The organism is Sphingobium sp. 22B (genome assembly GCF_001580035.1).
GTDB classification, from domain to species: domain Bacteria; phylum Pseudomonadota; class Alphaproteobacteria; order Sphingomonadales; family Sphingomonadaceae; genus Sphingobium; species Sphingobium fuliginis.
The window spans coordinates 1-56730 of the sequence record NZ_LTAB01000026.1 but is presented as its reverse complement, the minus strand read 5'-3'; the positions used below and the strand labels follow the sequence as shown (position 1 = coordinate 56730).

At 61.3% G+C, this 56730-nt stretch carries 57 protein-coding genes, 3 pseudogenes and 1 other annotated feature (1 of these 61 only partly in view); of the genes and pseudogenes, 43 read left to right on the top strand and 17 right to left on the bottom strand.

All coding sequences use genetic code 11. The annotated features are described in order from the left end of the window. Both A0J57_RS19595 and A0J57_RS19590 read left to right on the top strand, forming a co-directional pair. Positions 1-789, top strand: the 3' portion of a protein-coding gene (locus A0J57_RS19595; RefSeq protein WP_052757587.1) for a TonB-dependent receptor. It extends 2202 nt beyond the left edge of the window; 789 of the gene's 2991 nt are visible here — the last part of the coding sequence; the start codon falls outside the window, past its left edge; the stop codon is at positions 787-789. A 56-nt stretch (positions 790-845) separates the two neighbouring features. Further along, the gene (locus A0J57_RS19590) at positions 846-3374 is read left to right on the top strand and encodes a S9 family peptidase (RefSeq protein ID WP_046766258.1); all 2529 of its coding nucleotides are present in this window, start codon (positions 846-848) and stop codon (positions 3372-3374) included. Here A0J57_RS19590 and A0J57_RS25495 read toward each other — a convergent pair. The 3 genes from A0J57_RS25495 to A0J57_RS19580 form a co-directional block, all read right to left on the bottom strand. After that, positions 3256-4965: an asparagine synthase C-terminal domain-containing protein gene (locus A0J57_RS25495; RefSeq protein WP_158230105.1), complete on the bottom strand. Its 1710-nt coding sequence runs from the start codon at positions 4963-4965 to the stop codon at positions 3256-3258. The two genes, A0J57_RS19590 and A0J57_RS25495, sit on opposite strands and share 119 nt — an antisense overlap. A 46-nt stretch (positions 4966-5011) precedes the next feature. Then, positions 5012-5644 carry a lasso peptide biosynthesis B2 protein gene (locus tag A0J57_RS19585; protein ID WP_046766257.1) on the bottom strand — a complete coding sequence of 211 codons (633 nt, stop codon included), beginning with the start codon at positions 5642-5644 and terminating at the stop codon, positions 5012-5014. A gap of 506 nt (positions 5645-6150) precedes the next feature. Further along, positions 6151-6774, bottom strand: a complete 624-nt coding sequence (locus A0J57_RS19580) for a GntR family transcriptional regulator (protein WP_061938806.1) — start codon at positions 6772-6774, stop codon at positions 6151-6153. Between A0J57_RS19580 and A0J57_RS26415 the strand changes: the two genes are divergently transcribed. From A0J57_RS26415 to A0J57_RS25485, 4 genes are all read left to right on the top strand, one after another. Further along, positions 6767-6976, top strand: coding sequence for a hypothetical protein (locus tag A0J57_RS26415; protein WP_046766255.1), 210 nt, complete (start codon positions 6767-6769; stop codon positions 6974-6976). The two genes, A0J57_RS19580 and A0J57_RS26415, sit on opposite strands and share 8 nt — an antisense overlap. Before the next feature lie 102 nt (positions 6977-7078). After that, positions 7079-7594, top strand: a complete 516-nt coding sequence (locus tag A0J57_RS19575; RefSeq protein WP_052757586.1) for a helix-turn-helix transcriptional regulator — start codon at positions 7079-7081, stop codon at positions 7592-7594. 342 nt (positions 7595-7936) lie between these two features. Beyond that, positions 7937-8230 (top strand): type II toxin-antitoxin system ParD family antitoxin, encoded by a 294-nt coding sequence (locus A0J57_RS25490; protein WP_076605794.1) that lies wholly within the window; start codon positions 7937-7939, stop codon positions 8228-8230. Beyond that, positions 8184-8489 (top strand): type II toxin-antitoxin system RelE/ParE family toxin, encoded by a 306-nt coding sequence (locus A0J57_RS25485; RefSeq protein ID WP_076605793.1) that lies wholly within the window; start codon positions 8184-8186, stop codon positions 8487-8489. Before A0J57_RS25490 ends, A0J57_RS25485 begins: the two co-directional genes overlap by 47 nt. Positions 8490-8622: 133 nt before the next feature. Here A0J57_RS25485 and A0J57_RS19565 read toward each other — a convergent pair whose 3' ends face one another. Next, a complete protein-coding gene (locus A0J57_RS19565) occupies positions 8623-9522 on the bottom strand; it encodes a MucR family transcriptional regulator (RefSeq protein WP_046766253.1) in 900 nt (299 codons plus the stop codon). A gap of 165 nt (positions 9523-9687) precedes the next feature. Further along, positions 9688-10983, bottom strand: a complete 1296-nt coding sequence (locus A0J57_RS19560; protein WP_061938803.1) for a hypothetical protein — start codon at positions 10981-10983, stop codon at positions 9688-9690. A gap of 250 nt (positions 10984-11233) precedes the next feature. Here A0J57_RS19560 and A0J57_RS25480 point away from each other — a divergent pair, with 250 nt between their 5' ends. Beyond that, complete coding sequence (locus tag A0J57_RS25480; protein ID WP_235600915.1) at positions 11234-12040, top strand: lytic transglycosylase domain-containing protein; 807 nt, start codon at positions 11234-11236, stop codon at positions 12038-12040. On the opposite strand, the gene A0J57_RS19550 is transcribed toward A0J57_RS25480, so the two are convergent. Together A0J57_RS19550 and A0J57_RS26105 are read right to left on the bottom strand one after the other, a co-directional pair. Then, positions 12021-12551, bottom strand: a complete 531-nt coding sequence (locus tag A0J57_RS19550) for a hypothetical protein (RefSeq protein ID WP_052757584.1) — start codon at positions 12549-12551, stop codon at positions 12021-12023. The two genes, A0J57_RS25480 and A0J57_RS19550, sit on opposite strands and share 20 nt — an antisense overlap. Before the next feature lie 207 nt (positions 12552-12758). Next, a complete protein-coding gene (locus A0J57_RS26105; RefSeq protein ID WP_139111428.1) occupies positions 12759-13007 on the bottom strand; it encodes a hypothetical protein in 249 nt (82 codons plus the stop codon). A gap of 114 nt (positions 13008-13121) precedes the next feature. Between A0J57_RS26105 and A0J57_RS19545 the strand changes: the two genes are divergently transcribed. The 20 genes from A0J57_RS19545 (at position 13122) to A0J57_RS19450 (ending at position 32436) form a co-directional block, all read left to right on the top strand. After that, complete coding sequence (locus A0J57_RS19545; protein WP_046766251.1) at positions 13122-13442, top strand: hypothetical protein; 321 nt, start codon at positions 13122-13124, stop codon at positions 13440-13442. Between the two features lie 57 nt (positions 13443-13499). Beyond that, complete coding sequence (gene traL / locus A0J57_RS19540) at positions 13500-13790, top strand: type IV conjugative transfer system protein TraL (RefSeq protein ID WP_046766250.1); 291 nt, start codon at positions 13500-13502, stop codon at positions 13788-13790. Between the two features lies 1 nt (position 13791). Further along, entirely contained in the window at positions 13792-14373 is a 582-nt protein-coding gene (locus A0J57_RS19535; protein WP_046766249.1) for a type IV conjugative transfer system protein TraE, read from the top strand. Then, on the top strand, positions 14370-15173 hold the full coding sequence (locus A0J57_RS19530) for a type-F conjugative transfer system secretin TraK (protein WP_046766248.1): 804 nt from the start codon (positions 14370-14372) through the stop codon (positions 15171-15173). Before A0J57_RS19535 ends, A0J57_RS19530 begins: the two co-directional genes overlap by 4 nt. Next, positions 15173-16510, top strand: coding sequence for a TraB/VirB10 family protein (locus A0J57_RS19525; protein ID WP_046766247.1), 1338 nt, complete (start codon positions 15173-15175; stop codon positions 16508-16510). Before A0J57_RS19530 ends, A0J57_RS19525 begins: the two co-directional genes overlap by 1 nt. Beyond that, entirely contained in the window at positions 16497-17387 is an 891-nt protein-coding gene (locus A0J57_RS19520; RefSeq protein WP_046766246.1) for a DsbC family protein, read from the top strand. The genes A0J57_RS19525 and A0J57_RS19520 overlap by 14 nt, the downstream gene beginning before the upstream one ends. Then, positions 17384-18208, top strand: a complete 825-nt coding sequence (locus A0J57_RS19515) for a hypothetical protein (RefSeq protein ID WP_061938797.1) — start codon at positions 17384-17386, stop codon at positions 18206-18208. Before A0J57_RS19520 ends, A0J57_RS19515 begins: the two co-directional genes overlap by 4 nt. Beyond that, complete coding sequence (gene traC / locus A0J57_RS19510) at positions 18208-20793, top strand: type IV secretion system protein TraC (RefSeq protein ID WP_046766244.1); 2586 nt, start codon at positions 18208-18210, stop codon at positions 20791-20793. The genes A0J57_RS19515 and traC overlap by 1 nt, the downstream gene beginning before the upstream one ends. A 7-nt stretch (positions 20794-20800) precedes the next feature. Beyond that, a complete protein-coding gene (locus tag A0J57_RS19505; RefSeq protein ID WP_046766243.1) occupies positions 20801-21166 on the top strand; it encodes a hypothetical protein in 366 nt (121 codons plus the stop codon). Beyond that, entirely contained in the window at positions 21159-21815 is a 657-nt protein-coding gene (locus A0J57_RS19500) for a type-F conjugative transfer system protein TrbI (RefSeq protein ID WP_046766242.1), read from the top strand. Before A0J57_RS19505 ends, A0J57_RS19500 begins: the two co-directional genes overlap by 8 nt. Beyond that, on the top strand, positions 21796-22335 hold the full coding sequence (locus A0J57_RS19495; RefSeq protein ID WP_046766241.1) for a S26 family signal peptidase: 540 nt from the start codon (positions 21796-21798) through the stop codon (positions 22333-22335). The genes A0J57_RS19500 and A0J57_RS19495 overlap by 20 nt, the downstream gene beginning before the upstream one ends. Beyond that, positions 22332-22988, top strand: coding sequence for a type-F conjugative transfer system protein TraW (traW, locus tag A0J57_RS19490; RefSeq protein ID WP_046766240.1), 657 nt, complete (start codon positions 22332-22334; stop codon positions 22986-22988). The genes A0J57_RS19495 and traW overlap by 4 nt, the downstream gene beginning before the upstream one ends. Next, entirely contained in the window at positions 22985-23257 is a 273-nt protein-coding gene (locus tag A0J57_RS19485; RefSeq protein ID WP_319024297.1) for a hypothetical protein, read from the top strand. The genes traW and A0J57_RS19485 overlap by 4 nt, the downstream gene beginning before the upstream one ends. Next, positions 23254-24276: a conjugal transfer pilus assembly protein TraU gene (gene traU, locus A0J57_RS19480; RefSeq protein ID WP_046766239.1), complete on the top strand. Its 1023-nt coding sequence runs from the start codon at positions 23254-23256 to the stop codon at positions 24274-24276. The genes A0J57_RS19485 and traU overlap by 4 nt, the downstream gene beginning before the upstream one ends. 12 nt (positions 24277-24288) lie before the next feature. Beyond that, complete coding sequence (gene trbC / locus A0J57_RS19475) at positions 24289-25032, top strand: type-F conjugative transfer system pilin assembly protein TrbC (RefSeq protein ID WP_046766238.1); 744 nt, start codon at positions 24289-24291, stop codon at positions 25030-25032. Beyond that, positions 25029-26921: a conjugal transfer protein TraN gene (locus A0J57_RS19470; protein WP_046766237.1), complete on the top strand. Its 1893-nt coding sequence runs from the start codon at positions 25029-25031 to the stop codon at positions 26919-26921. Before trbC ends, A0J57_RS19470 begins: the two co-directional genes overlap by 4 nt. Beyond that, positions 26911-27294: a hypothetical protein gene (locus A0J57_RS19465; RefSeq protein ID WP_226869716.1), complete on the top strand. Its 384-nt coding sequence runs from the start codon at positions 26911-26913 to the stop codon at positions 27292-27294. Before A0J57_RS19470 ends, A0J57_RS19465 begins: the two co-directional genes overlap by 11 nt. A 33-nt stretch (positions 27295-27327) precedes the next feature. Further along, positions 27328-28146 (top strand): conjugal transfer protein TraF, encoded by an 819-nt coding sequence (locus A0J57_RS19460; RefSeq protein ID WP_046766236.1) that lies wholly within the window; start codon positions 27328-27330, stop codon positions 28144-28146. 65 nt (positions 28147-28211) lie between these two features. Then, the gene (locus A0J57_RS19455; protein WP_046766270.1) at positions 28212-29612 is read left to right on the top strand and encodes a conjugal transfer protein TraH; all 1401 of its coding nucleotides are present in this window, start codon (positions 28212-28214) and stop codon (positions 29610-29612) included. Between the two features lie 16 nt (positions 29613-29628). Beyond that, the gene (locus tag A0J57_RS19450) at positions 29629-32436 is read left to right on the top strand and encodes a conjugal transfer protein TraG N-terminal domain-containing protein (protein WP_046766235.1); all 2808 of its coding nucleotides are present in this window, start codon (positions 29629-29631) and stop codon (positions 32434-32436) included. A gap of 7 nt (positions 32437-32443) precedes the next feature. On the opposite strand, the gene A0J57_RS19445 is transcribed toward A0J57_RS19450, so the two are convergent. The 4 genes from A0J57_RS19445 to A0J57_RS27370 all read right to left on the bottom strand — a co-directional run bounded on the left by A0J57_RS19445 (position 32444) and on the right by A0J57_RS27370 (position 37125). Then, complete coding sequence (locus tag A0J57_RS19445) at positions 32444-32644, bottom strand: hypothetical protein (RefSeq protein WP_139111429.1); 201 nt, start codon at positions 32642-32644, stop codon at positions 32444-32446. A gap of 421 nt (positions 32645-33065) precedes the next feature. Continuing rightward, positions 33066-35336, bottom strand: coding sequence for a Tn3 family transposase (locus tag A0J57_RS19440; RefSeq protein WP_062017345.1), 2271 nt, complete (start codon positions 35334-35336; stop codon positions 33066-33068). An 89-nt stretch (positions 35337-35425) separates the two neighbouring features. Further along, positions 35426-36654, bottom strand: a protein-coding gene (locus A0J57_RS19435) for an IS3 family transposase (RefSeq protein ID WP_099187114.1) whose coding sequence is annotated in 2 segments (ribosomal slippage) — positions 35426-36366 and positions 36366-36654 — 1230 coding nt in all. Because the reading frame shifts where the segments join, the coding sequence is not laid out codon by codon here. Further along, positions 36257-36373, bottom strand: a sequence feature (AL1L pseudoknot). Its footprint overlaps the gene before it by 117 nt. A 15-nt stretch (positions 36655-36669) precedes the next feature. Then, the gene (locus A0J57_RS27370) at positions 36670-37125 is read right to left on the bottom strand and encodes a DUF4158 domain-containing protein (protein WP_082718745.1); all 456 of its coding nucleotides are present in this window, start codon (positions 37123-37125) and stop codon (positions 36670-36672) included. Positions 37126-37489: 364 nt separating this feature from the next. Here A0J57_RS27370 and istB point away from each other — a divergent pair, with 364 nt between their 5' ends. Then, positions 37490-38218: an IS21-like element helper ATPase IstB gene (gene istB / locus A0J57_RS19420; RefSeq protein ID WP_046766228.1), complete on the top strand. Its 729-nt coding sequence runs from the start codon at positions 37490-37492 to the stop codon at positions 38216-38218. Positions 38219-38284: 66 nt separating this feature from the next. On the opposite strand, the gene A0J57_RS26995 is transcribed toward istB, so the two are convergent. The 4 genes from A0J57_RS26995 to A0J57_RS19405 form a co-directional block, all read right to left on the bottom strand. Beyond that, positions 38285-38503 (bottom strand): sigma factor, encoded by a 219-nt coding sequence (locus A0J57_RS26995; protein ID WP_226869720.1) that lies wholly within the window; start codon positions 38501-38503, stop codon positions 38285-38287. Between the two features lie 177 nt (positions 38504-38680). Further along, on the bottom strand, positions 38681-40279 hold the full coding sequence (locus A0J57_RS19415; protein WP_046766227.1) for an AarF/ABC1/UbiB kinase family protein: 1599 nt from the start codon (positions 40277-40279) through the stop codon (positions 38681-38683). Beyond that, positions 40279-40959 (bottom strand): TetR/AcrR family transcriptional regulator, encoded by a 681-nt coding sequence (locus A0J57_RS19410; RefSeq protein ID WP_226869715.1) that lies wholly within the window; start codon positions 40957-40959, stop codon positions 40279-40281. Before A0J57_RS19410 ends, A0J57_RS19415 begins: the two co-directional genes overlap by 1 nt. 122 nt (positions 40960-41081) lie before the next feature. After that, the gene (locus A0J57_RS19405; RefSeq protein ID WP_046766226.1) at positions 41082-42029 is read right to left on the bottom strand and encodes an MlaD family protein; all 948 of its coding nucleotides are present in this window, start codon (positions 42027-42029) and stop codon (positions 41082-41084) included. Positions 42030-42201: 172 nt separating this feature from the next. Between A0J57_RS19405 and A0J57_RS19400 the strand changes: the two genes are divergently transcribed. From A0J57_RS19400 to A0J57_RS19365, 9 genes are all read left to right on the top strand, one after another. Then, a complete protein-coding gene (locus A0J57_RS19400; protein WP_046766268.1) occupies positions 42202-43299 on the top strand; it encodes an ABC transporter permease in 1098 nt (365 codons plus the stop codon). Then, positions 43299-44066 (top strand): ABC transporter ATP-binding protein, encoded by a 768-nt coding sequence (locus tag A0J57_RS19395; protein WP_046766225.1) that lies wholly within the window; start codon positions 43299-43301, stop codon positions 44064-44066. Before A0J57_RS19400 ends, A0J57_RS19395 begins: the two co-directional genes overlap by 1 nt. Beyond that, on the top strand, positions 44067-45002 hold the full coding sequence (locus A0J57_RS25465; protein WP_046766224.1) for an MlaD family protein: 936 nt from the start codon (positions 44067-44069) through the stop codon (positions 45000-45002). Continuing rightward, on the top strand, positions 44999-45592 hold the full coding sequence (locus A0J57_RS25460; RefSeq protein WP_076605791.1) for an ABC-type transport auxiliary lipoprotein family protein: 594 nt from the start codon (positions 44999-45001) through the stop codon (positions 45590-45592). The genes A0J57_RS25465 and A0J57_RS25460 overlap by 4 nt, the downstream gene beginning before the upstream one ends. A 27-nt stretch (positions 45593-45619) precedes the next feature. Beyond that, positions 45620-45907, top strand: a complete 288-nt coding sequence (locus tag A0J57_RS26100) for a hypothetical protein (RefSeq protein WP_139111431.1) — start codon at positions 45620-45622, stop codon at positions 45905-45907. A gap of 166 nt (positions 45908-46073) precedes the next feature. Then, positions 46074-46466, top strand: coding sequence for a transposase (locus tag A0J57_RS19380; RefSeq protein WP_082718744.1), 393 nt, complete (start codon positions 46074-46076; stop codon positions 46464-46466). Beyond that, the gene (gene tnpB / locus A0J57_RS19375; RefSeq protein WP_226869714.1) at positions 46463-46819 is read left to right on the top strand and encodes an IS66 family insertion sequence element accessory protein TnpB; all 357 of its coding nucleotides are present in this window, start codon (positions 46463-46465) and stop codon (positions 46817-46819) included. The genes A0J57_RS19380 and tnpB overlap by 4 nt, the downstream gene beginning before the upstream one ends. Positions 46820-46937: 118 nt before the next feature. Continuing rightward, on the top strand, positions 46938-48482 hold the full coding sequence (locus A0J57_RS25075; protein ID WP_235600916.1) for an IS66 family transposase: 1545 nt from the start codon (positions 46938-46940) through the stop codon (positions 48480-48482). Further along, positions 48479-49072 carry a plasmid pRiA4b ORF-3 family protein gene (locus A0J57_RS19365; RefSeq protein ID WP_232307734.1) on the top strand — a complete coding sequence of 198 codons (594 nt, stop codon included), beginning with the start codon at positions 48479-48481 and terminating at the stop codon, positions 49070-49072. Before A0J57_RS25075 ends, A0J57_RS19365 begins: the two co-directional genes overlap by 4 nt. A gap of 9 nt (positions 49073-49081) precedes the next feature. On the opposite strand, the gene A0J57_RS26990 is transcribed toward A0J57_RS19365, so the two are convergent. Continuing rightward, positions 49082-50053 (bottom strand): IS4 family transposase, encoded by a 972-nt coding sequence (locus A0J57_RS26990; protein ID WP_212611297.1) that lies wholly within the window; start codon positions 50051-50053, stop codon positions 49082-49084. A gap of 262 nt (positions 50054-50315) precedes the next feature. Continuing rightward, a pseudogene (locus tag A0J57_RS27365) lies at positions 50316-50456 on the bottom strand (transposase DNA-binding-containing protein); the annotation flags it as partial. Positions 50457-50605: 149 nt separating this feature from the next. On the opposite strand from A0J57_RS27365, the pseudogene A0J57_RS26980 reads away from it, so the two are divergent. The 6 genes and pseudogenes from A0J57_RS26980 to A0J57_RS19335 all read left to right on the top strand — a co-directional run. Beyond that, positions 50606-50806, top strand: a pseudogene (locus tag A0J57_RS26980) (hypothetical protein); the annotation flags it as partial. A 213-nt stretch (positions 50807-51019) separates the two neighbouring features. Continuing rightward, positions 51020-52216, top strand: a complete 1197-nt coding sequence (locus A0J57_RS19355) for an HlyD family secretion protein (protein ID WP_061938787.1) — start codon at positions 51020-51022, stop codon at positions 52214-52216. After that, positions 52216-53742 (top strand): DHA2 family efflux MFS transporter permease subunit, encoded by a 1527-nt coding sequence (locus A0J57_RS19350; protein ID WP_046766330.1) that lies wholly within the window; start codon positions 52216-52218, stop codon positions 53740-53742. The genes A0J57_RS19355 and A0J57_RS19350 overlap by 1 nt, the downstream gene beginning before the upstream one ends. Continuing rightward, entirely contained in the window at positions 53742-55169 is a 1428-nt protein-coding gene (locus A0J57_RS19345) for an efflux transporter outer membrane subunit (RefSeq protein ID WP_046766331.1), read from the top strand. Before A0J57_RS19350 ends, A0J57_RS19345 begins: the two co-directional genes overlap by 1 nt. A gap of 297 nt (positions 55170-55466) precedes the next feature. Continuing rightward, positions 55467-56462, top strand: a complete 996-nt coding sequence (locus A0J57_RS19340; RefSeq protein WP_061938784.1) for an IS481 family transposase — start codon at positions 55467-55469, stop codon at positions 56460-56462. A gap of 63 nt (positions 56463-56525) precedes the next feature. Next, positions 56526-56730 (top strand): annotated as a pseudogene (locus tag A0J57_RS19335) (IS701 family transposase); the annotation flags it as partial.

Genomic DNA, 56730 nt, shown 5'->3' with positions numbered 1-56730 from the left:
AAATCGCTGACTGTCGGCTTCAGGGTCCAGCCCAAGGCTGTGCCGGGCTTTGGCTTGGAGGCCAGCTATTTCCAGACGCGCTTCTCCAACCGGATCGGACAGCCGGTCACCGAGAATATTCTCCAGGCGCTCACCAACCCCATCTATGCGCCCTATGTAACTCTGATCGATCCCGCGCATAACGCCGCCGATCTGGCTCGCGTGCGGGAACTGCTCGCGGTGCCAGGGTCGAGCGTGCCGACGACCTTCGCCCCGGAATCCTTCCGCGCGATCCTCGACGGGCGCTATGTCAACTCCGCCCGGGTGGATGTGCGCGGGGTCGATATCCAGATGCGTCAGAGCCTCACCCTGGGTTCGAACCGGCTGAACATCTCGGTCAACAGCATGATCCTCATTGATTATAAGGATCAGCTCACGCCTGCTTCACCCATGATCGAGCGAGTAGGGACGTTGGGCAATCCCGTAGACTTCCGCCTGCGCGGCACTCTCGATTGGGCGCGAGGCGACGTCGGGGCAACGCTTTCGCTCAACCATGTTGGTCCCTACACTGACAACATCAGTGCGCCCGCGCGTCCGATCTCGTCGTGGAACGGCGTCGACCTGCAATTGCGCTATGAACCGCGAACAGCGGAGGGTTGGCGCAAGGGGCTGAGCCTGGCTGTCACCGTGCAGAATCTCTTCGATAGCGATCCGCCCTTTGTCGACCGCAATTTGGGCTTTGCCTACGACCCGGCCAATGCCGATGTGCTGGGCCGCTTCGTATCGATGCAGGTGAAAAAACGATGGTAGCGCCGCGCGGCTAGGCCGCCGCTTCGCTCAGACCCCACCAATCAGGAATCCGTGACATGCGTTTCCCATGGCTGGCGGCGCTATGCCTGGCGATGGCCGGCATCGCCGACGCACGCCCCTATGGCGTGGACGATATGCTGCGCGTCGAAAGCTACGGCCAGGCGCTCATCGATCCCGACGGCCGATGGGTGGTGATCGATCGCTATCGCCGCTATGACAGCGCCGCGAGCTACCGCTATGACGGCTTTACCCGGCGGGGGCTGGGGGTCGTGATGCGTCTCGACCTTCAGCATGGCGGGCGTCTTGAACCGCTTTTTTCGCAGGATGATGGCGCGGGCTATTGGATCGCAAGCCTGTCGCCTTCGGCCAAGCGCCTAGCGGTTTTCAGGCTGAAGGACGAGATGCTCTCGCTCGGGATCGTCGATATGGCGACGCGGGAGGTGCGCTGGCTCCTGCAGCATCCCGTGACCTCACTGTTGCATCCGGCACCAGACTGGCTGGACGATCAGCGCCTGTTGTTGGTTGCAGCGGACAGTCCGGCGCTGCCGTGGCCGTTCGCGACGGGTAGCCGCTATCAGGCCGAGGTCATCCCTCTCTGGGCGCGCACGGCACGGGGGCAGGAGCCCGGTGTCTCAGTCGTTGGCGGCACAGGCGAGGCTGCGCCGCTTCCGCAGCGTCGACTTCTCATGATCGATGTCGAAACCGGACAGACCACCCAGCTTGGCGATGGACCGATTGCGGATGTCGCCATTTCTCCTGACGGCGCCTCGATCGCGCTGCTCCGCGAGGGACCGGAGCCGGTCATCCCTTTGAACGTCCCGGTTCGGTCGAGTGACCAGAACCGGCAATATCGACTGTCGGTCCTGCGCACTAAGGGCGGATTGGAACGGGAGGCCTGCATCGGCTGCGACATCCAGCCGGGTTTCCTCGAATGGGCACCGAGGAGCGACCGGCTGATGTTCTTTGCGCGAGCGCCCGGCCAAGATTGGGCGGCAGGCGAGCTACGTCTGTTTGACGCGCGGACTGGCCGCATTCGTGCAGCTTTCGACGACGTGACCCCCTTCCTGCCGCCCGACGACAGCGGCGTGCGTTTGGTGCGCGCGGGCTGGTGGGGCGAAGTTCCACTCGTCTTTGGCCAGCGGGGCGGGAGATCGAGCCGCTGGAGTGCTCCGCGTGCCGCAGCCTCCATCAACAAAGCTCTGGAGCGGCTGCCCTGTCAGCCACCATTGCTGCAGGCGGGGAGCGCCCGACTGCTCCTCGCCTGCCCTGATGGACTATGGACGATGGACCGCACTGGAAATTCCAGGAGGATCATAAAAGGTGGGCCGATCAGCATGCCGCGATCGACGAGCGAAAGCTTCGATATCGGCATTCGCGCCAACCATCGTTCGATTACTGCCATTAGCGACGATGCCCCCATTGTCATCCCGCAGGGTGCGCAGGCGCAGCTTCGTTGGCTAGGCTGGGCCAATCGAACGACTGATCACACAACCGATCCGATCACGCGCCTGCTTTTCGGCAGCAGGCGTGCAGGTATCGCGCTTTTGATCACGCGCGATGCCTGCGGTGTCGGCCGGCTCATGGCCTCGGGGCCGGCCGGCATTCGCGAGATCGATCGGACCAACGCCCATCTGGCAGATGTCGATCTGCCTGACATGCGGCCGCTGACCAACCCCGCTACGGGCCTTACGGATTGGCTGATCCGTCCAGCAGGAAATAGGAGCAAGCCATTACCGCTCATTGTCGTGCCCTATCCTGGGATGACCTTCACCATGGATCGTCGACCGGCCGTTGCGCCCGACATGGTCGCCGCGTCAGTCAATCCATTGCTGCTCACGAGCCTTGGCTACGCCGTGCTGATGCCCAGCCTTGTCGATGCGCGGGATGGCATGGACCGAGGTGCGACCCTTGGCACGCAGGTTGAGCAGGCGGTAGATCGGGCCATTGCGACCGGCTTAATCGATAGTGAGCGGGTGGCAGTCTACGGCCATAGCTTCGGTGGTTACACCAGCCTCAAGATCGCCACCCAAAGTCATCGCTTCCGCGCCTATATCGCGAGCGCGGCACCTTCTGACCTTGCGATTCAGCATGGCGCGCTGTCGCCGGCCGACCGGGTTGCACTTGAGGAGGGGTTTCCGCTGACGGTCGGCTTTGGTTGGGCGGAGGGCGGGCAGGGGAGCATGCAGACAGGGCCGCAGGCAGCGCCAGAACGCTATCGGTTGAGCAGTCCCTATTATCAGGCCGATGCGATCAGCGATCCGGTGCTGCTTATCCACGGTGATATCGATCCGGTACTCGCCATCAATTCCGAGCGGATGTTCACGCAGTTGCACCGTCGCGGCCGCGACGTGACCTTGCTGCGCTATTGGGGCGAAGCGCATAACCTTCGCAGCCCCGGCAATATCCGCGACATGTGGCAGCACATTGCCGCTTGGCTTGGCGATCGGCTGGCGGTCGGAGGAAGCCTCAAGCCCAGCGCTGCGCCCACAATTCCATCGCCACCAGCGTTGCGAGCAGCGAATGATCACCGCGCCAGAGCAGCGCTTCACCGTTCAGCATTGGCTCCAGCGCTGCGCGGTCGATAATATTTTGCCGCACCAGATGACCCTCGCGCAGAAGCGGCCCCAGGCGGTCGAGCTGAAGAGCGATGGCCCGGCTGTAGAAGCCGGTGGCCTCACCCTTTGTACGACGCTCGCGCACCGCTGGCGGCAGCCAGTCTGCCAAGACGTCGCGCGCGCCGCCCCGGTCGCGCTCGTCGGGAACCAGCTCCCATGTCGGCACGCGAAGGCAATGCTCGACCACCGGTTGCGACAGCATGGGATGGGCGAGCCGAAGGCCAGCGGACGTCAGCGTCGGTGCGTGGAATATCTGGCAGTTGGAGAGCATGGCGATCTGCAGCCGCTTGCCTGGCGGCAGTCGCTTCGCCTCCTCCATCCAGGGATGGAGCGGCAGACCTGCTTCCAACTGGGCACGCAGCAGCGCTCCGGCCAAAGCCGGCTGGAAATTGGCGGCCGCGCGCATGGGGAGTGGGCGCAGCGATCGCCAGAGCGACGACCAGATGGATCGGTTGGTCGATGCGGCGCTCTCAGCGAGCAGGCGCCAATAGGTCGGCCCAGGCCCTTTGGCGCGCAGCCGGTCAGCCGCGATGTGGGGACCGCGTGGCTGGAACAGCACCGCGTCGCCGCCCTGGCCGCTCAATATTGTCGTTGCGCCGACAAGGTCGGCGGAGCGCACCGATGTCTGGTCGGCAATATGGTCGAGACCATAGACGAGCGGCTGCTCTGGTCGCGATCGCTCCATATGCGCCATATAGTCGATCTCGCTGGGGTGGATACCGACCTCTACCAGGGGCACGTCCCAGTGATCGGCGACCGCGCTGGCAAAGCGGCTCTCTCCGCCTCCGGTCGCGCCCGGCACGAGATTGAGCGCGTGGATCGCCGGTCGGTCTTTGCGTCGGGCGAGGCCTCCCAGAATGAGGGAAGAATCAAGGCCACCCGACAGTTCGATCGAAACCGGGCTGGAGCCATTGCCCCAACCGGCAATGCAATTCGCCAGGACGCGCGGGAGATCGGCAAGGGGCGCCGGATCCTGGCGGGCGATCGCCGTCGGAGACCAGATGCCCTGCGTGGTGATGCCGTCCTTGCCGACATGATAGATAGTTCCCGGCAGGGGGATGGTGACATCCGTCAGCGCGCTCAGGCTTCCCACCCGTTCGGGCAAGGCCGTCAGTGTTGCGAGCGCGGACCAGTCGACCACGGGTCGCACGCCTACGCTGTCGAGCAATGCGTCGGGCAGGCCGCTCGTGATCAGCGTCAGACCATCGACCTTCCAGATATAGGCGCGCAGCGCCCCCGACGGATCGCGCATCAAGCTTGTCTGTTGGCGTTCCGGGTCGTGAATGAACGCGACGTAGCGGCCCCAGCACAGCCGGGTGATCGCGGACATAGCTTCGACGGGATCGGTGGAGGTCTCCAGCGCGGCGGGCAGCGAATCCTTCGGCAGCGTTCCCGGCAACAGGGAGCCGAGTACCTGGGTTCTGCCCTCGCGCGCAGCGTGCAAGGCCCATCCCGGATTCGGAGCGCCCGCCAGCAGCAAAAAGCCGGGGTCGTCTGCCTGCACCATGAGGTCGGGGAGGCGCGAGCGCAGCGCTCCGCCAATGGTTCGAGCGCGCTCCATGGTTGAGGCACCCGGTGGCGCCAGGAGTGCGCAAAACCGCAGGGGATCAGAAGCGGGCAATGGGGTCGTACCAGCGGACATGATCGGCCCAGTCATTGAGAACACGCCCCTGCCATTCGACCCAGCAATGGGCTTCGAAGGGATAGGTGCGAACGCCAAAAATCCATTCTGCCGCTACGCCGCGCTTGCGCAGCAGGCGGAGCAGGAGCCAGGACTGAACAAAACAGCGACCACTGCGCGGCAGCAGAATCCGCAACTGCCTGAAACGCTGAACGAGACGTATGACCCCTGCATCATCCAGCCTCACTTTCGCAGCGGTACGGATCGGGCGGCGCAGCAGCGCCTTGCGGCGAAGCCCATAGTGGACGAGGCCCAGGATCACAGCGGGAATGAGGGTCAGGCTGGCAAGGGCGTTGCCGCGCGGCGGCATGCCATCGACCGGCCATGTCGGATCGAGTATGGTCGGGACATGGTTGTCCACTGCGCGGAGCAGCCCTGCATCGATCACTTCACGGATGACGGGATTGCCGGGATCATGGTCATCACCGCGAAGGGCGAGAATGACATCCTCGCCATCAGCGCCCTGCAGACACAGATAGCTGTCGTCGGAAAGGTCGAGGAGGATGAGGTCTTTGCCGACATCGGCGGCACGAACATGGGGTGCAGTGGTGAGTGGCATGGAAAGCAGCCCAGGAAAATGGGGAGCGGCGTCAGATTTGGAGCCGCTCCCGTTGAAGGTCAGGGCCAGCAGAGGACAGGCATGAAGTCTTCGCTCTCGCCCATCTGCGTGATCGCACGGGTATCGCGCGAAACGCTGCCTAGGCGCCGAAGGCGCAGGGTCAGTGGCTTGGTCATTACAAACCTCCTTGGGGGTATGAAGGTCATCGTCCCGGCGGTGAGCCGCGAAGGTCACAGTGCGCCGAGCTATTTCATGAAAGGGAGGAGCGGCCTCCACAAAAGAAGGCCGCTCCCGGTGGGGTCAGGCGTAGGACAGGACGGGCAGAAATTCTTCCTGTTCGCCGGTCTGAACGATCGCCTTGGTGTCGCGGGAGACGCTGCCGAGGCGCCGCAAGCGAATGGTCTTCACTTTGGTCATCACGAACCTCCTTCATTGGATTTGCCGAACATCGGCATGTTCATGAGGCGCCCCGGCCCGAAGCTATTCAAATGATATTGAGACTATTTTCATTGTGTAGCCGATCGTGCGAGGGAATCGTGTCGCCGCGCGATTTCAAGGGCGGCTTTGCGACGGCGGCTGTAATAGGCGTTGGTAAAGCGCTGGAGGAGTCGCCGATCGCCCGCGGCAATAAGGGCGAGAAACTCAGCGGACTCAGCTGTCGGGTTGAACATTGTCGCTTCGGCGGGTTGCACGGGCGCCAGCCTTGCATCGAGATTGGCGGCGATCAGGCAGAGCAGTGAATTCGCGGTCTGGCCAGCGAGCGTCACCAATATGGTCCCGCTGTCGAACAGTGTTTCCTCAGCGCCATTGCCCGCGACGTTAGCGGACAGAACGACCGGTTCACTCAGCAGCGAAACCGCCGTGCTCTGCGCGACAGTGTAGAGCTCGCTCAACTCCACCGGGCCAAGCCGGGGTACGAAATAGCCAAGGCCGCGCCGCTCATCGAGCAGGCCTTCGCCCGCGAGGCGGGCCATGGCTTCACGAACCGGCGTTGGGCTGAATTTGCAGCTTTCTGCGCACCTGGCGACCGAGACATGTTGGCCTTCGGGCCAATAGCGCTCGCGTAGTGCCTGACGGATGGCTTTATAGGCTTGTAGATACGCCCTGTCTTCTGAGGTGCCCATGAACATTCTGCGTCCCTTCCAATTCGGAATCATGGAAGTTGCGGTCATGCAAGCCGCTGGCGAGGACAATTTGATCCATATGGGGTTAAATGGAGCACGTTTCGGATATTGGGGTCAAAGCCCGCAGTTGTCTGCCGATTTCCCGCAGCTATTTGCGCATATCACGCCAAAAAATGGCGCGGATTCGGCATTTAGCCGATCCATTTAAAATCAACGGTTTATTTGTGCCTGATTTTCTGGTTTTCTTGTGCAACTGGCGTTGCTCCCTGTCAGCGCCGGGCCAGCCGGAATGCATGGGAAAGATGTGGAGATGAGGGAAAAATCGACCGAAGAGACGCTCGACGTGGAGCTGATCGCGAAGGCCATGCGCATGATCCGCACGGAGCGCCGTCTGAAGCCATCCGAGGTCGCGAAGGTCATGGGTCTCCCTGTGCGGTCCTACGAGCATCTGGAATCTGGCAAGGGGCGGATAAGCTATGAGCGGGTCTGCCGATTTGCCGAGGCAACGAATAGCGATGCCGATGCACTGTGGTCGGTTCTCCAGATCGGGTCGCCGGAGTTTGCTCTGCTCTGCGCTGACAATAAAGGGATGAGTATCGTCATTTCTTTCATGCGCGAACTCCATGAAAAACTCGGCGAGGATATGATATTCCTGGAACCCGGCGCCATGATTGGCGGCATGTCTAGGCTCGTCAATGAATGGGTCGCGCACGTCCGCCAGCGCGACACTTATGCCGAGAAATGGTTGGAGCTGCAGAAAGGCAAATCGCGTAAGTCCGCCGCTTTGCCGGCTGGGTTGAGAAAGGGGCGGCTTGCCGAAACCTGAGCGAGCCATCATGTTCGGTGCATCTTTTCGTCGGAATAACATTTCAAACCAAAAGGGCTTTTTTGTGAAAGTTTAGGTCTCCGCATTGGGCTAACAGCGATAGCTGCCTGCACTTTGGCGCAGTGGATCGCGACGGTTCGGGATCCGCATAGATAGAGCCAACGTGATCCCGACCACCGTCCTCAGAGTCGACGGCCGTCGACCCGAATGCCAGTTCGAACCGCGCCTTTCGAATCTGTCTGCCCTCCAATCACTTGTAGTGGTGCGGCAGGCCGCTATGTCAAAAATTGCGCATCTTATGTTATCATGCTATGCCGCTGAGGGACATGAATGGAGGGTCGGGTGAACGTTTCTGTTGGCGAACGCTGGGAAGGCTTTGTGGAAACCGTGGTTAAATCCGGCCGTTACGGTTCGGCAAGTGAGGTTGTGCGCGAAGGCCTTCGCCTGGTCGAGGAACGGGAGGTCAAGCTAATATCGCTGCGAGACACGCTGAACGCTTCGATCGCCGCGCGTGGCGAACATGACGCTGACGATGTGCGGAGTCATCTGACGCGTGTGTCGGAAGAATTGAACCGCAGCAAAAAACTGAGTGCGTCGCCTCGTCTATCTGACGTCAGCCAGAAACGATCTGGCTGACGTCCTGCGTCGTATCGCGGCTGAAAGCGGGGATCTGGCGGTCGCTCAAGCCTTTGTCGAAAAACTCGTGGCCCGATGCGACAATCTTGCCGATCTGCCCGGTACGCTTGGAACCCATCGCCCTGAATTGCGGTCCGACATCCGGTCTCTTCCGCATCAGGGGTATGTCATTTTCTTTCGTTACGGCGAGGAGCGTGTGGAAATCGTGAATGTTCTCAATGGTCGCCTGGACATCGAGCGTTACTTCGAAGGCCACTAAAGATGAGAATTATGCTGGGCGTAAACGCCGGAGATTTTTGCGGCTGTCCGACATCGATTGACTGCTGATGAAAGAACAGCCCCGACAATGCGGGGCTGCCTTCAAAATTGCAGGTCTATTTGGCGTCCGGCGATCAGCCGTTGGCCGGGGGCACCTCCGCCTTGGCCTTCGCATCCCCATTCAACGCCGGGGCGGCTGTCTTGGCGGCCTTTTTCGGGGCATCCGCAGGTTTGGCCGCCTTAGGCGCAGCAGCCGGCTTGGCCTTGGGCGCGGCTTTCGCCTTGGGAGCGGCAACAGTCTTCACTTCCGGCTTGGCGGCAGCTTCAGTCTTTGCAGCGGGCTTTTCATCCTTGGGTGCGGCGATCGACAGGCGCTTGCGCGCATCAGCCTTTGCCGGTGGGGCCTTGGCCTCTGCGGCAGGCGCTGATTTCACCGGGGTGGAACTCTTCGGCGCGGCCGTTGCCGCGGCCGAAAGAGCAGCAGGCTTCGCCTTGGCATCACCATTCACGGCCTTCTTGGCGGGAGCGGGCTTGGGCGCTGCCTTGACCGGGGCTTTCGACTTTGCCGGAGCGGGTGCGCTCGGGGCGGCAGCGGCCGGCTTCACTTCGGCGGCGGGGGCAGCCGGAGTAACGGACTTGCGGCCAAGGCCGATCTTCGAGGCAACGGCGCGGCGCGCGTCCGAGTAGCTGCTGGCGACCAGCGGATAGCTTTTGGCCAGATTATAGCGGGCGCGATATTCCTCCGGGGTGAGGCCATGCGAGGCGAGGTGGCGCTTCAAAGTCTTATACGGCTTGCCGTCAATCAGGCTCAGAATGTGATCGGGCGAAGACAGGCTCTTACGTACCGAGACAGCCGGCGTGTAAGTCGGCGCTTCGGATTCTGCCGGGGCCGGATTGAGTTCATTGACGAGCGCGGCGCGCGTCGACTGGATCAGGCCGGCAAGGTCGGCACTCGGTACCGTATTGTTGGAGACGAATGCGCTCACCAACTGAACAGTGAGGGTAGTGATATCGGAAGAATTGTTGTCGGCCATGCTCGCGGACCCGTCTTCGAGGGATGTTCTGCGCCTCATGCGCGCAATCCAGAAAAATGTAAATCTCCAATTGCATCGATCAAGACGAGATGAGTGAACGACTTGGCGTCTGCCATGGTTCCAGTTGCGTCTGTCCTGTAAAAAATATGGTGAATCAGATTAAAGTCATGACAGGATCATGTCGATCAACATTGGCCCTATTCGTCGGCGCTCCGCGTCCTTCGGTGTGACTGGCAAGACAGGCGCGATCTGTTGCATGCGTGGCAAGGTGACGGCCTTCGCCGCGAGGTAGACATCGTCGTGAAAACCCATCGCCTCGATGATCAATTGCCGTACTTCGCCGGACTCCCGCGAACGAGCCTCGATCATGAAATCGGGCCTGCATGGTCCGAAGTCGGTTAGTCGATCGAAGACCGGCTTTTCGATCGAGAGATCAATATTCATGCGATTGAGATGCTGCTGGGCTTCCAAAAGCTGTCGCAGGACCAGTCGTTCGAACTCGCTATCTACTGGAACAAAGCGGCGTCCTGAGTAGATGGGCTGTGCATAGGCGCGCAGTGGCGCGAAGCCGCGGGACTCTGGATATTGCCCGATAACGACCAGGGCGAGATAGGGGCCTTTGATGACATTGGTCCGCACCGATGGCGACTGCACGCGATTGGCAATCAGCACCGGATCGCAGCCGGGCACATCGATACTGCTGCCTTGGAAGGCAGGGGCGAACAGGGTGAGGAAAGCCTGGGGCGCATGGCCGTGCGGCCATCGCTCGGAGAGCCTGCGCAGCGAGGCATAGACCTGTTTGCTGTGAAGCGGCCCGGCATGGGTCCAGAACGCGCTCGCCAGTTCCATGCCAGGCGCGATCTCGATCTTGGCGGCGGCCTGTCCCAAGGCTTTGAACTCGTCCCCGATCGACATGGGACGGTGTTGGTGACTGATAGGCTGGCAATGGTTGAGGCCCGCAGCGTCGATCAGTCGCCAGAGTAAGCGCGCGAGACGGGGGATCGACGCGTTTCGCGTACGGTCATCGGTCAAATCCTCTTCCGGCTTTTGGGCGAGATTTTGAGGGGCGGGGCGCAAGACCTCGAAAAAGCCTGCGGGCGGATCAGCCGGGTTGAGAGGGCTTCGCACCTCGGTAATGCGGTTCGTCGCCTGGTCGCGGAAGAAGGGGCAGTCGGTCCGATGTTCGGGCCGCTTCGCACTGGTGAGCCGCCGCAGATAATAGGTTTCCGCTTCGCTCAAATAGGCCGGCGTCAGGATGGGCGGCGGCTGACCCTCCTCCAGGCAATCACAGGCAATCCACTTCTCGCCAATGCGCGCCTGCTGGACGAGGAGAATGCCCGCCTCCTCATCATGATGATCACCCACGCCTTCATACCAGCGGACGAGCGCCATGCGGACAGGGGGAGGGAGGGCTATGCGCCGTGTCTGGAGGCCGTCGCTATTGCGATCAATTAACCACATGAGGGCCTCGCCGAGCGGCACCGAGGGGAGGGGTGTCCGGATGCTCCGAATTGACAGCCGCCATGGCGCTGATCTCCACTTGGGCTTCAACAGTCAGGAGGATGGTATGCACAAGGCGTTGCTGTTTGCTGGAATGATGCTCGTGGGGACCGATGCCGCAGATGCTGCGCCTCCCAGGAATGTGCGGATCGTGCAGATGATCACGATGGGCGGAAGTCCATCTGTAGATGGGGAAAACGGACCGAATGCGATGACCGGCGCAGTCGTCGAACGCCTTGGTGAAGGGCACGTCGCGCTTGCAGGTGGCCCTCATCGTCGATCGGTCGAAATCGAGATGGCGAACAGTTTTGCGGAGCGGGGGCCGGTGCCCATTGATAGCTGGAACGACCTTGGTCGCGGCGGCCCGGCGAACACCGAAACGCCCACGGGTGCCCTGACAATCCCGTCGTGGATGACCCGCTCGCCGCTCTATCCTTCGGCGGCGGCGCGCTGGGTACCGGCTTGCCTGCCCATTGCCTACCGCCCGACAGGGTTTCTCAAGGCGGACGCGGAGAACCGGCGGCAGGGCTATTATGGCCTGATGAGCCAGGTTGCCTGCGAATTCGGCATCCCGGTCGGCCTGTTCGACGCGATGATCATCCAGGAGAGTCGTTATCGCCATCATATTTTCTCGTCCAAAAATGCCTATGGATTGACCCAGCTCATGCCCGACACAGCAGCGGAATTGGGGGTCGATCGCTACGCGGCTGACCAGAATTTGCGCGGTGGTGCGCGCTATCTGCGCCGACAGCTCGATCGTTTCGGTCAGGTCCATCTGGCGCTTGCCGCCTATAATGCCGGGCCTGGCCGGGTTCGCAACGCGACGATCCCGCGCATCCGAGAAACCCGGCTCTATGTCGACGCCATATTGCACAATTGGTCGCTGCTGAGCGGTGTCGCGGTACCGAACCGGCGCATGGAAACGCTGCCGATGCCCGGCGATGGGTGGGACCAAGGCCCATACCGCATCGTGCGAGTTTCGACATTTCAGGAACGGATCAGAAGCGCAGATCGGTGAGCGCATTGCGCCGTTCAACGACGCGGGTGATCTCATGCGCCATGCGCTTGGCAACCGCGTTGGAGAAGGGCTCCGACCATCCACGGCGCAGCTCCGTGCCGTCAGCGCCTTCGATCTGCGCCAGAGCGTCGAGCAGCTTGCGGGGGAGATCGAGATAGAATTCCGCGAGCAGGGGCAAGAGCCGGTTCAGCCGGCTATCGCCATATAATCCGATATGGATGAGTGCTTCGCCCCTGAGCCAGGCCTGCAGGATATGGATGTCGAGCGCGTCGAGCAGCATTGCAAGCTCGGGCACGGTGATCGGCGGCCGCTTGGCCACATTGCGGTGCAGAACAGCGCCCAGGCGACTTTTGCCGATGCCTGTCGCGCCGGAAAGATCGCGGACACTCAGGCGCTTGTGCGCCATATCTTCGAGGATAACGGCAAGAAAGCCCGCCTGCACATCCGCGCGCCTGTCATTGGACCTGGAACTGGATTGATTGGGGTCATCACCGTCAGATTGCCATACCATGTCTTTCTCCCTGTTGGTCGCTCGTTACTTTTCCCCCGGATTTGCGCATAGTTGGGCTAAGAAATGGGCTGCCCGACCCATCGTTCTTGGCCCAAACGGAAAGCTGCTGGCCCTTGAATTCAAGGGACCAACTGACTTGCCGCAGTGCAAGATGCGGCCCGGCGAATTCGATATTCAATCAATTTTCATGCGATTGCGGGAACCGAGTCAAAGGAGCGAGCCCGAGCATCCTGTTTTGCCGCCGGAGCAAGTGAAGTTCTGGTCGGTTTCGATATCATGACGCCCTGAGATGGATGATATCTTCAAATCGGCAAATCCGTGAAGACTGTCCGAATCAGCTTCAATGCAATATTCAACTGTCCGCAATCGCGGGCAGAAATCCGCGAGATCGGACAGTTGCCCGCGAGCGCGGACAGTTTCGCGCAATTTTCTGTCGAGGCTCACGGGATTGTCCATTTATTTTCTGATTTGAGGACTTTTTCGCCGCTTCCTTCTTGGTGAAGAGCCGGAACGCACCCAGCCTTTCTCTGGAGCACGGATCAGCCGCGCTCGGAACATAAGGAACATCTCATGCAGTCTGTTCTGAAACAGGCCGGGCGCTTGGAGATGGCGGTGCTCGCGCTCGCTTTTCTCGGCTTTGCCCTGCTGCTGATGGTTGGCCCCGCCTTTGCCGGCGCCGACACGACCTTCGATACGGCGGAAAACACCTTCACCGGGTTTCTCGAAGGCTCGGGCGGTCGGATCATCACCATCCTCTCGCTGGTCGGCGGGGTCGTGGGTCTCGCATCGGGCCGTTTCTCGCTGGGACAGATCGCCATCCCCGTGGGCGTCGGCGTGGGCGCGGGCACCGGCGTTCCCATCGTCACCTCCACCGTCACCGCGACGATCTGAAGCTTCAAGTGGTCCATAGTGGCTTTCAGCCACGCCGGACCGACAAGAGGGTGGTGTATGGCACAGGACAAATATGTGATCCCGGCTCATCTGGATGATCCTGAATTGATAGGGCTCTGGACGCTGGATGAGTTCCTCGCGCTGATCATACCGTTCACGTGGGGTATCCTGACCCAGCATATCTTCATTGGCGTAGCGCTTGCGGGCGCGGGTTGGTGGGGACTTAAAAAGGCAAAGGCTGGCCGGGCGGGATCATGGCTTTTGCACCTGGCCTATTGGCATCTTCCGGCCGGTTTTACGGGCCTGAGAGCCACACCACCTTCCTATCTCCGGCTGATGGCAGGCTGATATGGACCTTAGCTACCAACATTCGCACCACCAGCGAATCCTGCGGCAACGCAATCTGCTGTTCGCGGCCGTCGCGGCGCTCGGGGCATTCAGCCTGCTGCTGCTGACCATGACCCTTTTTCGCGGTCGGGAGATCGTGCTCCAGCCGGTCCTGCGCTCGCCGCTCACCATTTCCAGTTCGGGCGTCAGCCGGGACTATCTGGAGATGATCACGCGTGATGTCGTGGTGCTGACCCTCGATCGCAATCCGCAAAATCTCGAATATTGGATGGAGAGCGTGCTCGCCATCGCTTCGCCGCGGGCACAGGGCAAACTCAAGGCCGATCTTATGCGCATTGTCGAGGAGCAGCGCGGGTCGTCGATATCGCAGTTCTTCACCATCCAGTCGATGACCATCGATACGAAGGCGCTCAGCTCGGAGGTGACCGGCGAACTCCACACCATCGTCGGCAGCAAGGTCGTCTCCAAACAGCTGCGCACCTTCCGCTACCGCTGGGAATATGCGGGCCTCACCCTGAGGCTCATCGGCTTTGGCATGGTGGAGGATGAGAAGGGCCACCGTGAGAAGGGGAGGGCGTCATGATGTCGGCTTATGTCATCGGCAGCGCAGCGGGCGGCCTTGCCTTTCTCTCCCGTCTCCAATGTTTTGCAAGCCGGATGATCGGCCTGCTCCTGCTCGGGCTGGCGATGCTCCTCATCAGCGCACCGGCCTTTGCCGACCAGAATATCGTGGCGGCCGACAGTGCGCAGGTCGATTGCCAGGCATCAGCCAAGGACCTGACCCGCATCAGCCTGGTTGAAGATGAGTTTGCCAGCGTGTCGAAAATCTCGACCGGCAACCCGACCGAGGATTTCTCGGTGGTGAACGAGCCTGTTCGCGGCGACATCTATCTCTCGGTGCCCGACGGTTTCCAGAAAGGTGCGCTGTCCTTCTTCGGAACGAGCAAGCGCGGCTATGTCTACAAGTTCCTCTGCCGGATCACAGGCGATCAGGCCGCGCAGATCTTCGTCACCAATCCCGCCATCGCTCGTGAGAGAGCGGAGGAGAATAGCCCGCAGGGCAAGATCGGACCGCAGGACGCGGCGGTTGCCTTGATGCAGGCGATGGCCGCCAATGGCTCGGCGCCGGGCTACGAGATGCGGCAGCGTTCGCTCCGCCCTGTCTATGTGGGCACGCTCAAGGTGCAGATGATCGCGGAATATCGCGGCGCGGATTTGACCGGCAAGGTGCTGCGCATCGAGAATAAGGGGGCGGCGGCCATCGAGCTTAATGAAGCGACGGTTGCGCCGTCGGGCACGCTGGCCGTCTCGATCGCCGAGCCGCGCCTCGGCCCCGGCAAGATCACGACCGCCTATCTCGTATCGCAAAATGGGAGGCCCTGATGGCATTGGCTGATCTTTTTTCGCGCAAGCGCCGGACGCTCGATGCCGATCAGGAGGCGGGCGAGGGCGTCTCCCCTGTCAGCGCTGACCTCGCCGGCAACGAGGCCGTCCGCCGCAAGCAGCAACTGCTTCTCGCCGGCGCAGCCGGCATCGGCCTCATCGCCTCCTCCTTCTGGATCTTCAGCGGTGACGAGAAAAAGGAGGATCCCAAAGCCACAAGCGGCGAAGAAATCGATGTCTCGACCAAGGATCTGGTGAACCGCAACCTCTCCCAGCAGGAGTGGATGGCGATGTCGGAAAACCAGTTCCAGGCCCAGGAAAATCAGCTGAAGGCCGTGGGCGGCCAGCAGCGGCGGATGGACCAGCTCGCCTCGCAGGTCGAGGCGCTGAAAGCCCAGAACCAGTCGATGCAGGCCGACGGGCAGCGGGTGCTGACCGCTTATCAGGCAGAAAATGAGCAATTGAAGCGCCAGATTTCCGAGCGGCGCACGGCACAGCCAGCGATGGCAGGCCCTTCCGCGCTCTACGGCCCCAATGGCCCGCAAGTCTATCAGCGGCCCGATGCACCGGGCGACGCAGGTGCGGTGCGCGCCGATGCGCTCCCCCGCGGCAATGAGGTCAAGATGGTGAGTTTCACCAGCAGCGATAGTGGGATCGCGTCCAAGGTCGCCAAGGGCAATACCGTCTATACCGACAGCCCCAATTATCTCCCGCCCAACAGTTTCGCTCGCGCGCGGGTGATTGTCGGGGTCGATGCAAGCGCGGGCGTCAACAGCCAGACCGATCCGTTGCCCGTCGTGCTGCGCATCACCGGTCCCGCTCGCTCGGTCTTCGCCAATGGCAAGCTGCTCACGACCAAAATCGAAGGCTGTCTCATCAATGGTGCCGCGCGCGGCGATCTCTCGAGCGAGAAAGTCTATGTGAAGCTCCAGAAGATGACCTGCCCGCAACCGGGCGGCCGCTATGCGGTGTCCGAGGTCAAGGGGTTCATCGCCTTTGGCGGCAAGACGGGCGTGCGCGGCCGGGTGGTGTCGCGCGAGGGATCGCTGGTCACCCAGGCCTTCATGGCGGGCCTGGTGGGCGGCTTTGGCCGCGGCTTTTCGGCCAATGCGAACAGTGTGTTCCAGGGCACCAACATCTCGACCAATGGCAAGCGTGACAAGCTCTCGACCGGGGACATCCTCGAAGGCGGGCTTGGCGAAGGCGTCGCCCAAACCGGCGACATTGTGTCCAAATATCTGATCGAACGGGCCGAGCAATATCAGCCGGTGATCGAGATGCCGACCGGCATCGATGTCGAGATCGTCTTCCTGGAGGGTGTTTATGTTCGCAACTAGGCTGCGGCGCCTTGGGCGCTTCCTCTCATATCGACCTGCATCGATCGGGTTAGCCTTCGGTTGCGTCGGCCTCGCGAGCCTCAGCCTCGCGGCCGATGTTGGCGGCGCGGAGGGCGGGGTCAGAGAGGCGCTGAAGGCCCGGCTCCCCAAGACCCAGGTTGGCGCAGTCGATTGCCAGAAGGTCAGTGGCTTGTGCGAAATCACCGCCGGCGCCAATCTCTTCTATGTCGATCCCGCCGCACGCTACCTCATCATCGGCCGTGTCTATGACATGCAGACCCGCCAGGACCTGACGGCAGCCAAGCTGCTGGAGATGAACCCCGACATGCTGGTGGGCGCGGCAGCCTCGGCCAATGCGGCGGCGAACCTGACGGGCGAGGATGCGCAAAAGGCCGCCTTCGCCGCTGCCGCCAAGGGTGGCCGGATGGAAAAGCCGACACCGGAACGCCGATCGCCCAAGCTCTCACTCGAAAGCCTCGGCAAGGACGGCGCCATCATCTGGGGCAATCCGCAGGGCCAGAGCCTCACCATCTTCACCGATTTTCGCTGCAGCTATTGCCGCGCGCTGTCCAATGTCCTGCGTTCGATGAACGTCAAGGTGATCGAGCGGCCGATATCGGTCCTGGGCAGCCGCGACATTGCCGACCGCGTCTATTGCGCGAAGGACAAGGAGCGGGCCGTACACGCCGCCTATGCCGGAGAGCCGCTGGCGGGCGGCGCGACCTGCGACACGTCGGGGCTTGATGCCAATGAGGCTTTTGCTCACAAACACGGCCTCAATGGCACGCCGGTCATCGTCCGCAGCGACGGTGCGGTGCTGGAAGGGTATCGCCCGCGCGAATTTCTCGAAGCCTGGCTTAAGGACGCACGGTCGTGAGCGGGGCCGTCACGACAAGGCCGCTGGCCGCGATGATCAGCAGCGTCCTGGCTTGCCTTCTTTCAACCGGCTGCGCGAGCCTTGGCGGTAATGTGAAGGGCAGTTTCGCCTGCGCCGCGCCCGATGGCATTTGTGCGCCGAGCGCGGTCATCGATGATCGAGCGCTCGCCATGATCACCGATGATCCCTCGGCCACGCCGACCCCAGCAGGGCCCTATGAGGAGCAGCGCAAGAGTCCGGCGGCCACCAAGGTCGCGGCGGCTGAGCCGGTGCGCATGGCGGTCAGCGCCGACGCCACGCGCAGCCGCGAGCGGTTGATGCGCATTGTGTTCCCGGCTTTCATCGATGAAGGCGGTCGGCTCCATGAAGCGAGCGCCATCCGCGCCGTGGTCGCCCAGGGAGAATGGCAGAGCGCGCCCGAACCTCAGGAAGCGGTCCTGCCGCGCAACGCGTTTTCGGCCGCGCCGCAGATGCAGAGCCTGGCCGAGGCCGTCACTACCACCGAACCACCGCTCGCCGTTGATCCCGATCTGCCGACGCCGGCAGCCGTCGAAGCGGCGCGGGCGCGGAAGGCGGATCCCGTAGCGGCCATCAAGGCTGATGTGGCGCGTCGGCTTGGGACCGCCGCGCGGGCCGGTTCGCCGTCGGTTCCGACACCTTCCGCGCCGCAAGCGGCCTCATCTACCCCAGCGGCGCTTCCGAGCAAGCTGGTTCCGGCGAAAGGCGCCGCCGCAGTTTCCGTGCCCGCGTCGCCTAAGCCGGTCGTCCAACCCATCGTGCGGGCAACCGCCTTTCCTGCCGCCATCCCGGAGGATGAATGATGGCTGATCCCAATATTTTCGAGCGCCTGATGGCGGGGATGCTGGGCGACACCAAGCGCCCGGACAGCGGCCGCCCGGATCTCGGCGTCCCGATGCTGGCGCATTGGTTGCCCTACCGCAGCTACGACGCGAAGAGCGGCATCTTCTACAACAGCGCCTCGCGCGGCTTCGTGCTGGAGGTGGCGCCGATGGTGGGCGCGGATGAGCGCAGCGGCGAGATCCTTGCGCAATTCCTCTCCGAAGCGATCCCGACGCCCGGCTGCCTGCAATTTCACCAATGGATGAGCCCGCGCGTCGGCGAGCTGCTCTCCAAATGGTATGTGCCGCGTTACCGGGCGCACGGGATTTACGAGCGCATGGCCAAGCACCGGGTCGAGCATATGACCCAGGGCGTCTGGACCTCGCTCTCGGCCGACGCGCCCTTTGGCCTGCGAAACCACCGTGTCGCCATCTCCTATTCGACGCCGGAAAGTTCGCGCGTCTCCAACGAGGAGATTGTCGGCGTCATGGACGGGCTCATTTCCGCGCTGGCCTCGATCAACGTCACCGCCCGCAAAATGGACCCGCCCGCGCTCATCGCGTGGATCGACGACATCACCTCGCCCACCACCGCGCCGGGCGACGACGCGGTGAGCTATAATGCGTTCGATCCCATCGCCGACCAGGCGATCCGGCGCGATGTCGAGATGCGGGTTGAGGCGGATCGCATATTGCTGCGCACCGAGCGCTTCCGTCCCACCGGCCGCGAGATCGACGGTACCCCCGAGATCGGCGAGATTTACCCCGACACCTTCGATGTCCGCTCCTTTTCGGTGCGCAACTTGCCCCAGCGCTGGGCGCCTTGGGATGTCGCGCGGCTGATCGGCGACATGTTCACCGACAAGCTGCGCATGCCCTGTCCGGTCGCCACCAATCTCTGCATCGATTTTCCCGATGTCGAGGCAGCGTCCAGCAAGGCGGGCTTCAAATTCATGCGCACGACCAGCCTGGCCGACAGCAAGTCGGCGCGCTTCCTGCCGCAATTGAAGGAGCAGAGCCAGGAATGGCGCTATGTGAATGACGAGATGAAGCAGGGACGCAAGCTCGTGCGCCTCTTCTATTCGGTTACGGCCTTCTCGCCCAAGGGGAAGGGGGATACCCATGAGCGGGTCCTCAAATCCGTCTATCGCGCGGCGGGCTGGGATCTGCTCGACGATCGCTATCTCCAGGTCATGGGCCTGCTCTGCGCCATGCCCATGACGATGGCGAACGGCCTTTCCAAGGATCTCGAGCGCATGAAGCGGATGCGCACGATGCTGACCACTACGGCCGCCAATCTGGCGCCGATCCAGGGCGAGTATCTGGGCGGCCGGACGCCGCATCTGCTGTTGATCGGCCGGCGGGGCCAGCCCTTCTTTTGGTCACCCTTCGAGAATGCGGCGGGCAATCATAATGTCGCGGTGTTCGGCAAATCGGGGTCGGGCAAATCGGTCGCCCTCCAGGAACTCTGCGCCTCGCTCTGCGGCGCGGGCGCGCGGGTGGTGGTGATCGACGACGGTCGCTCGTTCGAGCACAGCGCCAAGCTCCAGGGTGGCGCCTTTGTCGAGTTCACCATGTCCTCGGGCTTCTGCCTCAATCCCTTCAGCATGATCGACGCCGATCTCGCCGCGCGCGACGAGGATTATCAGCTCGACTGCATGGCGATGCTGAAAGCCATTGTGAACCAGATGGCCCGCCATATCGACCGGCTGAACGATACCGAGCGGGGCCTCATCGACGGGGCGGTGAATGAGGTCTGGGAAGAAAAGGGGCGATCCGGGTGCATCGATGATGTGATCGCGGCGCTCGACCGGACCGGCAACGAACTTGCCAATGCGCTGGGCATCGCCATGCGGCCCTTCTCGTCGCGCGGTACGTTCGGCAAATTTTTCGAAGGCGAGGTGTCGTTCGAACTGTCGGCGGACCTCACCGTCTTCGAGCTTTCCGATCTTTCCGCGCGCGAGGAATTGCGCAGCGTGGTGCTCACCGCGATCATGTTCCTCTCCCAGCAGATGATGCGCAAGATTGACCGATCGATCCCCAAGGCCTTGCTCCTGGACGAGGCCTGGCAGATGCTGCGCGGCGGCGCGATGGCGGACTTCATCGAGACTTATGCGCGCACCTGCCGCAAATATGGCGCGTCGCTGGTAACGGCGACCCAGTCCTTGAACGACTATTATAAGTCGCCAGGATCGATCGCGGCACTCGAAAATAGCGACTGGTTCGTCATTCTCCAGCAGAAGCCGGAAACCATTGCCGACTTCAAGAAGCATGACCGCTTCGAGATGGATGACTATACCGATGCATTGCTGCGGTCGCTGAAACGCAACGGTTTTGAGTATTCCGATATCATGATCAAGGGACCCGAGACATTGGCGGTCGGCCGCCTCGTGCTCGATCCCTATAGCGCGACGCTCTTTTCATCGAGCCCCAGGACCTTCGCTGCGATCGAACACCTGGTGGCGCAGGGTCTCACCATGGAGCAGGCGATCGAGCGCGTCGCATTCCCGGACATGCCGGAAAAATGGTCGGCGGACCCGGGCGATCTTCCCCTGACAGCGGAGTGATGGAGTCATGCGAGAACTGACAATCAGTGCTAGTGAGGAGATCGTGCGGAGAGCGGAGCGGCGGCGGTCGCGCCAGTTTTGGGCGGGCCTGGCAGCGCTGACGCTGAAACTGGCGGGCTTTTTGGCCACGACCCTGCTCCTGAGCTGGGGTCTCCTTGCCCTGTTCTTCTTCGCGATCGGCGGCTTTTCAATCGATGGCATGGTGATCCAGCTCCATAATTTCACCACGCGCTATTTGGCGGCCGATCCTGCGCGGCTTGCCGCTTTCCGGCACTTGGCCGTCGCCATCTATTGCGGCGCGGCCCTTCTCCTCATGATCCTGCGCCGCCATCATATCCTGCCCGCGCCGCAGAGGAGCGCCCGCCATGGCTGAGCAGCAGGAACTCGATCTGCCCGCGCCGGACCCCGTCCTCCGTCCACGCCGTACCAGCCTGTTTGCAGGCTTCACCCGCGGCCAGCTTCTGGGTGGCGCGGCGTTGGCCGCGGCCCTGGTCTGGGGCATGTGGGTCACCAAGACCTTGCTCGCGCCACCGGCCGAGCGGATCGTGTCGGCGCGCCTCTCGACCATTGTCGGCGAATATGTCCAGGCGCAGGCGCATTCGGCATCCTCGCCCGCCCAGGTCGAGGCCGAAATGCGCCGTTTCATGGGCACGCTCGACCAGGAGTTGCAACGACGCTCGCGCCAGGGCGAGATCGTCATGGTGGGCGAGGCGGTCCTGTCCAAAAATGTGCCGGACATCACCGAGAGCATCAAAAAGGCCGTCTATGCCTCGGGCATCGCCATGCCAAAGCAAGCGAGCGCCCAGCAATTGCTGAGCCTTCAGCGCGAGACCGGTGGTCTTGAAGGGCCAATGCCAACTCCACAATCGCAGGCGTCTGCTCCGTCGCCGATGCCCGCCATGCCGTCGCCCGCCGGAGCCTCGTCACCATTCGCGCCCGTGCCTCTGGCAGGTGAGTATCCCGGCGGGATGGGCGCTTCGGTCTCAAGCTTTGGAGGGCACGATGGCGCTGGTGGTCAGTGATAGCCCGCGCGTATCGGGCTGGCGTCCGCGCAAGCGGCTCTGGGCGCTGCTCGGCATCGCCGTCATCGGCTATGGCGCCTGGCAGGCCCTTCACGGTTGGCGCGAGCGCCATGCGGTGCTGATCAACCTCACCGACTCGCTGCCCAACTGGGCGTTCCTGATCCACCGCACCAAGGTTCCGGCGCGCGGTGACTATATCTTCTTCGATCCGCCCGCCAATGCGCTGGTGCGACGGCACTTCGGGAACCCAACGCCGCTATTCGGCAAGATTGTCTACGGCATGCCGGGCGATGTCATCAGCCATGACGGCACCGACGTTCGCATCAACGGTCGGCCGGTCGCGCATAGGAAGGCGCGTACGCGCCTCGGCGAGCGGCTAACGCCGGGACCGACCGGCGTGATCCCGAATAGCTGCTATTATGTCGGCACGCCGCACAAGGACGGGTTCGACAGCCGCTATGGCGAGATTGGTCTTGTCTGCGCGCGGCAAATCTTCGGGGCAGGGGTGCCCGTGCTGTGAGGGTGCTGCTCACCGTCCCCATCGCCGGCGCTGCGCTGGCGGGTGCCCTGCTGATCATCGGCCCAATGCGTTCGGAAGCGCGGGACTATGGCGCGGTCGGCCAAACCTTCCCGGTCATCGAACCCGATCTCCTGGCCACTATCGAAGCGCGGCTGAAACGCGCCGAGGCGAGCGGCGAACTGGCGCGGATGAACGCGGCTTTTGCCAAGAGGGTGGAAGCCAAGGTCCGCCGGCCCGATCCCGTGGCCGGAATCACGCCTGCGCAGGCGGCGCGCAGCTGGCAGTTCGATCCGACGGTCACGCTCGAGCAGGATATCAGGGACCAGAAGGGGACACTTATTGCGGCGGCGGGGCAGAAGATCAATCCGCTCGATTTTGTGCGGCTCACCCAGGCGCTGGTGTTCGTCAATGGCGACGACGCGGCCCAGATGACCTGGGCGACGACCCGGTACAGCGACGCCAAGGCGAAGATCATCCTGGTCAGCGGCTCACCGATCGATGAGATGACCAACCGCAAACGCCGTTTCTATTTCGATCAGGAGGGGCGGCTTACCGCCAGGTTCGGCATCCAGCACACGCCCGCCGTGGTGCGGCCTGCGGGCCGGGTCATGCAGATCGAAGAGCTGCTGCTCGACGCGAAGAGGGCCGGATGATGCCGCTCTGGCTCGATCTCCTGCGCACGCCGATGGCGGCGCCCGAAACCCGGTTCCTGCGGGCGATGCGGCATGTCTGGCAGGGTCTTTACCTCGCCCTCGCCACCACCATCCTGCTGCTCGACCCATTGAAGCAACTCCTCGGCAGCAGGGCCTCGCTCCTCATCGCCGGGCTCATGCTCCTCACCGCCACCCACAGCCTCATCTATCTCCGCGTCAAGAATCGGGCGGACACGGAGTGGCTCACCCAAGCCGGGGAGGGCGAATGATGCGCAGCCTTCGCGCCTTGCTGATGATCCTCGGCCTGCTGGCGGCGTTCGCTCTCACCCCGCAGCGCGCCGAGGCAGCGGGGCCGACCTGTCACGGCAAATTCGCCAATCCCATCACGGATGTCTGCTGGTCCTGCCTGTTTCCTCTTTCGGTCGGCGGCACGAAGATCTGGCCGGGCAACCGGCCCGATACCGGCAATCCCGCCTCGCCCATCTGCGCCTGCGCCGACCCGCTCCCGCGCATCGGCATTTCGGTCGGCTTCTGGGAACCGGCACGCCTCGCCGATGTCACCATGAAGCCCTGGTGCTTCCCCAATCTCGGCGGCATCCGCGTCGCGCCCGGCTTCGATATCGGCCAGGGCTATATGACCGGGCCCTCGATGGTCGGGGGGCGCTCGCAAAGCACCGCCAAATGGCATGTCCACTGGTATGTCTATCCGCTGCTCTATTGGATGGAGGTATTGACCGACTTCGTCTGCTTCGAGCAGGCGAGCTTCGACATCGCCTATATGACTGAGGTCGACCCGCTCTGGCAGGATGATGCGCTCTCGGGCCTCATCAACCCCGAAGCGATCGTCTTTGCCAACCCCGTCGCGCAGGCCGCTTGCGCCGCGGACTGCATCGCGGGCACCGTCGGCGTGCCGCTCGATCCGCTCTTCTGGTGTGCGGGCTGCCAGGGGTCCATGTATCCCATGAACGGAAATATTCCCTCATCGATCGGCCATGTGCAATCCTCCCGGCTCGCCCTGTCGCGCTTCGCCTACAAGATGCACCGCCAGGCGCTGGCCTGGGGGACGATGGGGTCCAAGGGCCTGTGCAAGAAATATCTGATGCCGATCATGCGCAAGCAGCAATATCGCTTCCAGATGGTGAACCCAATCCCGACGGTCTCGGGACGTTTCGCATGTTCGGCGATCGGCGCCTCGACCTTTCCGCCCGACGCGGGCCGGGCCTTCCCCGCCGTCGGCGAGGATATGGGCTATCTGGTCTGGCGCAAGCGCAACTGCTGCGTGTTTTAGGGGAGGGACGCCATGCATCTCGCCAGGATCGGGCTTGCCGCCCTTTTCGCCACCGCCGGCCTCTCGGCACTGCTCGCCCAGACTGTCGAGGGGATCGACGTCCAGGCGGTCAAGAAGCGCGCGGCGGACATGCAGGCGGAAGCGAATGCCTTTGTCGATGAGGTCAAGGATCGGGGCGACGCATTCCGGGAAGAGGCGCTCAGCGTGCATGAGTACGGCACGGAAAATATGAAGCGGGTCGCCGCGAGTGATCTCCCGACCGGACCTGCCGGCCCCATCGACTTTGACGCGATCGTCGAGGGGGCGGCGCAGAATCTCACCGCCAAGCCCGGCGAGGCACCGCAGTTCATCGCCTTTGCCAGCCTCTCCATGCCGCCAGCGTCTTTAAAGCAGATGGTGCGGGATACAGCGGCGGCCGGCGGCATCGTCGTATTTCGCGGTTTTCCCGGCAACAGCATGAAGGTCTTCGCCGGCCAGCTTGGGAAAATCGTGGACGAACAGGATATGGCGAATATCGGCATCGATCCACGTCTCTTCCGCGCCTTCGATGTGGCGGCGGTCCCGACCTATGTCGCGGTCTCCTCCGATTTTGACGTCTGTGCGGGCTTTGATTGCCAGACACGGGTGCCGCCGCATGACCGGATGACGGGCAATGTGACGGTCCGCTATGCGCTCAGCAGCTTTGCGGAAGGCCATGGGCCAGGCGCACAGGTTGCAGGAATCGCGCTCGCTCATATGGACCGGGCAAAGCCGTGAGATACAGGGCCGCGCTGCTGCTGCTGATCAGCGCTGCGGCCGCGGCAGCGCCATTATACGCGCAAATGACGCAGGAACAGGCGCGGGAAGAGGGGAAGGGTCTCGGCAACGCCATGCGGTCGAACGGCGCGCTGGTGCCCAGCGAGCAATCGCAGGCTGAGGCCGTGCCGGGCTATGCTGGGTCGAGCCTGCAGCAGGGGGACTATTTCGATGACCCTGAGAAACTCGAAAATGACAGTGCGGCGCTCAAATCCACGAGCGAGAGCTACCGGATCACCACGGACGCGGATCGAACACGGGCGACCTTCGACAATGACGAGATCAAGTCGACAGCCAGCAGGGCGACCACGATTGAGAATGATCCGGGCAGCTATTTGCAGGGCCAGGAGATCGGCGGCACGAGTGGCAGTTGCACCGCGCTGCCGCCGGGCGACGGGCAGTCCAGCAGCTATGAGGCAACCTGCAATGCCGGCGCCAGCGTTGACCAGAGCCAGCCCAGCTGCACCGTGCCCCAGGTTCCGCAGTTTGAGGAGAAGACGGCATACCGGTACAGCTGCGGCTACTGGTATAATGAGGTGTGGCATAAGCAGATCCGATGGGATCCCAACACGAGCAGCAGCAGTTGCACCGGCTTTGAAACCGCCCCGACGTGTAGCCTCGAAAGCACGAGCTTCACCGTAGAGCGCCGCTATGTGGGCCGCCTCAATAAGGATCGCTCGCTTTATCAATCCAACACCGTGCGCACCTATAGCTGCACGGCGCCCGCAGCGTCGACAAACGGCAAGAAATATTGCGATGCCTTCGGCTGCTTCACCCCGGCGCCGGTGGTGGACTTAGGGAGCGGCACGACCAAGGTGCATGTCGGAACGGCGGATGACCTGGCTTCCTGCGTTGCGCCGGTCCGCAATGGACAATGCACGCTCACATCGTCGGTCTGCACGGACAGCGAACCCAGGACCCGGATGGTCGATGGGGTGAGCGTCACACAGGATTGCTGGGCCAAAGCGAACAGCTACCAATGCACCATTATCGGCGAGGGCAATGACTGCGCTGATCTGGAGGCCAATGCCCAATGCAGCTTCCTGCGCAAGGAATGCATCGATGACGAGGAGGATCCGGCCTACGACCCTGGCGCCTGCAAGGTCTTTGAAAATGTCTATCGCTGCCCGGTGCCGCAGAGCGAACGGGGTGCGGAGAAGCAATATATTTGCGGCGGCGACGTCTACTGCATCAACGGCGACTGTGAACCGATCGTCCGTGAGGCCTCGACCGAGTTCAAGGACGCGCTGGTGGCGCTCCACTCGATCGACCAAGCCGGCAAGGAGTTTGACGAAAATAATTTCACCGTCTTTTCAGGGGAACGGGACAGCTGCCACAAGCCGGTATTTGGGCTCATCAACTGCTGCGCGGGGAAGACCTCCGGGCTGTTGACCATCGGCGCGGGCGCGGCGGCGCTTGCCGGCGGCCCCGCCGCGATCGCGGCGTTGGCGACGCCTTTCTTGACGCTCTTCGCCTGCTCGCAGGGCGAGATGAAGCTCGATATCAAGGACCGGATGGGCTTTTGCCACAAGGTCGGCACCTATTGCTCGTCCAGCATCCTGGGCATCTGCAAGACCAAGCGTACCGCCTATTGCTGTTTTGAGAGCAAGCTCTCGCGCATCCTGCAGGAACAGGGCCGTATCCAGCTGAACAAGCCCTGGGACAAGCCCAAGAAGGAGCAGTGCAAGGGCTTTACCATCGAGGAGTTTGCGAGCCTCGATCTCTCGGTGATGGATTTTACCGAAGTCTATTCCGAGTTCATGGACGCGGCCAAGCTGCCTGATGAAGTCCAGACCATGACGGACATTCAAGCGAAGATACAGGGATATTATGATCTCCATGGCCAATGAGATGATGGCGCCCCGCGCTCCCTTTGGATGGGACATGACCGCCTTCGAGCTTGCCATCTTCATCTGCGTCTATCGCAGCCCTTCGCCGATGCGCGCGCAGGAGATTCACGATGGAGTAGGGCGATGGTTCGACTGCGGGATTCCGGGTGAGTCCCTTGCCGATAGCGTCGGCCACATGACCGGGCGCGGCTGGCTCATCAAGCGCGGCGACCGGTTTCGCGCAACCATCCAGGGCCGCGACATGGCCCGACCGCTCATGAACGGCATCATCCGCATGCTCGACCAGGGCACGCGGCTGCTCGATGTCGCGCTGATGATGTCGGTGCTGCAGCTCACCAAGGGGGAACTGGACAGCGCGCCCGGCGGCCATTGAGGTCGCGTGTTTAAGGCAAGGAGGGTCGATAAAATGGCGATGAAAAGCGTGCTTGTGGCGTGGATGCTGGCATCGGCCATAATTTCCGCTCCCGTCCACGCGGACGAACCCGGTGCGGCGACCGATGGCGTGGAGCAGTCCGATGCGGGAGACGATTTCTATTGCCGGGAACGCCGCCTCGGCCAGTGGTTCTATTGCGTCAGGCCCAAGGCTGAACCGGAAAAGCCAGCGCAAACGCCCCAGCAAAGCGCCGCCGATCGGATGGCGGCGATCACGAAGGAACTGGATGAGCTCAAGGCACGAGCGATCCTCGAACCGACAGAGCAGAATGTCATCGCCTATGTCCGTTTCCAGCGGGAGCAACTCGATCGCGCCTCGACCTTCTCAGACACCTGGCAGCGGGCGCTCTGGCAGAACCCCGATCTCGATTACACGCTTCAGCGGCCGGTCAGTACGGTCGGCAAGCGCGCCTGGCTCGATAATCGCAAGGCCGATCGAGACGCAGTGCTGGAAACATTGGGGCAGCGCTACGGGCTTTTCTATTTCTACGCGCAAAGCTGCGGCGCCTGCGAGATATTCGGGCCGATCCTCAAATCCGTGGCCGACAGCCATGGCATGGCGGTGATGGCGGTGTCGATGGACGGCGGGCCGAACCGCGATTTTCCCGATTATGTGGTGGATGCGGGCCAGCGCGTGCGCATGGGTGTGCCGGGCAACGAGACGCCGGCGCTGGTCCTGTTCGACACCGCGACCAAGCGGACGGTCCCCGTCGGGTTCGGGATGCTGAGCGCCGACGAGATCATGGATCGGATATTCATGCTGACCAACACCAAGGTGGGGAGTGATTATTGATGGCACAGCCAAGCAAAGACAGCAGGCTCCGTTCTCTACTTCAGCGCGGGGCTGCTGCCGTCACCCTGATGACGGCGGTGCATCTGAGCGTCATCGGCGTTGCCGACGCCAATGTGGCGTCCGAGATGAACAGCTTCTTCAATGATGCGGGGGGCGCTGCCAACATCACCGGGCCCACCGCCTTCCAGGGCCAGTCGGCGGGCTATTATTCGCTGGGCAATGTCTGGACGCGCTTTCCGCAGAAAAGCGTCTCGCCCTTCAACCTCCAGCTTCCGAGCGCGCGTGCGGGCTGCGGCGGCATCGATCTTTTCTCAGGTTCCTTCTCCTTCATCAACGCGTCCGAGATCGTGGCGATGCTCAAGGCCACCGCCAACAATGCGCTGGGCTTTGCCTTCAAGCTCGCGATCGATTCCGTCTCGCCTGAAATCGGCAAGGTCATGGACGAGTTCAGCCAAAAGGCGCAACTGTTGAACCAGATGAACATCTCCAGCTGCGAGACCGCGCAGGCGCTGGTCGGCGGCATATGGCCGCAGATGGACACGACCCGCGCCACTATCTGCGAGGCGGTCGGCAACAGCCAGGGTGTCTTTTCCGATTGGGCCGCCTCGCGCCAGGGCTGCAATAATGGCGGGAGCCGCGACAGCACAATCGCGGGTAATTCCGACGCGGCGATGAAGGACCAGCTGGTCGGCGAGAAGCATAATTATACCTGGGAGGCGCTCAGCAAATCCGCCAAATTCGGGGCGTTCGACCAGGAATTTTCCGAATATGTGATGACGTTGGTCGGCACGATCGTCACGACGCCCTCGACCGATGCCAGCGTCGGCGGCAAGGTGGTGATGTTCGGGCCTGCCGAGGATGCGGTGGTGACGGCGCTGCTCGATGGCACCGAAGGCGGCTCGGCGGTCAAGATTCTCAAATGCAATGATGGGGATTGCTATGATGTGGGTGAGCAGACGTTGACCATCCCCCGGGCGAGCGCCCTTCGCCCCCGCATCCAGCAGATGATCGATGACATGTATGGGAAGGTCCGCTCCAACACGGCGCTCACCGCCGCTGAACGCCAGTTGCTCAACCTCGCCACCGTCCCGCTCTACAAGATCCTGACCGTTTACGCCTATGCGCATACGCAGCTCACCTATGGCGAAACCGAGGCGCTGTCGGAGATCGTCGCGGTCGACCTTCTGAACGCCATGCTCGACAATATGATGGACCGGGTCGAGCAGTCGAAGGTCCATTATCAGACGGCCGACCAGGCGACCGCCGATCAGTGGAAGCAGCAGATCACCGCAGCCCGGCAGCGCTTCTCCCAGCGCGAGATGAAGCTCAACACCAAGCTCCAGGTGACCATGCAGGTGATCAACCGGACCATGGCACTGGAATCTACGCTCCAAAACAGCATGTCGCCAGGCATGGCCGCGGCATTGAGCTTCTCACGCGGGCTGTCCGCCCAGGGCCTCAACTAGGCGGGAGGGACGGGCGATGCTGGAGGTCTTCACGGTCGGCGGCGGCGAATATCTCGTCAACACCTTCAACGCCGTCGCGGCCTGGTCAGGCGGCGGGGGCTATCGCTCTATGATCCGCGTCGCCATGGTGATGGGCCTTATCTACTCGCTGTTCGTCGTCGCCTTCACCCTGAACTACAAGGCCTGGCTCAACTGGTTCCTGCAGGCGACGCTTATCTATATGTGCTTGATGGTCCCGACGGTCAGCATCAAGGTGACCGACCGCATCAATCCCAGCCTTGCCCCTGCCACCGTCGAAAATGTGCCGTTAGGCCTCGGCGTACTGGCAAGCTTCACCACCCAGATCGGCGATTATCTGACCCGCACGGCCGAGACCGTGTTCGTCATGCCAAGCGAGCTCAATTATTCCACCAACGGCCTCATCTACGGCGCGCGGCTCTTTGACGCGACCCGCAATTTCATCATCCGCGATGCTGAATTTTCGACGAACCTTGAGCAATATATGAAGCAGTGCGTGTTCGGCGACATCATGCTCTATCAAAAATCGCTGACCGATTTGGCCAAGGCGACCGATCTCTGGGCGGCGATCGCCACCGAGGCGGAATCGCGCTCACAGGAATGGCTCGAACGCAGCGGCACCACGGTCACGCCTTATATCGTGACCTGCCGCCAGGCCTATCAGATGCTCGACGCGCAATGGGCACCGATGATCGATGCGCATGCGCCGATCTGGGGGAAGGAAGCCTATCCCAAGCTCAGCAACACGCTGGCCGCCGACAAGCTCAAACATGACATCCCTGTCGTCAATGGCGCTTTTACAGGGTCCGGCGATGGCTTTGCCCAGGCGATGCGCCAGAATACGGCGATCAACGCCTTCATGCAGGCGCGTAACAATATGGTGGGTGGGGCGGCGGCCGGCGCGATCGACAGCTTCGCGCAGACCCGCGCCGACATGCAGGCGCGCAACACCTATAACAGCATCGCCCAGCAGGCGATGGCCTGGGTTCCGATCCTCAACATCGTGCTGACGGTCGTCTTCTTCGCCATGTTCCCGGTGATTTTCCCGCTGTTCCTCATGCCGCAAACCGGGGTGTCGGCGCTCAAGGGCTATGCGACGGGCTTTTTCTATCTCGCTGCCTGGGGACCGCTTTATGTGGTGCTTCACATGATCTGCATGACGCGAGCAGAGGAAGCCGCGACCGGCGTGGCCGAGGGTGGCATGACGCTCGGATCCTATGCCGGCATTGGCGCGGTCAACGCTGAAACCGCGACGATCGCCGGGTTCATGCTGATGAGCGTGCCGTTTCTCGCCGCCGGGCTCGCGCGGGGCGCCATGTCGATCGCCGGCCAATCCATGTCGATGCTGGCGCCGGCGCAGAATGCGGCGGAGGCAGCCGCGCTCGAGCAGACCACCGGCAATTACGCCTATGGCAATGTGAGCTGGGCAAACCAGACGTCCAATATGCGGCAGAGCGACCAGTGGAACACTGCGGCGACGTACCAGGACGGTGGGCCGGCCTATAGCTTCCGCAATGACAATGGGTCCGTGATGTCGGCGTTCGGCAATGGCAGCGAGGTGATCGACATGCATCAGGCGATTTCGCGCCTTGATGTCGAACCCCGCGCATCGACCGGCTTTGTGTCCGAACTCAGGGAGCAGGCGAGCGTCGCGGAGCGGCAGGCCAAAGCTTATGAAGCCGCGGCTTCGGACATCCTCACCAGTACCCACACCAATCGCAGCGCCTTTGGCACGTCGAGTGAGCAAAGTTCCGGGTGGGACAGCAGCCGCGGACGCTCATCTGGGACGTCGATCGAACGGTTCGATCGTAACACGGCGTCGTCCAGTGCAGGAACAGAGGAGAGGTCGTCGGTTGGTCAAAGTCAAAGCATTTCGCAAGGTCATGATAGGACGGCTGGAACAATTGACGCCGTCGCTGGCGAGATACGTGCCGGCATCGGTGGTGCAGGGGCTGGTGCAAAGGGAAAAAGCGGCCGCGGTATTGGTAGCGTATTACCAGGTGTTGGTGGGACAGTTAGCAAAACCGGGCAGCAAATTGATACGATGCGTCACAGCAACTCCGATCAACGAAATACGGAATCAAATAATTCCTCTTCGGTCAATATGCGTGACGAGCATGCAAATGGTTCAAATGCCAACGAGACGCTTGGAACCTATGACCGTGATGGAACATTCGATCGGGCTTCAATGTCTGCGAGTTCATCCAGAAGTACGGAGGATTCACTTTCGCGCGCCAAATCGTACCAAGAGACCGCACGAAAACTCCACGAACTATCGGAGCAGCTTAGTCGTGACGCGAGCTATGCCGAAACCCATGGAATGCAACTAAGCGCCAATCTTTCGCAAGAATTAGCGGATTGGTATCGCATGGAGCAGTCCCGCAATCCTGGAATGGGTGCTCCAGAATTGTGGGTGACCACGCTGACCGATCAGCAGCGTGATGCGAGGAATGCGTTGATCGGTTCATGGATGCAGCAAAAGCAATCGGCGATCCGAGAGGATGTGCAGGAATTGATACATAGCCCAAACCTTGTGGACGTTCCTCATCGAGAGATCGGAAATTTCGACACCGTCCGCGCGACATATCATCCGCATTCCGTGGAGGGGATTCCGAATGGACCAGATACCGGCGATGCAGGAGCAGCAGGCCGAATCATCAATCAGGGTAAAGATTCGATCGATAATGTTCGCGACAATGCAGAAATCCAGCGTGCGTCTGCGGTACGGGGATCAGCGGATGTTCAGGCAGATGTGAACGCTGATCATGAAATAGGCTTCTTCCAGGATCCCCGCTTACGGAGATAGATTGGGATCAAATGTAGATGAAATAGGCGACGCACGAGAATGCGATGAGATAGGCGATGGCGTAGCCAATACGTTGGGCGGTAGTCTCGTCTCCGTCTCCAATCTGATTGGGCTGAAGCGGATCAAACTCATCCTGCGTCATGTGCACGATTGGACAAGCAGGGCTATCCTGCGTCATTCCATATGTGTTCAGGTCGATCTTAAGCACAGCAGCCTCCAAGAGGCTTATATTCGAACCGACGTTCTTCATCAATATCAGGTGTTTAATTCAACTTGAGTTCCGCTCTAACTGCCGAAACACTGTATCGCTTGAGCCGCTGGTCCCAAACGGTGGAAGCGCTGAATGGATGCAGTCGATCAATTTGCAACCCTTCAGAATTGGGCTGAGTCGCGGATCGACATGCGTATCGAATGTGCCTGTGGCCGGACCGTCAATATTCCCTCCAACCCGATTCTGGGTCGTTTCCGGTTTGATAGCGCCGTGTCAGAGGCGGCGAAACCGCCGTATCGGGGGTTCCCGTACGGGTTTCGCCAAAAGTAGCGGTAGGAAAACGGGATAAATTCAACGATTTAGAAATTACCATCGTGAAGTTTCCTCATTAATTCAGTAGCTTGGGATTTTGTGCAGGTTATGGGGTCGCAGCCTTGCGCGGGTGCCCACGCTCCCTGATCGGGAAGTGCAGCTTTCCGTGCATGTTGCTGTGGCGGACCGCGACAGGTGCTACGTGCGCGAGATATTCCGGCGGGTAGCGGCCCGGTCGCGCATCAACGACCTCCTGCATCGCTGCAGTTTTCCAAGCCATGACGATGTTTGTCAGCAGCGTCAGCGCGCCTGAGACTGCCACAATCTCGCTGTGCTTGCGTCCGTGTTTCGCCTCGATCCTGCCCGCCAGGATTGCCCGTTGCAGCTGGTGCACGGATTCTCCCTGAGACAGATTGCGATGCACCTCGCGTCGAAAGTCAGGCTTGACCAGGTAATCGAGCAGGAAAAGGCTACGCAGGACCTTCCCGACCAATGTCCCGGCCTCATAGGTTGCCGTGCCTCTTGCCGCACTTCCGTGCCGATCGATGATTGTCGCGGCCGAACTGTGGCCGGTCTTCAGCGACATGATCACATGGAGCAGGCTGTCCCAGCCTTCCTTGGCAAGCCGCGAGACTTTGACGCGCACCACCATGGGTTCGAGGGTTTGCGGAACGGCTACGCCATCGGGCAGGTACAATTTCCTCGTCGCCAGATCGGCCAGTCGTGGAGCCAGATCAAAACCAAGGAGCTTGGCGGCGGCCATGGCAAAATGGGTGAACCCATGGGTGTCGACGGCGAGCCTTTGCAGTTCGCAGACTTTCTGGTTCAGCGCGCCTTCGATCGCGACGCCCGCCTGTCTGAGGTTCAGCAGCACGGGCTGATCGTAGATGATTGCCCATTGATCGACGACATGCGTGTACGTGCCAACTGCCGGAGTGCGCCGCCGAGGTTCAATCCGGGCCAGCCAGAGATGGCGCGTCGCATCCATGCTCATCATGTCGGCCGAGCCAGCAATGCCGGAGCCCCACAGGCGCGTGATGGGATTGGCGAGCATCGATGCAGCCACACGGTCACTTGCAGCCCGAAACTGTGCGTTCTCTTCCAGCGTTCGCATCATCATCTCGATGCGATCATCGCTCACGCCGTCCAACATGCGAGCCATGTCGGCGGCGGTCTTTTCCGTACCAAGCGCCAGCAATGCAGCGTAGAGCACTTCCAGCTCGGCAGGACGGGTAGGGGCACGGCCCAAAAGCACGCTCGAAAATCCCGTCGAGCAGTCGACGGAGACCATCACCGCGGGAAGTTGGACGTCGCCGATCTGACCGAACAACGCAGACCTAGTTTCGTCGACAGCGGGATCCTTTGGCGCAGCCGACAGCCGCGGAACCTGGAACCGATCGTTGGCAATGCCGATTTCGCCATCGGCGATGGCTTCGCCGAGCATTTCCATCCGCAATGCAAGCGGTTCCTGAAACCGGCGAAGGTAAGCCTCGATCGTCGTTGGCCAGCCATTGTTCCGCAAGGCTTGTGCCCGAGAATTCGCCCAGGTGATAGCTGGCATGAGCTGATCGGCAATACTACGGTGATGCACGCTGTGGCGTGAGCTGGCAGATCCATTGCGAAGGGCGCGTTTCAACAACATAGCCGTAGCCACTTCGAAGGCTGCAAACCTCTGGCCAGGGTTACCGCCCAATATTGCGGCGCCGGAAGGCGACCGAAGGAACGGCTCGCATTCCCACTCCATCAGATCTGTTTGGCGTTTGGAATATTTACTAGCGAGGGTTTCCAGTGCTTGCTGAAGCGGATGAGCAGCCGCGACATCGATCGGCAACGTGCAGACCTGTTGCATGAGGGCGCGAAGTCGCGATGGCGCTTCGCTCATTTGAACGCGAATGGCGGCAACCTTGCCTTTTGTCGCAGGCAAGGATCGCAAGGGCTGCATCGCGCGCAGCGCGACCTGTCGAAATTCGGCATCGATCATTTGGCGGTCGTCGAGCGCGCCGATCATGATGCCTAAACTGGACCGATAGAGTTTCAGCTCGTTCAGCGCGCGCTCTTCCACCGTATTCCGCGCCTGACTCCACAGCTGCCCAATTCGACGACCGGTCTGCATCAAAACGGCGTCAGTCGCTTCCAGTAATTGCAGCCTCAACCAGCAGCCAATCTCGACCGTGCGCCGGGGCTCGGTGAGGCGGGAAAGGGTGGCCGCTTTTTGGCGCGCAATACGGACAGCGTGGAGGCGAATCCGGCCGACTGTCAGGTTCGGCAAGGCAAGCCGATCAGCACCAAGCGATTGAAGTTCAGTGATACGGGATTGCATCATTTGGATATCGTTCCGCCCGAAGCCTTTGGCAGGTGCGCGGAGCCAGTCGAGCAAGGATACGCTTTTGGGGATGGATCTCGCGGCGGAAAGACGACTTGACCAACTGAACCGCACCGAGATTGCCGGAGGCAAGTTTTCTTAAATTAGGCAGCCAGTGGGACGTCGTCCAGCATGGCGTAGTAGCGTTGCTCCGCTTCGACGGGCGGAACGTTTCCGATCGGCTCCAGCAGGCGCCTGTTGTTGAACCAATCGACCCATTCCAGCGTGGCGTATTCGACGGCTTCGAACGAGCGCCAAGGTCCTCGACGGTGGATCACTTCGGCTTTGTAGAGGCCGTTGATCGTTTCGGCCAAAGCGTTGTCGTAGCTGTCGCCGACGCTGCCGACGGATGGCTCGATGCCGGCTTCAGCGAGGCGTTCGGTGTACTTGATGGACACGTATTGCGATCCGCGGTCGCTATGATGGACCAGGCCGCCGCGATGAACGGGCTGTCGGTCGTGGATGGCCTGCTCCAACGCATCCAGCACGAAGCTGGCATGCGCTGTTCTACTGACGCGCCAACCCACAATGTAACGGGCGTAGACGTCGATCACGAAGGCAACGTAGACGAACCCCGCCCAGGTCGCGACATAGGTGAAGTCGGAAACCCATAGCATGTTCGGCGCCGGAGCATGGAACTGGCGGTTGACCTGATCGAGCGGGCGTGGGGCCGCCTTGTCTGCAATCGTGGTGCGAACCGGCTTGCCGCGGATCACCCCTTGCAGACCAAGATTTCGCATCAACCGCTGCACAGTGCAGCGCGCGACATCGAAGCCTTCGCGCTTCATCTGCCGCCATATCTTGCGCGCACCGTAAACACCGAAGTTCTCGGCAAAGACCCGCAGAACTTCGGGCTTCAGCTCCTCATCTCTCCGGACACGAGCAGATTGCAAAGCCGGGTCTCGCCGCTTGGCAAGGCGTTCGTGATAGGTGGATGGGGCGATCGGCAGAACCCGGCAGATCGGCTCGACCCCATAGGCATCGCGATGTTCGTCGATAAAGGCGATCATCGTTTGAACGGGCGGTCGAGCTCCGCCTGGGCAAAATATGCCGACGCCTTGCGCAGTATCTCGTTGGCCTGCCGCAGTTCGCGGACTTCACGCTCCAATGCTTTGAGTTTCTCGGCGGTCTCCGTCGGCACGCCTCCGCGCTTGCCGCTGTCCACCTCCGCTTTCTTCACCCATTCCAGCAGCGTGTGACCGGAACACCCGATCTTCTCGGCAACCGATGTGATCGCAGCCCAGCGTGAGGGATAATCGCCCTCGTGATCCAGCACCATCCGGATCGCTCGCTGCCGAACCTCAGGGGCGAACTTGTTCGTCGTCTTGCTCATCGTAGACCCTCACTCTCAGGAGTTAAGGCCTCCGGCAATCTCGGTGCGGTTCAAACTGCCTGTCAGTTCGGCCCCAACTGCAGCTTCGATCTCCGATCTCAGACCTTCCAATACATGATCCTGCGCCGCGGCGGCAAGTCGCTCAAGCAACCGTTCCCCTGGCAAGACATACGAACGATCGTACAACCACCGACGCGCTTGACGTATCAAATCGGGCCTCGAGATCTGTGTCTCGGCTTGGCATCGCAAGAAGGCCGTCAGCATTCGCAGCACACCGTCTTCCGCAGACCGCCAGCCGATCGCTTCGGCAGCCAGCCGTTGATGCGCGAACAGCGTCTCCGGCGTCGATAGATTGCACGCAACGTTGCGATCTGTGGCGCTGGAATGCCGGCATGATTGGCAACGAACTCGAGGATTCCGGGCGGAATTCTTTCGAACCCGGCTAACGGACGGCCGGTCATACGCAGGAATCCGATGTGCAGGAGCGCCCTAAGCGGGTCAAAGGCCGCCGACGCGAAGAGACATATGGGAGCATATGCTCGGCCGGCTGGAAAAAGTACTCGATCTCCGCATGGGTCAGTGAAGTGGGCAACGCGTCAACGCCCAGATATTGCTCTCGCCAGCTTTCCATCGGCAGCTCTCCTTTGCCGACAGACAAGGCTATGGGAATTCTTGCGGAGAGTCTTTGAAAACCTGAATGCCACACAACCCATTGATATTACGCGGAGCGGCAATGCGGCGTGTCGGCAACATGCTGATTTATCACAACTATTCTTACCGCTACTTTTGGCAAAAGTGGTACGGGAACCCCGTTACGACCAACTGAGGAACTTCCATGCAGCGGCATGACATGATCGACGCGATGCGCGGGCTTGGACTCAAGGGGATGGCTGGCGCGTTCGATGAGGCCGTTACCACCGGCCTTCAGCGGCAGCGCACGACGATGGAGATACTGACCGATCTGCTGCGCGCGGAGGCAACCCACCGCCGCGCAGCCTCGATCCGATACCGAATGACAGCCGCCAAGCTGCCGGTGGTGAAAGACCTCGATGCCTTCCACTTCGAAGTGACGCCGATCAACGAGGCGCTGGTCCGTTCGCTACACAGCGGCGCGTTCCTGCCTGCACAGCGCAATGTCGTCCTGGTCGGCGGCACAGGCACCGGCAAGACCCATCTGGCCATCGCCATCACCGCCAATGTGGTCCGCGCCGGGGCGCGGGGGCGTTACTTCAACACCGTGGATCTGGTGACCCGCCTCGAAGAAGAAGCCCGGATCGGCAAGAGCGGCGCGCTTGCCGCCCAGCTCGCCCGGCTCGATCTCGTCGTCCTAGACGAGCTTGGCTATCTGCCGTTCGCCCGCTCAGGCGGGCAGTTGCTGTTCCATCTGGTCAGCAAACTTTACGAGCAGACCAGCGTCATCATCACGACCAATCTGGCGTTCGGGGAATGGCCAACCGTGTTCGGCGATCCCAAGATGACCACCGCTCTTCTCGATCGTGTCACCCATCATTGCGACATCATCGAGACCGGCAATGACAGCTGGCGCTTCAAGAACCGAAACTGATCCCTGCGGCACGCCGGGATTAAGATGCCTTGCGCTGCGCGCGCCTCCGGTCGGGCTCCGCCCTCCCTACGCCGCTCGCAGTGCAAGGAGCATTCCTCGACCGTCGTGCCATACTCGAAAGGGGGTCCCGTTTGCACGCCGATTGACAGTCCAAGCCTTCAAATTCGTACCGGGCTCAAACGACGCGCGGTGGCGCCAGGCCTTCAGCACGGCTTCCTGAACAAGGTCCTGTGCAGTATCGGAATTCCTGACCAGCGATCGCGCATAGCTCGCCAGCCTAGGCATCAGGTCGCTCAATGCGGCGCCAAATTCCGGCCACTCCTCAGTCGATACATGCGATCGGTTTTCCAATAGTTCGGACAAGAAAGATAGGCCCCTGTTCGATGAAATTAGGCGGCAATATATATACCGACCGGTTTACTTTTCGGAAAAACGCCACCTGTCCTGGATTGTTCCACTCCCTCAGCGCCTCTGCCTGCTTGCGAACCAAGCCCAGGCTGCTGGCAGCACCGCAGATGCCATCATCATTGCGCCGACAACATCATGGTCGCGCTGAAGGATCGCGCCGGCGACGAGCAGCCCGGCTGACAGGATGTTGGGATCGGCGCGCCAGGGCGACGTCGGATTTGGGGAAACCGCGCCTCCCTGTAATTCGATCGGCAGCGCGCCCGACCGCGCTACCCGCTCGGCGAAAGCCACCAGCTCGGGCGAGGCGGCGGCGAGACGGCCCAGGCTCGTCGCCAGCCGGCGTCCGCCCCGCTTGAGGCCGGCCGGGCCGATCCGCTCCCGCAGCAGTTCGCGCGCGATCGGTGCGGCGCGCGCCGCGATGTCGAAGCCGGGATCGAGCCGTCGTACGAACCCTTCGGCGATCAGCAGGGTTCGCAGCAGCAGGGCCAGATCGGGTGGTAGCGCCAGGCGGTAGGTGCGCAGCAGCGCGAAGACGCGACCGAAGACGTCGGCGAGCTCGATCTGCTGGAGTACCGCCCCGCGAAACTGGCCGATCAGCGCGTCGAGTTCGCGGGTCAGCGCCTGGCGATCGACGTCTGTTTCGCCCGACCATTGCAGCAGCACGTCCGTCACCGATCGCGTGTCCTCACCGGCGATCGCAAGGACGAGCGTAACAACCTCGTTTCGTCGGGCGGGGCTGAGCACGCCGACCGCCCCGAAGTCGATGAACGCCAGCGACGCATCGGCGAGGACAAAGACATTGCCGGGATGGGGGTCCGCATGGAACCGGCCGTTGAAGATTATCATCCGCAGGACTGCATCTGCATATCTGCCGGCGATATCCGCACCGCAGTCTCCCGCTCCATCAAGGATAGCGCGGACGGGCATGCCGTCGAGCCGCTGCTGCACATTGATCCGGCGGCCGACCTGATCCCAGTAGAAGGCGGGCGTGCGAACGCCGAGCGGCTGCAGGAACGCGCCGATGCTCTCGCAGGCTGCCGCTTCGGCACTGAGGTCCATTTCCTGCGACAGGCTCTCCGCGAAGAACCGGAGCAGCTCGTCGGGCCTGAGGCGGCGGATCTCCGGTGAGTGTCTCGCGGCGAGCCGCGCAATGCGGCGGAGCAGCCTCAGGTCGGCATCGACACGTTCCGCGATCCCCGGTCGGCGTACCTTTACCACGACCTCGGTTCCGTCGCTCAGGGTGGCTGCATGAACCTGCGCGATCGAGGCCGCGGCGATCGGCTCGCGGTCGAAGCTCGCGAACACGTCCGCGATCGGGGAGCCAAGCGCAGCCAGGATCGTCGGCTCCAGCGCCTCGAACGGCAACGGGGTCACCCGGTCCTGCAGCGTCGACAGCGCGCGCACCCATTCCGGCCCGAGCAGGTCTTCACGGGTCGCCAGCACCTGCCCCAGCTTGACCGCAACGGGTCCAAGGTCCCGCAGCAGCGCGACGACCCGCTCGGGCGTACCGACGTCCACCGGCTGCTCGGAACGACCGGGCAGCAGGCCCAGGCGAGAGGCGAGCCCGTTCAGGCCGTGGCGCCCCATGATCTGGATAAGCTCTGCGAGGCGCGCACGCTCACCGATCTGAGGCTCGTCGTCCGTGGCGGGCATCACTTGCTGCAACCATCCCCGTCTCGCGGGCGGCAGCCATCAAGGAACAGGTCGATACCGCGCGAGATACGATCGCGCGCCGCCTCGTCATAAGCTGGCGGAGACAACCCCAGCGCTGCACGGCGCATGGGGGCAACCACGACGAGTGTGACGAACTGCTCGGCAGCGAACACGGGGTCGGCCAGCGAAAGCTCTCCCTTGGCATTGGCGTGGGCGAGGATCGATGCCACCCACTGGACGGCCCGCTGGTAACCGAAGTCGTGGATGTTCGCCGCGAGCGCGGGGAAACGCACCGCTTGCGCAATGACGACGCGTTCCATGGAGGCGATCCGGGGCGTCAGGAGCCACTCGAGCAGGCGATCGGCAATCACGTGAAGGCGCGCTCCAATGTCGGGTTCGTCGCTGCCGGAGGGTTCGAGCGCGCGCAGCTGCGTATCGATCTCGTCGAGGATCACCGCCTCGAACACGCGCGCCTTGCTACCGAAGCGCGCGTACAGTGTTCGTTTGGAGATGCGCGCTTGGTCCGCGATCATGTCGGCACTGGCGCCATCGAACCCGTGTTCGAAGAACAGTTGGCGAGCGCTCTTGAGGATGTGCGAGGTCAGGCGGAGCGCGTCCTCGGTGGTCGGTCTGCCCATCTTTCGGGGGCGCCGCGCCTTTTTCTTCTCATCATCGCTCAATCTCTTTCTCCTGGACCGAGAATAGCGCGATCCGAGCACTTTGACGAGCAATGCCGCAAGGACCGTAGGCTCCGTGGCCGCGGCTCGGACTCCGCCGACGGCTTGAAAACGTTGCAAGCAGATTATTTCCCAGGCTCTGCGTCAGGCTTGTATGTGGGGAGGGACGGAGAGCCTAGACCCAGCCCCTCCTGATCGATACGAACGGCCGTCTCCCTGACGGCGCTTACCTTGCTCCTTACTGAACCTATTGTCTCGACCAGGCGGTCCTGCAGGGCGGTCGCCCGCTCGATCTCGGGCCTCAGAGCCTCGGCGCGGGCAGCGAATCCTTCAGCTGAGTCACGAGCGATCCCTAATTTGCGGTTCGCCTTAGCAAGAGCGGATGGACCGCGATCTTTCAAGGTGACCCTCAGACTTTCGGCGCGATTGCCTGACCGTTGCAAACCCTCTCCCAAGGCAACCATACGCCCTCGCGCACCGATGAGTCCCTCCGACGCCGTTCCAACCTTGTCTACCCACCCCGCGGAGTTGTGCGCGAGCACCGCAAGACGCTCGTTCGCGCGCTGCTGCTGAGCGGCACCAAGGTTGCGTGAAACGGAGTCCACGGTGCGGCTTACCTTCTCCACAAGTGCTATCGGGTCTCCCCCACCACCAAGAAGCCCGTCCTCCTTGGCAGGAATGATCGGGAACTCCCCGTCTTTTGCGGCAACGATCGGGAGCGCATCATGTGTTGCGCCATCGAGACTGATGTTCGCCGTTCCGCCTAATGCTGATCGGACAATCGTAGCCTTGACGCCGGTAACGATAGGGATTTCTGGTTCCAAATTGACAGCTACCAGAACCACGGACGGGTCTTGGCTGTCGAATCCGACAGATGTAACATGCCCAGCCGGCACGCCCGAAAATGTCACCGGTGATCCCTTTTCAATGCCGGCGACGCTTCCCGAGAAGCGGATCATATAGGGCCTGCGGTTCCCGTTGCGAGGCTCCAACAGCCACAGCGTAAAGACCAAGGTGCCCAGCAGCAAGCCCGTCACCGCGAGAACCAGAAAGCTGTTCGACCGTGTCTCCATCGAGATGATATCCCATTAAGGCGGCAGGTAAGTTTTAGGCCGTACCGTCCCCGCACATCAGCCAGTGCCTGAAGGACGCCGATTCTCGGTGTGCGAACAGCACGGTAAGCCTGCCCTATTGCACATCCCCTCACGTTAAGTATACCGTATCGTACCATAAACGGTTTTGGGTGTGATTTTGCCGTTCTCTGAACCCGTCATTCATTCCGAAAACAACGTAACGAAAATTTCGGGCGATTGGTTGGCCTCAACGGTCCAATCGGCGGGAGCAACGACCGATGGCCATTTGCTGGCTTCAGACGAGCAGATCGACTGGAGCCAATTAGGGCGGGTCGACAGTGCAGGCGCGTTCGCGCTTATTCAGGCGCTTGGTGCCAGCGATCTAGGAAACGATGTACCAGATCGGCTTCGGCGTGTCCTAGACATCGTTGCCCCCGCAATCCAGGAACATGCGACCGAAAAACCCAAAAAGTCTTACGGTTTTTTCACACGCTTAGGCCGCAAAGTGGTTGCAGGACTAAGCGAACTATATGGTAACATCCTGTTCCTGGGCCGCTCTGAGGTGGGCGTTGGAAGAGCGGTTATCAACCCTCGCAGGTTACGCGTGCGAGCGCTAGTAAGCGTGATGCAGCAGGGAAGTCTCGAGGCGCTCCCAATCATCATGACGATGACATTCTTCATCGGGGCAGTGGTGGCTTTGGTCGGCACGAACCTGCTGCGGAACTTGGGGGCATCGGTTTTCACCGTTCAGCTCGTTGGGGTATCGGTGTTGCGCGAGTTTGGGGTGCTAATACCAGCAATTCTTCTGGCTGGCAGATCGACGTCTACATTCGCTGCCCAAATCGGAGCTATGCGAATGAACCAAGAAACAGATGCAATGGTGGTCATGGGTGTCGATCTCACGGAGGCGCTTGTAACCCCACGCGTGCTGGCGATGATCATTACTCTCCCGCTTTTATCAGTCGCAGCGATGATTGCCGGCATTCTTGGTGGCCTGCTTGTGAGCTGGGCTTCTTTAGATATTTCACCAGTGTTTTTCGTAGAGCGTCTTCGGCAGACGGTGGACCTTCAGCATTTCTGGCTTGGTCTGATCAAGACACCTGTAATGGCCATCATCATTGCACTGACTGGCTGCCGCCAGGGAATGGCCGTCCGTGGCGACGTCGAGGTGTTGGGTAGAAACGTCACGACCGCAGTCGTTCAGGCATTGTTCGCCATCATCCTCCTCGATGCAGCTTTCGCCCTCGTTTTCATGAAATTGGACCTGTGATGGCCGAGCGGGAAAGGGTGATCGAAGTACGCGACCTTAAAACAGCGTTCGGTAAAACGGTAATCCATGAAGATTTAGACCTCGACGTCTATCGCGGGGAGATTCTTGGAATAGTTGGCGCTTCGGGCGGCGGAAAATCCGTGTTGCTCAATACGATGTTGGGATTACAGAGACCAGTTTCTGGATCGGTAATAGTAGACGGTCAGGACATCTTTAATAGTCCTGATCGGCAATGGCTCGCATCGAACATGGGCGTCATGTTTCAAAACGGTGCGCTATTTTCGTCCCTGACGCTTCAAGAGAATGTCGAAGCGCCGTTTCTTGAACATACCGAAATTCGAGGCAAGTTTCTAAGCCGATTGGCCCAGATGAAGATCTCTCTGGTTGGGCTTGCTAATGATGCAGCTTATAAGCGCTCGGCAGAACTTTCCGGCGGCATGAGAAAACGTGCTGGCGTTGCACGTGCACTAGCGCTCGATCCCAAGCTTCTTTTTTTAGATGAGCCAACGGCAGGCCTCGATCCCCTCGCGGCTGCAGAGTTTGACGACTTGATCGTATCGCTGCGTGATGCCTTGGAATTGACTGTCGTCATGGTCACCCACGACCTGGACAGCCTGTTTCAAATTTCTGATCGAGTAGCGGTTCTGGCGGACAAAAGGATCGTCGCGTCTGACGCAGTCGAGAAACTGCGTGATTCTGAAGACGAATGGACACGCTCTTATTTTCAAAGCCGAAGAGCACGGCGATTCAACTCAGGTGGCGACTAAATGGAGAGGCATGCCAATTACGCTCTGGTGGGTAGTCTGACAGTTGGTCTGCTGGTGGCAGCGATCGGCTTCATTCTCTGGCTAGGTAACGACCAATTTGGTAAAGGCTTCGACCATTATCGAGTTGTTTTTGACGGACCTGTGCGCGGCCTAACCGAAGGTAGCGAAGTTGACTTTAACGGCATCAAGGTCGGGGAGATCACGAAGCTTCGTGTAGATCCATCGAATTCTCGCCGTGTGATTATCGATGTGAAGGTCGAAGAGAGTACACCCATAAGGGTAGATACATTTGCCTCAAAAGAGTCCCAAGGTGTGACAGGGGTCAGCATTATCCAGTTAACTCCTGGTTCGCCTACAAGGCCACTGCTTCGCGATGCTTCGCGTGAGCAGCCCCCGATAATAAGGGCGAAGCCCGGGTCGTTGGATTCGGTGCTGGAAGCGGGAGGGCAGACCCTCGCTAAGGTTTCTGAATCATTCGATCGGGTCAATCGGGTGCTTTCTGACCGAAATATCGCAAAGGTCGATGGCATGCTCGCTGACATCAGATCAGTGACGGCAGAACTTAACAGTCGAAAGGCAATGTTTGCGGATGCTCAAAATGCAATCCGTCGCCTTGATTCAGCGTCGGGTGACATCGAGCAGGCTGCGGCGGCTGCGAGAACCGCTATTCAGGGCGATGGTACGCAAGCCTTTGCAGACATCCGAGAAGCGGCCGCGAATGCGAAGAGCGCGACGAACGATGCACGGGCTTTTATAGCTAAGTTGAACGCGAGTGCAGAAGGTCTTGAGGGGCCAGAAGGTAATCGTGTGGCGGGGGCTCTACGTGGGCTTGAAAAGGCTGCCGAGTCACTCGATCGACTTACCCGACAAATACAGCAAGATCCGCGTTCTGTTCTCGGAAGAGGGAAAGCGCGAGAAGTGGAGCTGCCAAAGTGAAAAGTTTGCTAAAAATCTCTTCAGCGCTCCTCTTAGTCTCGCTGTCGGGCTGTGTTGGTGGGCTTCTGGGCGGAGGTAAGCCTGCGGACCTATATTCCTTTCGCAGTGAGCCCCCGCAAAGGCAGCCTGATGCCGATGCACGGGTTGTTGCTGTCCGCCAGCTTTCATTTCCGAATAATCTGCGGCCTGACAGCATTGAAACCAATGCCAACTCGCGGGTTGCTGCTCTCGCAAAAGCACGTTGGTCCCAACCCGTCCCGGAGATGTTCCGTCTAGCTCTGATTGACCAGCTGGAGCAGTCTTCCCGAACGCGAGTTGCGCGAAGCGACTTCCAAAAACCGGCGGACATCATGTCGGCGGAAATTTCGCAGTTCACGGCCACCTTTGATCAGGGACTGAAGGCTCCCCCATTGATCACTATTGTCGTGCGCGCAGAGGTCACAAGCGGGGCAGCACGTGATGTGGCAGTGCGGTCCTTCGAATCGCGAACAAGAGCCACTGATGCGACGGTGACGTCCATCGTTGCAGCTTATCGTGCTGGCGTCTCCAATATCACACAAGAGATTACCCTGTGGTACAGGAATATCTGAATATTATCATAGTAGATAGGGACGGATATGACGAAATTTTCAGCTGCCTTTACTATCTTGGTACTGACTTTTGCGTCTGCCGGCGCGGCTCAGGAGGGACACAAGGAATCCAAAAATACCGGAACGGATTCAGTTCGATCTATTGCCTCCCAACCAGCTAAAGACGTTGGAGCGGTAAAGCAGGATATCCCACCCATTCTCTTAAGCGCTTCTTCTAACCCATATGATCGGGCATCGACCCGCACCTGCAACGAGATAAAGCGTAATATCGCTGAGTTGGACGATGTTCTCGGACCGGATTTCGATGTAGGGTAAGCGGGGTCTGACGCTTCCAATTACCCACAAGTGACACGGCTGACGTCGGCACCGATTTTGATGTCCATCAGTCGGGACCATCCACTCCAGAGTAAGCGCCGACGGAAGGCGGCCTTGCTGCCGGCAGCGGAATAGGAAAGCTCGCGGCTTTTGAGGAGGCGTGAGCATGGACATCGAGCAGTCAAACGAGCCTCGTATGAGCGGTCGCGGTGATGGCGGAGCGCTTGTACGGTTGGAGCGGCGTCGGAACTGGAGCGACGAGGAGAAGCTGGCGATCCTGAAGGAGACGACGGCGCCTGGCGCGATCATATCGACCGTAGCTCGACGGCACAGCATTGGAACAGGCCAGCTCTATACCTGGCGCAAGCAGCTGCTCCGCGGAGCGATGGCAGGCTTCGTGCCGGTCGAACTGGCATCGTCTTCGCCGTCGGCTAAAACTGGGGAACCAGGGCGGATCGAGGTCCGCGGGCGGTGCGGCCTGACGGTGTTGGTTGATGGCGAGGTCGATCGGGCCGCCCTGAAACAGGTGCTCGATGTCCTGCGGGAGCTGGATCATTGAGCCTGGCGTTCCCGCCTTCGACGAAAATCTATCTGTCGCTGGCGCCGTGCGACATGCGCAAGGGATTTGATGGGCTGTCGGCGCAGGTGCGCAATATTCTTCAGCTTGATCCCTTCTCGGGGGCGGTTTTCCTGTTCCGCGGGAAAAGGGGCGACAGGTTGAAGGCCTTGGTCTGGGACGGGTCCGGGCTATGCGTGTATGCGAAGCGTCTCGAGCGCGGAAAGTTCGTGTGGCCTCGTGCTCATGAGGGCGCGCTCCGCCTGTCGGCAGCCCAGATGGCGATGCTGGTTGAAGGGCTGAACTGGAAGCAGGCGATCGTCCACGACGAGGTGATCACGCCGAGGCTCGCATAGCCAAAAAGATCAGGAAAACCGCCATTTTATGTAGGATTTACCGTGGGCTTCGGCTATTATCGGCGGCATGCGGTTCGCCCTTGATCGCCTTCCCACAGACCCGGTTCTCTTGCAGAAAATGCTGCTGGAGATGGCCGATGTCATGGAGCAGGAACGGGCCGAACTGACGGCGGCGCAAGCCACCGTCAAAGCCCAGACCTTGCGGATCGAAAAGCTCGAGCATCGTGTCGCGCGGCTGCTGCGCGTCCAGTTCGGCCGCAGCTCCGAGAAAATGGATATCGCCCAGCTGCGGCTGATGTTCGAGGAGGTCGAAGCCCCGGAACCGGCAAACGATGAGGTGTCAGCGCCGCCCGTGATGAAATCGGCCCGCAAAGCCGGCGGCCGCGTTCCGCTTCCCGCACACTTCCCGCGTCAGACCGTCGATCATCAGCCCGGCCCGTGCAGTGCCGGTTGTAATGGACCGTCAGTGCAGATCGACGAGGCCGTCACTGAGGTTCTCGACTATGTCCCGGCGCGCTTCCGGGTCATCCGCCATGTCCGGCCCAGGCTGGCGTGCCGATCCTGCGAACAGATCCGACAAGCGCCCGCTGTCGATCTGCCGCTGCCCAAGGTGATGGCGAGCAGCGCCCTGCTGGCCCACCTCGTCGTCAATCGCTTTGTCGATCACCAGCCCTGGCACCGGCAGTCGGTAATCTTCCGCCGCGTTGGGCTTCACATTGATCGGGATGTGATGAGCCGCTGGGCGCGAAAACTGGCGTGGCTGCTGGCGCCGCTGGGCGAGCGGTTGTTCGCCTATATCCGGGAAGCCGCCAAAATCCATGGGGACGACACGTCGGTCACGCTGCTGGGCAATGGCGACGGCAGTCGAACCGGGCACTTCTGGGTGTATCTGCGCGATGATCGCTCCAGCGGCGACATGAGCCCGCCCGCCGTGGCCTTCCGCTTCAGCGCAGATCGTGGCGGAGCGCATCCGGCAAAGCATCTCGCCGGCTATCAGGGGTATCTCCAGGCGGATGGTTTTGCGGGCTATAACGCGCTTTACCGCGACCCCAAAACCAAGGCTCCCAGGGACATCGTCGAAGTTGGATGCTGGAGTCACAGTCGTAGGAAATTTACCGACATACTGGAAAAGAGCCCGTCACCGATCGCGGCGGAGGCGGTCGTGCGGATCGCCGAACTCTTCGCCATCGAGCGCGATATCAAGGGTGCGCCACCTGATGAGCGAAGACGTATCCGCCAAATCAAGGCGATGCCGAAGCTGGAGGCATTGCGCGTCTGGCTCGAAACCCAGAATCGTGGCCTGTCTTCCGACAGCAATCTGGCGCGTGCCTGTCGCTATCCGCTCAACCGCTGGCGGGCCATGATCCGCTACTGCGATGATGGTCGGCTCGAGATCAGCAACAATCTGGTGGAAAACGCGCTGCGCGGTGTCGCTCTTGGGCGCCGGAACTGGATGTTCGTCGGCTCCATGAAGGGTGGAGAGGCCGCCGCGCTCTTTTACTCGCTGGCCGGCACATGCCGCCTCAACGGTGTCGAGCCCGAGGCCTGGTTTACCGACGTCATCGAGCGCATCGGCAACCATCCGATCAATCGGATCGATGACTTCTTGCCCTGGAACTGGCAGACATCGAGGATGACCAACGATCTGGAGAAGGCTGCGTGAGCAACGGCACCGTGGTGCGGATGAAGATTACGCTGGACGATGTCACACCGACCGTCAGTCGGACGCTGGAGGTCCCGCTCAATATCCGGCTCGATCGCCTGCACACCGTCTTCCAGACGGCCTTTTCCTGGACGGACTCTCACCTGTGGGAAATGAGCTTCGGGCAAACCGGCTTCGGCATCCCCGATCCTGAATACGGCTTCGACGGACCGCTCGACGCCCGTAAAGCTACCCTCGCCCAGGTTCTGGCGGATACCAGGCGCAAGACCTTCCAATATCTCTACGACTTTGGCGATGCCTGGGATCACAGCGTCAAGATCGAGCGCGTCAGCCCGGCCAGGCCGGACCTGACATATCCGCTCATCCTCGACGCAGTAGGCATGAGGCCGCCAGAAGACTGCGGTGGCCCGTGGGGCTATGCTGAAAAGCTCGAAGCGCTCGGCGACCCCCAACATGAATATCATGAAGAGGCGCTGGAGACCCTCGGCGACGACCATGATCCCAACGCCCAGCCCGATATCCCCCTGATCGAGGCAAGGCTGGAAGCGCTCGCGAAAAAATGGGCGCCGCGGACACGCCGCAAAGCCTGACTGGCCGCGTCAACGCCACCTTCTGTCGGCGCTTACACTCCAGATGACAATGTTGCCGGGAGGTGGATCATGGGCTCGCGCAAGATAGCCTCCGAGTCGAGCGATTTGGGTCAGATAATCGGCGAGGGTTCTGCTTGCGGATCCGTTCTTCCGGTACGCCGCAAGACGGTCGATCAGCGTGATTTCACCATCGGTCAGGACCAGCCGAGGCGATGCATCAGGAGCGGTGCGGTTGATCATGGTCATCCAGAACAGACGCCAGGACAGAATGCAGAATATGGCGATCAGGTTGGCGAGGCGTTCGGCGGTCCGCAACCGTGCATCCTCGGCTCGGCAGCCGGATTTGAGTATCTTGTGGAAAAGTTCAATCTTCCAACGCTGGGCGTACCAGTCGAGCTTTTCGATGGCTTCGTCCGGCGTTGTTACCGGTAGATCGGTGATGAGCCGCCAGTCGATCGGGGGTCGACCCTCCGGTGTTCCACACTCACGGGCGTGCAAGATGGTCAGGCTGAGGGAGGGATAGCGCTTTTGCTTTCCAATCGGCGGCAAAACCTGGATGCGCCGATAGCGTAGCTCAATGTCGGCATGATCATCCTTGCCAACGCTGACCCGATGCACGCCCTTCACGGTGGTTTCGCTCATTTCATCGGCTATTGTATGGCCACCGTCACCGGCCAGACGGTCGACACAGGTGCGCACCAGGAAATGCGTGCCGAGCGCCTGTGTTTCGCAGAAAAACTCGTAAATGTCGTTCTCCCGGTCGCCAATGTGAACCAGTCGCCCCGGGTCGCCCAGCAGCGCCGTCGACTGGCGCATATTTTCGAGCCAGCGGTAGCTCTCCTTCTCCTCGATCGGCACCCGAGTGGGGTTGATCCGCCGCTTCAACGCGTTGGTGCCCTTGAACTTGGTACGGGTCCAGAATTTCGCCGCTGTCAGGCCCAGTGGCAATCCCTCGGTTGTGACCGCCAGGCTGGAGTGCATGAGCAGGCCGCAGACCATATGAAGCCGAAGCCGACCATTCATCGCGCCGGCTCGGTGAAAGACCGATGGCACCAATCCGCTCGGGATTGCGCCGTTGATAGGAAAATTCGGTGGTGTCCTGCAAAACGAGGATGAACCCGTCAAGGGCAGCCACACGCGCCTGAGTTGCCTGAAAATGCCCGGCGAGAATCTCACCCTCGTTGACCGCGCCGTTCGACAAAAAGCGGTACGCCGCCTTGGTATTGGCCCAGTCCTGACAAGCCATCGGAATCGGCGCGCCGATCGCACCTGCCATCTGCTCAAGCATCGTGCGAAGCCGTTCGCCCAGCCGCTTATCACGAAAGGCGCCGGGATCAACTTCTCCATCAGCCCATCCGGCCGCATCGAAAACAGAATTTCCCACCTTGCACCCCCGCTCCAGCGAAATGGTGCTTGGGGATGAATCATGGGCCGCTCCCTTCAGGCAATAGCCATGAGTCGAGCGGAATCAGTCGTGCGGCGAGATGTGGGTAATTGGAAGCTCCAGCCCACGCTTACGATGTAGGAGCGGACCGTAACGAAAATCGTCTTGGTAAAGTGGCGGAAGCTGGTGGAAAGACGATTGTCAACTCGATCATACCTTTTCGTGGCTTGGTGAGGGAAATAACAGGCGCAGCCCCAGCACTACGTCGCCTCAATACCGCAATCGATGCGGGGTTTGCGCGGCGGGGCTTTTTACGGGGAGCCGCCATATCCCGAGGCTGTCGTCTCTGATGAGCTCACGCTAACAAGCTCAGCATTTAAAGGTGGGGTTCATGTGACTTCCTCGATCATTAAAGATTGGGGGGTGGAACAACGCGAACCCAACACTCGCCGCTCTGTCGGGCTGCCGGAGTTAAGCTCCATACGAAAATCAATCAGAACAGGTGGAATAATATCCGAAGCCCACTATGATACGGCGCGGTTTACATATCATAGGGTTGTAGAGTGGCTGACGAGCGGGCTGAAGAAAACGGCAGTGACCCTAAGCAGGATGCGCAATCGGAGACCCAGGCTGAGAAGAAGCCCTCGCTTCTCGAGCGCTACCCGATAGTCCGCTACGTCCTCATCGCCGCGCTTGCCGCCGGCATCATCGCGGCCATCGTCTGGTATATGAATTACCGCGCAAGCGGCCAGTACCTCCAATCGACCAACAACGCCTATGTGCGCGCGGACTTTGTGACCGTTTCACCGAAGGTCGGCGGCTACGTCGAGCGTGTCCTCGTCGCCGACAACCAGCATGTCCGCCGCGGCCAGCTGCTTGCCATCCTCGATCCTCGTGACTACCGCGCCAATGTCGATCAGGCGCAAGCTCAGATCGCCGCAGCCGGCGCCAACATCACGACCGCACGCCGGACGCTTGACGAGCAACGGGCCACTGTCGCTCAGGCCGCCGCCCAGGTTGCGAGCGCCGAGGCTGCCGCGGCAGCGGCAGAGAACGAGGTAAGACGCTACGAGCCCCTCGCTCGGACAGGGGCGGAATCGCGTGAGCGTCTGGCAAACCTTGTCCTTCAGCGTGATCGAACCGCCGCCGATCTGCGCGCGCAGCGCGCCGCCTACCTCGCCGCCCGTCGCAGTATCGCGACACAAGCGGCTCGCATCGGCCAGGCGGAGGCGCAGCGCGGCACCGCGCAGGCGCAGCTTGCGCGCGCCTCGACGGATCTCGGTGCCGTCGAGATCCGCAGCAGCATCGACGGCGTTGTCGCCGACAAGGCGGTGCGGGCCGGGCAATATGTCCAGCCGGCGACCCGGCTGATGTCGGTGGTGCCGGTCTATCAGCTCTACATCGAGGCGAATTTCAAGGAGACGCAGGTCGCTCTGATGCGCGTCGGGCAGCCAGTGACCATCAAGGTTGATGCACTGGACGGCGCCGAACTGCGAGGCCGGGTCGCCAGCTTCTCTCCAGGGACAGGCGCGCAGTTCTCGCTCATCCCGCCCGAGAACGCGACCGGGAACTTCACGAAGATCGTCCAGCGGGTGCCCGTGCGCATCAGCATTGAGGCGGGTCCGGAAGCGCGCCGGGTGCTGCGGCCCGGCCTGTCAGTCGAGGTCACGGTCGACACGATCGGCGCAAAGGGAAGCCGGGAACGGATCGAGCAGGAAACCGAGCGGCTGAAGCGCGGTGAGATGCAGGGCGCGCGCTGATGGCCGCCGAACGCGCAGGCCTGCGCGACTGGCTCGCCGTCGCGGCGGGAACAATCGGGTCATTCATGGCGCTGCTCGATATCTCGATCGTCAATGCGGCCTTGCCCACCATCCAGGGCGAGATCGGCGCGAGCGGAACTGAGGGCACCTGGGTCGCGACCTCCTATCTCGTGGCGGAAATCGTCATGATCCCGCTCAGCCCCTTCCTCGTGCGCCTGTTTGGCCTGCGCAACTTCCTTCTGGGTGCAGCGGTCAGCTTCACCGGCTTCTCGATAGTGTGCGGTATTTCAACGACACTGCCGATGATGATCGCCGGGCGCGTTGGCCAAGGCTTTACCGGCGGTGCCTTGATTCCGACCGCAATGACCATCATCGCAACCCGGCTACCGCCATCACAGCAGCCGATCGGCACCGCTGCCTTCGGCGGCACGGCCATCCTTGGCCCGGTGCTTGGACCGATCATCGGTGGGTGGCTGACCGATAACTACAGCTGGCACTATGCTTTTTTCCTCAACGTGCCGGTCTGCGTCGGGCTCGTCCTCCTCCTTCTGCTAGGGCTAAAGCATGAGCATCTTCGGCTCGACCAGTTGCGCCATGCTGACTGGCTCGGAATCGCAGGGCTCGCAATTGGCCTAGGTGCGCTCACCGTGATGCTTGAGGAAGGGCAGAGCGAGATGTGGTTCGAGTCCGCCATGATCGTGAAGCTCGCTCTAGCGACGTTGCTGGGCTTCACACTCATCGCCATCGGGCAAGTCCGGTCTTCGCAACCCGTTCTCAAATTAACGCTGATTTTCAGCCGGTCATTTGGAAGTGTTTTCATTCTAAGCCTTGTCATCGGCGTTGTCCTTTACGGCGTCACCTTTTTAATCCCGCAGTTTCTCTCAGTAATGGCAAATTACAGTGCTCTACAATCGGGACAGGTCGTCTTCGTCTCAGGTATTCCCGCGATCATGCTAATGCCGTTTCTTCCTCTCGCATTCAAATATCTGGATGTCCGTGTGGCAGTGATCTTCGGCATGACGCTGATAGGTATCAGTTGCGCCATGGACTGGCACCTAACGGCGCAGTCAGCGGGTGGCGATCTGACGGCTTCGCAGATTATTCGCGGCGCCGGTCAGATTTTCGCTATGATGTTCCTAAACCAAGCCGCGATCAGCGCCGTGGCGCCCGAGGATGCCAGCGATGCTTCCGCACTGTTCAATGCCGGGCGCAACCTCGGCGGATCGATCGGCCTTGCCATGATGGCCACCCTTCAGGACCGTCAGACCTTCCTCCATTTCAATCGCTTGAGCGAAACGGTGTCGGCCAACGCGGCGACCACACAGGAATGGTTCACGAGGGTTATGGCCATGCCGTCCGGCGAAGCCGGCGCCTATCGGCAGCTCGCAGGTCAACTCCTCAAACAGTCTACCGTCATGGCCTATAACGACCTGTTCTTCGCGCTCGGCGTCGCGATCGCGATCACCACGCCGCTGGCGCTGTTCCTCCGCCCGATCTCCTCCGACACGCAGATGGCGATGCACTGATGAAGCGACTTGGCTGGACCATTCTCCCCGCCCTTTTGACCGGATGCGTCGTCGGACCCGACTATGGAGGCCCGCCGAGCGTCGCGAGCGGCGAGCGCGCCGGATCGACATTTCGCCGCGCGGATCAGGCAGTCACGGTACCGCAGCCCCTTGTCGCACGCTGGTGGGAAGGCATGGGCGACGCGCAACTCACGATGCTGATCGACCGCGCGCTTGCCTCTAATCCGGACGTGGTGATCGCCGAGGCGCGCATCCGCAAGGCGCGCGCCAGCTTGCGCGAACAGCGCACAAACCAGCTTCCCACCGTCTCGGCGTCGGGGACTGCGATCGTTGCCGATCTTCCCGCCGGCTCGCTCGCGCTGCCGACGCAAGGCGAGCAATCCGATCGTATCAGGGCCGAATTCTACAACGCCGGCCTGGACGCGTCTTGGGAGATCGATCTGGTCGGCGGGCGACGCCGTGCCGCCGAAGGTGCCGAAGCCCAGGCTCAGGCAGCCGAAGCCAGCAGGGCCGATGCGCAGGTTCGTCTCTCGGCGGAGGTCGCCCAGAATTATGTGACCCTGCGGGAACTTCAGCAGCGCCTGATCCTGGCCCGTCGCTCCGCGGAGCTTCAGCAGCGATCACTCGCCCTGCTTCAACAGCGTGAGCAACGCGGTGCATCGTCGCGCGACGAGGTGGTTCGGCTCCAGACTGAGCTGACCCGCACGGAGGCCGGGCTGTTGCCGCTTGAAGGGCAGATCGCAACCACGCTCGACCAGCTTGCCCTGCTCACCGGCGACGAACCCGGTGCACACGACGCCGCGCTGTCTACCCCCGCGCCGATCCCGATGATCCCCGGGACTGTCGCGATTGGCGATCCGGCCGCCATGCTGCGACGCCGGCCGGACATTCGCGCAGCCGAGCGGCAGCTGGCGGCATCGAACGCAAAGATCGGAGTCAACGTCGCCCGGCAGTTCCCATCCGTCAGCATCATGGGTATCATCGGCCTCGGTGGCCCCAATATTGCCGATGTGATCGATCCTGACAGCATCGCGGGCCTTCTTCTGCCGCGGATCAGCTGGAGCTTCCTCGACTTCGGCCGTAATCGTGCTCGGGTCGAGCAGGCCCGGGCCGACCGCGACGAGGCGGAAGCGCAATATCGCAAGGCAGTCCTCGGCGCGCTGTCGGATGCGGAAACCAGCCTGACCCGCTTCGGTAATCAGCGCCGTAATCTGTTTTCGAGTATCGCAAGCCGGAACGGCGCCAGGCAGTCAGCGACCTATGCCGGGCAGCGATACGCGCAGGGAGCGATACCGATGACCACGTCAATCGATGCCGAACGGGCGGCGCTGGCTGCCGATCAGTCGGTGCTGGAGGCGACTGGCGAACTTGATCGTGCATTTGTCGCCCTGCAAAAGGCGTTGGGACTTGGATGGAGCCAGCGGTGACCGTTGTGCAACCATGCCGGGGAGGGGCGCTGACCGAGTGACGGCGCGCTTCTTCCTCCTCCTGTTGGGTATCTGCGTGATGACGCAATCAGGGGAGGACTAGCTGTCTGGTTGCGACACATCATTGGGATATGGTAAAGAATGCCATCGCGGATCACGCGTGGCGCTTTGCCGTCCTTGCTGATGAGGTTTCGTGNGGACTAGCTGTCTGGTTGCGACACATCATTGGGATATGGTAAAGAATGCCATCGCGGATCACGCGTGGCGCTTTGCCGTCCTTGCTGATGAGGTTTCGTGATGGTGCAGATACATCCCCAGGCTCGAACCACGCCTGCTGTAAGGGCGGAAATTGCCCGTTCGACCGAGCCTGCCAGTGTCGTGGCGAAACGCTATGGCATCAGCGATGAGACGGTCCGCAAATGGCGCAAGCGAGGAGAGCAGGCGATCCTGGATCGCCCAAGTCGGCCCCATCGTCTGGCTTGGCGTATGAATGAGGAAGAACGCGCGATCATCTGTGCTGTACGCAGGGCGACAGGCTTTGCCCTGGATGACCTGACCTTCGTGCTCCGGCACTTCCTGCCACACCTCAATCGCGACAGCATCTACAGGGTACTCAAGGTCGAAGGGCTCAATCGACGACCGCCCAAGCCCACGGCGCAGCCGCGTAAAGGACAGGGGCGCTTCCAGGACTATGACCTGGGCTTTGTCCATATCGACGTCAAACATCTGCCCAAGCTGCGCACCGCGGACGGCGAAACTCGCAAGCGTTTCCTTTATGTCGCCATCGATCGCTGCTCACGCTTCGTCCATCTGGCCGTCTACGATGCTGAAAATGCTGCCAACGCCGTCGCCTTCCTCAAGGCCGCCAGAAGGGCTTTCCCCTTCCGCATCACCCATGTGCTGACAGACCGGGGATCCTGTTTTACCGCCGACGATTTCGAACGCGCCTGCGCGAAGATCAAGGTCGTTCACCGCACGACGCGACCCTATACGCCGCAAACCAATGGCATGGTCGAACGCTTCAACGGCCGCATCGCCAGCGAAGTGATGGGCATCAACGTCGCCGGCCATGCTGATCTCGAAATCCTGCTGACCGGCTTCAACCGTGCCTACAATCGGCGACGACAGCGCGTGCTCCACGGCAGTTCGCCATGCCAGAAGGTAGAGGAGCGGATCGGCCTTATGCCCGCGCTCGCCAATCCTCTTTACAAGCCGACGGCACCGGACGATCTTATGACTAAAGTCGACGACGTACTATATTACGCCAATGATGTGTCGCAACCAGACAACTAGCATTACAGTTGCATATTGATTGAAATTCTGAATCAATAGGTCTCCATGGTAGGGAGGCCGTGGATGACGGGCGCATCGATTGAAACGACACTGGAGCTTTGGGCATCGTCGCTGCGGGACGTGAAGGCTCGCATGCGCGTGCTATTCACCCAGGAACGCGTTGCGGCATCGGCCAATCTTTTCCTGGATGGTTTGTTGGGTGAGAAACGGCGCAAAACAGGATGGATGCGTGCAGAGGCGGCCGGAGATCCTGAGCCCTGGCGACAGC

Coding starts and splice junctions, on each gene's coding strand:
- A0J57_RS19590 (WP_046766258.1), top strand. CDS start 846: ATGCGTTTCCCATGGCTGGCGGCGCTATGCCTGGCGATGGCCGGCATC.
- A0J57_RS25495 (WP_158230105.1), bottom strand. CDS start 4,965: ATGGAGCGCGCTCGAACCATTGGCGGAGCGCTGCGCTCGCGCCTCCCC.
- A0J57_RS19585 (WP_046766257.1), bottom strand. CDS start 5,644: ATGCCACTCACCACTGCACCCCATGTTCGTGCCGCCGATGTCGGCAAA.
- A0J57_RS26415 (WP_046766255.1), top strand. CDS start 6,767: ATGAACATTCTGCGTCCCTTCCAATTCGGAATCATGGAAGTTGCGGTC.
- A0J57_RS19580 (WP_061938806.1), bottom strand. CDS start 6,774: ATGTTCATGGGCACCTCAGAAGACAGGGCGTATCTACAAGCCTATAAA.
- A0J57_RS19575 (WP_052757586.1), top strand. CDS start 7,079: ATGAGGGAAAAATCGACCGAAGAGACGCTCGACGTGGAGCTGATCGCG.
- A0J57_RS19565 (WP_046766253.1), bottom strand. CDS start 9,522: ATGGCCGACAACAATTCTTCCGATATCACTACCCTCACTGTTCAGTTG.
- A0J57_RS19560 (WP_061938803.1), bottom strand. CDS start 10,983: ATGTGGTTAATTGATCGCAATAGCGACGGCCTCCAGACACGGCGCATA.
- A0J57_RS25480 (WP_235600915.1), top strand. CDS start 11,234: ATGACCGGCGCAGTCGTCGAACGCCTTGGTGAAGGGCACGTCGCGCTT.
- A0J57_RS19550 (WP_052757584.1), bottom strand. CDS start 12,551: ATGGTATGGCAATCTGACGGTGATGACCCCAATCAATCCAGTTCCAGG.
- A0J57_RS26105 (WP_139111428.1), bottom strand. CDS start 13,007: ATGGACAATCCCGTGAGCCTCGACAGAAAATTGCGCGAAACTGTCCGC.
- A0J57_RS19545 (WP_046766251.1), top strand. CDS start 13,122: ATGCAGTCTGTTCTGAAACAGGCCGGGCGCTTGGAGATGGCGGTGCTC.
- traL (WP_046766250.1), top strand. CDS start 13,500: ATGGCACAGGACAAATATGTGATCCCGGCTCATCTGGATGATCCTGAA.
- A0J57_RS19535 (WP_046766249.1), top strand. CDS start 13,792: ATGGACCTTAGCTACCAACATTCGCACCACCAGCGAATCCTGCGGCAA.
- A0J57_RS19530 (WP_046766248.1), top strand. CDS start 14,370: ATGATGTCGGCTTATGTCATCGGCAGCGCAGCGGGCGGCCTTGCCTTT.
- A0J57_RS19525 (WP_046766247.1), top strand. CDS start 15,173: ATGGCATTGGCTGATCTTTTTTCGCGCAAGCGCCGGACGCTCGATGCC.
- A0J57_RS19520 (WP_046766246.1), top strand. CDS start 16,497: ATGTTCGCAACTAGGCTGCGGCGCCTTGGGCGCTTCCTCTCATATCGA.
- traC (WP_046766244.1), top strand. CDS start 18,208: ATGGCTGATCCCAATATTTTCGAGCGCCTGATGGCGGGGATGCTGGGC.
- A0J57_RS19505 (WP_046766243.1), top strand. CDS start 20,801: ATGCGAGAACTGACAATCAGTGCTAGTGAGGAGATCGTGCGGAGAGCG.
- A0J57_RS19500 (WP_046766242.1), top strand. CDS start 21,159: ATGGCTGAGCAGCAGGAACTCGATCTGCCCGCGCCGGACCCCGTCCTC.
- A0J57_RS19495 (WP_046766241.1), top strand. CDS start 21,796: ATGGCGCTGGTGGTCAGTGATAGCCCGCGCGTATCGGGCTGGCGTCCG.
- A0J57_RS19485 (WP_319024297.1), top strand. CDS start 22,985: ATGATGCCGCTCTGGCTCGATCTCCTGCGCACGCCGATGGCGGCGCCC.
- traU (WP_046766239.1), top strand. CDS start 23,254: ATGATGCGCAGCCTTCGCGCCTTGCTGATGATCCTCGGCCTGCTGGCG.
- trbC (WP_046766238.1), top strand. CDS start 24,289: ATGCATCTCGCCAGGATCGGGCTTGCCGCCCTTTTCGCCACCGCCGGC.
- A0J57_RS19465 (WP_226869716.1), top strand. CDS start 26,911: ATGGCCAATGAGATGATGGCGCCCCGCGCTCCCTTTGGATGGGACATG.
- A0J57_RS19460 (WP_046766236.1), top strand. CDS start 27,328: ATGGCGATGAAAAGCGTGCTTGTGGCGTGGATGCTGGCATCGGCCATA.
- A0J57_RS19450 (WP_046766235.1), top strand. CDS start 29,629: ATGCTGGAGGTCTTCACGGTCGGCGGCGGCGAATATCTCGTCAACACC.
- istB (WP_046766228.1), top strand. CDS start 37,490: ATGCAGCGGCATGACATGATCGACGCGATGCGCGGGCTTGGACTCAAG.
- A0J57_RS26995 (WP_226869720.1), bottom strand. CDS start 38,503: ATGCCTAGGCTGGCGAGCTATGCGCGATCGCTGGTCAGGAATTCCGAT.
- A0J57_RS19415 (WP_046766227.1), bottom strand. CDS start 40,279: ATGCCCGCCACGGACGACGAGCCTCAGATCGGTGAGCGTGCGCGCCTC.
- A0J57_RS19405 (WP_046766226.1), bottom strand. CDS start 42,029: ATGGAGACACGGTCGAACAGCTTTCTGGTTCTCGCGGTGACGGGCTTG.
- A0J57_RS19395 (WP_046766225.1), top strand. CDS start 43,299: ATGGCCGAGCGGGAAAGGGTGATCGAAGTACGCGACCTTAAAACAGCG.
- A0J57_RS25465 (WP_046766224.1), top strand. CDS start 44,067: ATGGAGAGGCATGCCAATTACGCTCTGGTGGGTAGTCTGACAGTTGGT.
- A0J57_RS26100 (WP_139111431.1), top strand. CDS start 45,620: ATGACGAAATTTTCAGCTGCCTTTACTATCTTGGTACTGACTTTTGCG.
- A0J57_RS19380 (WP_082718744.1), top strand. CDS start 46,074: ATGGACATCGAGCAGTCAAACGAGCCTCGTATGAGCGGTCGCGGTGAT.
- A0J57_RS25075 (WP_235600916.1), top strand. CDS start 46,938: ATGCTGCTGGAGATGGCCGATGTCATGGAGCAGGAACGGGCCGAACTG.
- A0J57_RS26990 (WP_212611297.1), bottom strand. CDS start 50,053: ATGCACTCCAGCCTGGCGGTCACAACCGAGGGATTGCCACTGGGCCTG.
- A0J57_RS19350 (WP_046766330.1), top strand. CDS start 52,216: ATGGCCGCCGAACGCGCAGGCCTGCGCGACTGGCTCGCCGTCGCGGCG.
- A0J57_RS19345 (WP_046766331.1), top strand. CDS start 53,742: ATGAAGCGACTTGGCTGGACCATTCTCCCCGCCCTTTTGACCGGATGC.
- A0J57_RS19340 (WP_061938784.1), top strand. CDS start 55,467: ATGGTGCAGATACATCCCCAGGCTCGAACCACGCCTGCTGTAAGGGCG.